The organism is Epilithonimonas bovis DSM 19482 (genome assembly GCF_900108115.1).
GTDB lineage: Bacteria > Bacteroidota > Bacteroidia > Flavobacteriales > Weeksellaceae > Epilithonimonas > Epilithonimonas bovis.
Genome location: NZ_FTPU01000020.1, coordinates 1 through 57,671, shown reverse-complemented (window position 1 = coordinate 57,671; position 57,671 = coordinate 1). Strand labels below are relative to the sequence as shown.

The following is a 57,671-nucleotide window of genomic DNA, read 5'->3' as shown; positions in this document are numbered from 1 at the left end:
TATACAAATGAAAAAATTAGATGTTTTGCAAATGGAGAATCTACAAGGAGGAATCAATGTACATTTTGGATGTGCTTGTCTTGGATTAGCTGCTGGAATTGCTTCGGGAATGAATCCTATAGTAGGTGGATTAACAACACTGGGATGTTTAGAAACTGTTTCTCATCAGGATTAATTGAATGTCTAGCGGATACATAATTTGTATTATAATCATCATCATTGCTTTAGGATATCAACATAATTCTAAAAAGAAAAAGTAATTTCACATTCAACCATTGAACAGTGTTTTAATCATAAAGCACTGGATATGCAGATGGAGAGTTTGCAGGGAGGGAAAAGTTGCTTTTCTGAAAAAGTAGGTTCACCAAACGGTATAATTCTAATGGCTTTTTCAAGCTTTTTTGGTCCTGAAGCGACCGTAGTAGCATTAGGAGGCATTGCTCTAACTTGTATATAGAAAGCATTAGTATAGAATGGGAATTTAAAATTGATTTAAATTCCCATATTATTAACTTCTAAATTATTTATAATGAAAACAAAATTTTTGATTTTACTGCCATATTTATTATTATTTATATTCAGTTACTTTCTATTTTACAATAAGGAGTCGAAAGATTATCCTGATAATCATTTATATTTTTTAATATTAGCGTTTTTATTACCTGGTATTCTAAATTTCATCTTTCCCAAATTAAGAAATACAGGTTTTGGAACTTACAAATTTTTCCCTTATTTAGTTAACCTCTTTAAAAAGCGATAATTTTTCATTTGATTTATATGAGAAATTTTATAATATTCATAAGTCTATTTGCTTTTTATATATTTTTGATGTTTTTAGACAAAAACTACATTTCCACCAGCTCCAAAATAATTGATTTTCTTTCTAAAGATTACCCTAGTGAAGTCGTTCAAAACTATATGGAAAGCCAAAAAAACTGGCACTAATTGCAGTATGCAACAAACTTCTACGAATATGCTTCAGCGTAGTAAAAAACAAAACAGCTTTTCAACAGGATTTTCAAAATAAATTAAAAATTTTAACCTGAAAAATTTGCAGATTAACATAGAACATCGGGGCTAAGAAGTATGCCGAGGTTGTCTTAGTACAACAAGATATAGTAATTCTGAAACCCAAAACCAAATCATTATCTTTGCACCATGCAATTAGAACCAATCTTTCAAAAACTGCAGATTCAGGATATGAACCAAATGCAGCAGTCTACCTATAAAACCTCGGAAAACAACACCGATATTGTTCTGTTATCACCTACAGGTTCCGGGAAAACATTGGCATTCCTGTTTCCGGTCCTTAGAAATTTAAAGTCCGATATCAAAGGTATTCAGGCTTTGGTTCTGGTACCAGCAAGAGAATTGGCATTGCAAATAGAACAGGTTTTCAAAGCAATGGGAACAGATTTCAAGGTTTCTGTTGCTTATGGTGGACACGATAAAAAGATTGAAATTAATAATCTAACAGAGGCGCCGGCTGTCTTAATTGGAACACCGGGAAGGATCGCCTATCATTTAAAAAATGAGAATTTTGATCCATCAACGATCCAGACTTTGGTTTTGGATGAGTTCGACAAAGCTCTGGAATTAGGTTTCCAGGAGGATATGGATTTCATTATTAGTTCATTAAGCCATCTTAAACAAAGGATTTTAACCTCTGCAACAGCAATGGATGAGATTCCGAAATTCACTGGATTGGAAAATGAGAAAATCATTAATTTTCTAAAGTTGGGTGACAAAAAACCGGATATCCAGCTCAAAAAAGTGATGACCATCCCGGAAGAAAAACTTGACACATTATTCAGCCTGATCTGCAAAATCGGGAACAAAAGAACTTTGATCTTCTGCAATCACCGTGATGCTGTTGATCGTATCTCTGAGCTTTTACGAGAAAAAGGGATTGCCAGAGAAACCTTCCACGGCGGGATGGAACAGGACGAGCGCGAACGTGCGCTTTTGAAATTCAGGAATGATTCTGCAAGAATCCTGATCACCACAGATTTGGCTGCAAGAGGTTTGGACATCCCGGAAGTCGAATCTATTGTTCATTATCAATTGCCGCCAAAAGAAGATGCTTTTATCCACAGAAATGGCCGCACTGCCAGAATGAACGCCAAAGGTTTTGCTTACCTAATCATGACAGAAGACGAAAACTTCCCTTTCATTAAAAATGATACACCAGAAGAAAGCGTCTCTGGATTTGACCGCGTTCCCGAGCGTACACCCAATCAAACAATCTATATCAGCGCCGGAAAAAAAGATAAGGTAAACAAGGTGGATATTGTGGGCTATCTTATCAAAAAAGGCGGACTGGAAAAAGATGACATCGGACTTATTGAAGTAAAAGATACCACATCATACGTGGCTGTTAACAGAAAAAAAACAGTAGAACTTCTGAAAAAGCTAGCTAATGAAAAACTGAAAGGCAAAAAAGTAAAAATGGAGATTGCCTATTAATGAGCTATAATTTTTATATTTGTAATCTTCTTAAGTTTTTTGATTTAAATGAAACTCAACCTCCCGGACAAACTCTATTATTCTATTGGCGAAGTGGCCAGGGCATTTGATGTCAACACCTCGCTCATCCGGTATTGGGAGCAGGAATTCCCGATCATCAGACCAAAGAAAAATAAAAAAGGCAACCGCTATTTTACGCCGGAAGATATCAGCAATCTGAAGATTATTTATCATCTCGTAAAAGAAAAAGGTTACACGCTGGATGGTGCAAGAATAGCGCTTACTACCAATTCCAAAATATCAGAAACCATCACTATTATCGATCGGCTGGAGTTTATAAAGGCCGAACTCGTCAAACTAAAAAATTCACTAAACGATTGACTGTTTACGGTTTACCGTAATAATTATTGATTTTAAATTCCTAATTTTGGAGTAAACACACCTCCAAATGAAACCAAAATTACCTTTCCAGATCCGGAAAAGGCAGCTTATAAGCCTTGCTATTTTCGGAATCATGATTTTAGCCAGCCAACTTTTTTTCTCTGTTTACAGGAAAAATCAGGTCTACGAAACGCCTGACATCCATTTTATCGCCGCCGTTACACCAGAGATTACGCTTATCGATTTTAACCCCAACGATCTTGACGAAAAACAATGGAAAAATCTGGGCTTTACAGACCGGCAGATCAAGACAATTTTGAAATATAAAGATATCGTAGGCGGAAATTTTAAATCGAAAGCGCAATTCAAAAAGTGTTATGCAATTTCTGAAGAGAAATACCTATCCCTGGAAAAGTACATTATTCTGCCGGAAACCAATCTTGGGTTCAAAAATAAATCTTTCGATTCTAGACCATTTGAAAAGAAAAAGCTGAATATCAAAGGGAAATTCAATCCAGATTTGCTATCGCAAAAAGACTGGGAAAACTTAGGGTTTTCTGAGAAGCAGGCTGCAGCAATTTTAAAATACAAAAATTACCTTGGTGGCAGTTTTATAAGCAAAGAAAAGCTTAAGGAATGCTTTATTATTAATGATGTCCAGTTTTCGCAATTGTCTCCGTTTTTGATTTTACAGGAGAAAACACCGGAAAATTATGTCAATCGCTTCCCAAAACAAAAAGAAAAAGAACCGATAAAAATCAAAAATTATTTTGATCCCAATGAACTGAACGCCGACCAATGGCAAGCTTTAGGTTTTACGGAAAAGCAAGCCAATGTCATCGTCAATTACCGCGACAAAAACCTAAGAGGCAGCTTCAAATCCTTGGAAGATATCCAGAAATGTTTTGTGATCTCTGCAGATAAATTTGAAGAGATGAAACCTTGGATTAAACTGTCTGTATCGGCAAAAGGCAAAGATGAAAAATTGGCACTTCAGGAGAAAACAGACTTTGCGACAGTTGATCTTAATCAGATTAATTTCCGGCAGCTAAAGGAATTTGGTTTTACCGAGAAAGACGCTGCGATGATACTTTCTTTCCGCAAAAAACTGGGCGGTTTTATCAACAAGCAACAGCTATTGGAAACCTATGACATTGACCGCGCTACGGGAGAAAAGCTCATTTTTGTGGCCAAACTCAACAATGCAACTGTTACAAGATACGCTCTGAAAGATGCCCCTGAAGAATGGCTGAAAAGACATCCCTATTTCCGGTACTCGGCGGATAAAATCATCTATTACAGGATCACCAATCCGGATGACCGGAAAATCTGGAAATTCCTAAAACTAAAACCCGAATACGAAGAAAGGATGCGGCTTTATACTATCAATGATAGGTGATAAATATTCTGAATTTAATCAAAAGTTTTGCTGGAATCAGATAATAACGTATTTAATTCGTGCATCTCTTCATCGGTTAAATCCCGCCATTTGCCAACCGGCATATCGAGTTTGATATTCATAATCCTGATACGTTTCAGTTTTTTGACTTCATAACCGAGATATTCACACATTCTTCTGATCTGACGGTTGAGACCTTGCGTCAAAACAATGCGGAACGTCATAGTATCTATTTTTTCTACCTCACATTTTTTTGTAACGGTATCCAGAATTGGCACGCCATTTCTCATCTTATCCAGGAATTTTTCAGTAATCGGTTTGTCAACTCTTACAAGATATTCTTTCTCGTGGTTGTTTCTTGCTCTGAGGATTTTATTGACGATATCGCCATCAGAAGTCAATAAAATCAAGCCTTCACTTGGTTTATCCAGCCGCCCGATGGGGAAAATCCTCTTAGGATGATTGATATAATCTACAATATTATTCTTTTCTCGTTTGGTATCTGTGGTGCAGACAATACCGACAGGTTTATTAAAAGCGATATAAACAAAATCCTGTTCTGTTTTTTTGATGGACTTTCCGTCAACAAAGATTTCGTCCTCATCAGAAACTTTGGTTCCCAATTCCGGGATTTTCCCATTAATCGTAATCCTTCCTTCTTCCAAAAGTTTGTCAGCAGCCCTTCTGGAGCAATAGCCTACTTCGGAAAGGTATTTGTTAATTCTTATTTTTTCCATTAATCTTTGCCGTAAACCGTATAATTTTTGTTAGTAAAAATTGTTGCGCCAAAAGAAACACCTATAAAAACAGCACCTGATTTATCATAATTCTGGCTATAGATAAAAAACGAGATATCGCTGTTGAGTCTTTTGGAAAAAGACTCCAAATAGCCAATTTTCAGTCCGTAAAAATTGGTATTATTAACATTAGAATGATTGATCTGCGTACCATATTCCAGTTCCAAAAAACCTTTGTCATCATTGTTCCCGAAAAAAAACTTAGGTTGTACAACCCAATTGAGAAGGTGCTGGTTATTGGCAATAAAATTATACCTCAACCCTGTTCCCAAAGCAAAAAATGGTAATATATGATAACCTCCTACCACTCCCAAACCATAAGTAAAATCATTGGGAAGGTAAGGACTTACGTATTGCTGATAATAAGCATCATTTTTATGCTGGCTGTCTTTTATCGAATTTCCCAAATTATAACCCACTTGCACATTAGGACTGATGTAAAATCCCATCGTCTTACTTTTCGCCGTCTCCTGGGCAAAAGTATTTGTAATACCAATCAACGTCATAAAGAGTAAAAAATGCTTCATCCCCTATAAGTTTTCTGAAAAATGATAATCATTATCAAGATAATCCTGCGTGGCATTTTCTACGCGGTAATCTCCAATTTTTGTTCGCCTGAGTTGGGTCAGATAAGCACCAACGCCTAATTCCTGGCCAATATCGTGCGCCAGACTGCGGATATAAGTCCCTTTTGAGCATCCAACCGTGAAAGAAATAAATGGCAGATTAATTTCAATATCATTGATATAATGAATGGTGGTTTTCCGGGTTTTCATCTCAACTTCTTCACCTTTTCTGGCTAGGTCATAAGCGCGATTCCCATCAATTTTTATCGCTGAGAAAATAGGCGGCTTCTGATCAATCTCTCCAAGGAATTTATCTAAAGCCTGGTGTATTTGATCTTCGGTAATATGAGAAAAATCGGTTGGCAGCATTTCGGGTTTTTCGGTGTCATAAGATTCGGTTTGAACGCCAATTTTTATCTCTGTCCAATATTCTTTTGGCGCATCCTGAATCTCTGGAATCTTCTTTGTGAATTTTCCTGTGCAAACAATCAAAAGCCCTGTTGCTCTTGGATCCAGAGTTCCGGCATGACCAATTTTAAATTTTTTAGGAAGTTCTCTAAACTCTCTTTTAAGCTTATACTTCAACTTATTAACAGCCTGAAAACTGGTCCAATCCAGAGGTTTATCCAGTAAAAAAACATATCCTGATTGTAAATCTTCTGCTGTCACTTTTTGAGTTGTAATGTTTGAGAGTTATATTTTTTTTCTTTAATTATAAAATTTAGAATCTATCGTAGCCCGGCCTCACTTGTAACAAAGCGGGAACCCTTCGACAAGCTCAGGATAAACGAAGGCCGAAAATGCTGTCCAATTAATTTTATTTGAACCAATAAAAATAGATGAGCAAAGCCAAACCTACGAAAATACGGTACCAGCCCCAAGGCCGGAAGCCATACTTGTTAAGCAAAGCAATGAACGATTTAATGGCTATCCAAGCTACTATAAAAGCAACCAAATTTCCTACTATAAAAATAAGGATATGATCCTGTGAAGCCAAAATCATTTCGTATCCCTTTTGTGGGTTGGGCGTTTCTTTTCCCCACGTTTTCACAAAAACAGAATAAAGCGTAACGGCTAACATGGTAGGCACGGCCAGGAAAAATGAAAACTCGGCGGCGGCTTTTCGGGATAATCCCTGGGTCATACCACCAATGATGGATGCAGCACTCCTACTCGTTCCGGGCATCATGGCCAAACATTGCCAAAATCCTATGGTTATGGCTTTTTTTATTGTAATTTCTTTTTCGTCATGGATCACAGGATTCTTAAACCAATTATCCGCAAAAAGAAGGACAATCCCGCCAAGAACCAAAACGGACGAAATGGCAATCTGATTCCCAAGAACCGCTTCGATTTTATCATCCAGAAAGAAACCGATAATCAACGCCGGAAGCACCGCAAAAGCAAGCTTGATGTAAAACTGAAAATTACTGAAGTCGAAGAATTTTTTCCAGTAAGCAACCACCACAGATAGTATGGCTCCAAACTGAATAGAAACCTGAAACATCTTGAGAAATTCGGTTTCTTCGAGTCCCATCAGGCTGGCTGTGAAGCCCATGTGAGCGGTGGATGAGATAGGTAAATATTCTGTAAGACCTTCTACGATGGCGATAATTATCGCTTTGATCAAATCCATAATTGAGGTGTTTTTATGAATAAAAAACTTTGTCCCGAATGATCAGGACAAAGCTTTTATAGTATTTTTATAAGATTAATCTTTGTTTCTTTTTAGAATTGCAACTACCTGGATTATAAAACCGGCAATCACAAGAATTGGTGCTAATCTGATTCTTCTGAAGGAGAAAATAGCTTCATTCCAATAATTAGGATCAAATTTACCATCAGGCGTAGTGTTAGCGTCTGAACCCATCATGAGAACAAAACCCAACAGGATCAAACCCAATCCAATGAGCATCAGCTTAAAGTTTTTGTTCCCAAAATAAAATGCTTTTTTTTCTTCAGTCTTTGTGGGCTTGCCAAACTGATCTGCAGAAAATTTATTTGTTGTCTTTTTTGCCATTATTAAGAATAATACAGGTCATCTACATTGCTGCGTAAGAATCTCCAGGTTGCAAAGATAGTACTTGCAACGGTAATAAAAATACCCACAAATAAAATTATGAAAATCAAAACAATATACTGGTTGGTATCCTGTACAAATGGTGTCCCGATCTGGCTTGTAAAATAATACCAAACGCCTCCCAAAGCTGCAAGCCCTATAAATGCACCGATTAATCCTAATATCAGAGCCTCTTTGATAAAAGGTTTGAGGATAAAACGCCGCTTGGCACCCACAAGCTGCATGGTTTTGATAATAAATCTTTTGGAGAAAATCTTGAGCCGTATAGAATTGTTTATCAATACAATAGCTACTATCAGGAATAATATGGAAAATGCTAGAATCCAGGTAAGAATCCTGTTCAGATTATTATAAACATCAATGGTTAGCTGGTTGTCGTTAGCCACATCTTTTACGCCGGGTATGGCCTTAAGCTGGCTTACCACCCCATCTATTTTCGCTGGATCTACAAACTCTGGCTTAAGTGTAACTTCTACCGATGCCGGGAAAATATCTTCCTCAAACAGTGCATTGGCATCAATTCCCAATTGCTTTTTGGCTAATACAGTGGCCTGCTGTTTTGAGATGTACCTCGCTTGTTTTACATAATTCTGCTCTTTGATTTTTGCAAATGTTTCCTCCTGAAACTTAAGTGTCTTGGCAGAATCACGCGGATCAAGATATTCATCAAAATAAGCTTCTACTACCAATTGCTCCTTGATATAGTCCGAATATTTCTGAGCATTAATTAATATCAATCCAAAAAGTCCTACAAGGAACAAAACCAGTGAAATACTGATGACTACAGTAATGTTACTGGATCTTAATCTGCTTTTATTAAAGTCGTCAACGGTCTTTGGCATCCAAAAAATTTTTGCTAAAATAGAAATTTTCGTACAAAAAGCCGTGCTGTCCACTGTTAATAAAATCATAAAAACATGATGGCTAATTCCTTTTCTGAATTGCAGCCGGGAAGTAAATTCTAAATCGGCATTTTTCTTGTTTAGCCAGTTTACATTCGTCTTATTAATTTGCCGGGATTTGAAAATCCAATTGATAAATCATCGAACTCTGATTAAAAGTAGAGAAAAGAAGAGTCAAGACAGATGGAAATTAGGCGATTACGCATGACCACTAAAAATAAGTAAACTAACTATGAAAATTACCAGAAGAGCTTCCGGAAAAAATTTTGTTTACCTTGATAAAAACAAAGATCGCCTAAAAGATCCCGAAACAATAGACTATATCAAATCCCTTGTGATACCACCTGCCTGGAAAGATGTGGAAATCACGACCAACAAACGCGCAAAGATTTTAGCTTACGGACGGGACCAGAAAGGGCGAAAACAATATATTTATAATCCAAGATTCAGGGCCAGAAAAGATGCCGACAAATTTGACCGGATCCTTCATTTTGCAGAAAATCTCGAGCATATGCGACGGGTAACCGGACAACACCTGCGAAAGAAAAAGATGTCCCGGGAAAAAGTGCTGGCCGCCATGGTAAGGCTTCTGGATTCCGCCTACTTTCGCCCTGGAAGTCCAAAATATACTCAGCAGAACAAAAGTTATGGTCTCACCACCATCCGAAAAAAACACCTCACCATAGAAGGTGATGAGATGATATTTTCTTATAAAGGGAAATCAGGAAAATTCCAGGAAAAACACGTTATCAATTCAAAATTATCAAAGGTCATCAAACAGTTGGAAGCACTGCCCGGTTACAGGCTTTTTAAATATTATGATGAAAACGATGCATTGATTTTTGTAGAAAGTCAGGATCTCAACCAATATATAAAAGAGGTAATGGGAGAAGAATTCTCGGCCAAAGATTTCCGGACCTGGGCAGGAACCATGATCGCAGCCGGCATATTGGACGAATTGGGAATTTGCGAAAAAAAACAGCAAAAAGAATTAAAAATCAGGGTCCGAAACGCCATAGTTGCAGTTTCTGAAAAGTTGGGCAATACGCCTTCTGTAGCACGCGATTCTTACATAGATCCGAGAATTTTTGAGCATTATAAAAACGGACATACCATCCATTACTTCCAAAAGGAGATCAAAAAACTCCTGAAAAAAAATGAAAATTTGTCAGAAACCGAAGTCGGTGTACTTTATATGTTAAAATCTAAGCTAAAGACTTCGAAATCATAAGCCTGAAAAAAACATGAAAAAGATGACTAAGCGACGTGATTTTACTCAAATATATTAAGACAAAAGTTCTGATAAATTAATTTCAGAACTTTTGTTAACTGACAATCAAATCATTTGCTTTTTTACATCAATAAAGACCTAAAATTTTCCACCACACAGCTCCAACAACAGCGAAGACAATCAGATTAACGATACTCATTACAAAACCGATGCCCCACCAACTGCCCATCGTCACATAACCACTACCAAAAATAATTGGCGAAGTACCTGTGGCGTAATGCGTAAGGCACATCATGAGAGATCCGGCCGCCATCATCATTAGGTAAAAAGGCACTCTCAAACCAGGTTCTATGGTCTGCGATCCGACAATAAGAAAGGCAAGCATCATCGCAGAGATATGTGCCGTAGTACTGGCAAAAAAGTAATGCGAATAGAAGAAGACGCAAACCAATATTGCAAAAACAAGCAAACTTCCCAGATGCATACTCAACAACCAAACCTGAAAGTTATCTGAAAACCAGCTTATAATCCCGTGTTTATTCAGCTGATCGGCCATCATCACCAGCGCACCAAACCAGAAAAGGGTGTCCCAGGCACTTTTTTGTCCAAGGATTTCGTCCCAGTCCAGGATCCCGGTTATTATGAGTAAGAATAATCCAATTATTGCTGTAGTTGTAGGATTAACTATAAACATATCACCAAATAACATGGCCGGCACATCTGCCCAAAGTATGAGAAGCAATGCAAAAATGCCTAACATTAATTTTTCATTAAGTGATAGAGGCCCAAGTTCTTTAATTTTGTCTTTCGCGAAGGATGTGGCGTTAGGCGTTTCGGTAACCTCTGGTTTTGCAAGGAAGAATATGACCAGCGGCATTAGGAACATTGCAACCAAACCCGGCACAAGCATCGTTAGCGCCCACGTACTCCAGGTAATATGGAGCGAAGTCCCCGCCACCTTATTCACATATTCCATGACCAAAGGATTAGGCGCAGTGGCAGTTAAAAACATGGCAGAAGAAATGGGATTCGCATGGTAATTTACCAAAGCCAGGTAACGCCCTATCCTATTCTGAGTGCCATCTTCGGGTTTAGAATTAAAAGCCAGTGCGATAGATCTCATAATGGGATGGATTATAGCACCTCCTCTTGCCGTATTACTAGGTGTAAGAGGCGCCAGCAAGGTTTCGCAGAGTGCTAAAGCATAGCCAATACCTAAGGTTTTTTTACCAAAAACAGAAATAAAATAATAGCCAAGCCTCTCGCCCAAACGGGTTTTTATAATTCCGCGCGAAATCATTATAGCGATGACAATGAGCCAGATCAGCTCGTTAGAATAGCTTGCCAGCGCATCCTGTATTGCCATTTTGCTGGTTACAGGAAGTGCAGCGCCATTGGCATCTAAATGGGGAGCCGTTGCCTTGAATATCGCAACCAAAGCAATACCGAAAAGTGAAACAACACCCACGCTGGAAGCTTTCCCAATAATTGCAACAATAGATGCGACAAAAATTGCCAACATCGTCCACGCACTCTGAGACAAAGCATCTGGCTTTGGTATGAGCAAAACGAGAACAAAACTTACCAGCGATAATATCGCAGGAACCAAATTGAAATGAAGATAGAATTTCTCCTTAACTTCTTGTTGGAAATCTTTCATCTTTTTTATTTTTATACTGTAAATTTAAAACTACCCTTATTGATTTCTATAAAAAACGATATGACAAATAACATTTTTGCATCATATCATAGATTTAGTCAAATGATTACAAATCAATATTTTATTAATTAAGAAACCTTTGCTTTATGTTTAATATCATACAATAATGATAAGCAAATCCATCTTTACATTAAAATGATTTGTAATTTAATATCCAAAATGCTGAGAAAAAGATCTTAATGCAACTGACAAACTGAAACTTCTAAAAACTTCAGTAGAAAAATTCCCAAGTCAATTACTTAGACAGCAATTTAAAAACATCAGCTATTTTATGAATAAGGTCTGTTGGCAACATCGCTTCTTTTGAGAATTGTTCAGCAGCCAAATCTCCGGCCATCCCATGAAGCCAAACACCTAAAATACATGCGCTTTCAGGTTCGTATTTTTGGGAAATCAATGATGTTATAATACCGGTCAACACATCACCGCTGCCACCTTTTGCCATCCCGGAATTGCCCGTAATATTATAAAAAACTTGTCCTTGCGGGGTAACAACAGCCGTATGATGATCTTTGAGAACTATAAAAATCTGGTGTTCTTTAGCTTTTTTCTTTGCCAGATCCAGCCTTTCAAAAGAATCGTGGGTTTTGCCAAACAGGCGCCCAAACTCCAATGGATGTGGTGTTATAACTGAATTTTCCGGAATTAAATTCTGTTTTTTACTTTCTGCTAAGATATTAAGCGCATCAGCATCTAATACCACCGGGTTTTTATACGATTTTAGAAAGTCAAAAAGCGCCTGTTGTGTAAGTTTTTCTTTCCCTAAGCCTGGCCCAATGCCATAAACCGATTTTTCCTGAATCTCGAGTTTATCAATATAATTGTCGCCCGAGTTAACAAACATAGCTTCAGGAACCTGAGACTGCAAAATGCCATACCCGCAATCAGGAGCCATAGTGAAGGTTAATCCGCTACCGGTTCTGAGCGCTGCCAGAGTAGACATCAACACAGATCCCATTTTTCCATAACTGCCGCCAACCAATATGCTTTTACCAAAAGTGCCTTTGTTGCTAAAATCCGCTCTTGGTCTATAAATCGAACGGATCATTTGCCTATCGGCTACAAAAAAATCAGTTTTAGCGTCATCAATAAACTGTTGATCAAGGCCAATATCCAGCAATTCTATTGTGCCACAAAACCTCCCGGTCTCTGGATGCATAAAACTGCGCTTGTAAAACTGGAATGTAAGTGTAATATCCGCTTTGAAAACTGTAGAATTGTCGTCTGTCATCTTATCAGCATACAAACCCGAAGGGATATCAATCGCCAGTTTTGGCTGCCTGGAACTATTCAGCTGATCAACAACCGCTTTGACTCTGCCACTGAGATTTCTGTTGAGACCATAGCCGAAAAGCGCATCAATGATTAAGGAATTCTCATTATTATCCGGCAAAAACTTAGAAAAATATTTGAAAACAATACCACTGTTCTTTCTTATTTTTTTATAATTAATTTTTGCATCTTCCGAAAAGTCCTGTTTACCTCTGTCTATATAAACTTCTACATCGATGGCTTTTTCATACAACAGGCGTGCAACTGCAAACCCGTCGCCGCCATTATTGCCTTTTCCGCAGAATACCTGTACTTTTTTGATATTCTTCATATTATTGACAATCCACGATGCACATGCATTAGCCGCTTTCTCCATCAGCTGGATGGATGAGATGCCGGTTCTGATTGTGGTTTGGTCGCATTCTTTGATTTGAGGCGCTGAAAGGATCTTCATTTTACAAAAAGTTATTTCTCAAATTTAATCATTATAATTCTGACAAAAAATGAATTTACAAAGCATTTTAAATAAAAAAACAATATTTTTGTTTATTAATTAAAAAATACAACTATGGGATTTGTAAAAGAATTTAAAGAATTTGCATTCAAAGGGAATGTAGTCGATCTGGCAGTGGGTGTCATCATTGGTGGTGCATTTGGTGCGATTGTAAAATCTTTGGTAGATGATGTTATCACGCCATTATTGCTGACTCCGGCTCTTAAAGCGGCTGGTGCAGAGAATATCAAAGAATTATCATGGAATGGTGTTACTTATGGTAATTTCCTATCGTCAGTCATCAGTTTTCTGGTTATTGCTTTTGTGTTATTTTGGTTGATAAAACTAGCTAACAAAGTGACTAAAAAACCAGAAGAAGCACCAGCAGGGCCATCTTCTACAGATGCACTGTTAATGGAAATCCGTGATGAACTTAAAAAGAAATAGTCATCTATTATCATAAAAAAAATGCCACAATGTTGTGGCATTTTTTTTATTTCAGTAAATTGATTTCCAAGATATTGTTGTTCTTTTTCATCCGTTCAGACATTAGTTTTTCCTGAGATTTCATATAATCAGCTCCGTTTAAGCGATTCCCTGATTCGTCTGTCATATAAATCTCTCCTGCCAATGTTTTTTTCTTAAAATTGGCCAGCGGATCTTTTCTGTAAGCTTTATAAGCACTCTGATATTTTTTGTAATCTATTGCCACAGGTTTTTCTGATGCAAAACTAAAAAGATCCCTTTCGATAACATTATTTTTGATTCCTTTCAGTTCCATAAGATGGGATCCGGACCGGTCTTCGATCTTTACAATCAGCCCGGGCAATCCATAAAATTTATACGGACCGTCCTGGATTGGGATTTCTGCTGAGAACCAGGCGATCCAATGCCTGCCGGCAAAATCGGTTTCAGCTTTTTGAACATTCCAATTACCAATTTTAGTTTTTTCGGGTAATATTTTCCAGTCAAACTTCACCTGTTGGCTGGCATTATAAGGTGTCATGTCCAAAGTTACTATATGATTGATTCTGAAATCGGGATATGTTTTTAAGATCTTATAACCAACAACCCCCTGTTTGCCAGACATTGCAATAACATCATTATTATGAGCAGCTCTATTTTTCTTGAACTGGGCATCCATTATAGAATCATTCTGAAAAACATACTCGCTGTAGTACTGCGATCCTTTTTTATTAATATCCAAAACCATCAATTCAGACTTTTTGGTATCTGCATCGGTAGAATCTGTTTGGAATGTATAATCGTAATAAAATCTCTGGTTTTGTGAAAAAAGAAATGCTGATAGCAAAACTACTGTCAATAGAATTATCTGTCTCATGAGTTATTATTTTTTGAATTAATTTTCACTTAACAATGTCCAGCTCTATCCTATTATTATCCTTTTTGATTTGGTTTTTCAGGCGTTCCTCCTGCTCTTTTGCAAACTTGACAGAGTTGCTGTCTTTACCTGTCATAATAACTGTAGTACCGCCCATCTGCATCTGCCGGATGCCTTTTGTAGGATCGTTTTCATAATCTGACATTACTTTCTGAAACTGCTTTTGATTAACTGATACTTCTTTGGCATTAAATACGTTGATATCAAGATCACTATTAATATTCTTAATCCCTCTCAACTCCATCTTGTGGGAACCAGTTTGTCCTCAATTTTCACAATCAAACCTGGTAAACCATAGAATTTATACGGCCCATCCTGAATCGGTAAATCGATAGAAAACCATGCAATCCAGTGCCTGCCGGCGAAATCAGCTTCCGCTTTTTGGGCATTCCATTCTCCAATTTTCTCTTTGTCCGAGGCTATTTTCCAGTTGATTTTTCGGTCTTCTGAGATATTATAGGCATCCATTCCCAACCTGCGGTGGAGATTGACCTTGTAATCGGGATACGTTTTTGTCACCGAATATCTTACACTGCCAGCCTTCATGGGAGCCGTAATGTTGATAGTCCCATTTGCTTTTACCTGTCGTTCTATATCAGCTTTCATCAGGGAATCAGAATTAAAAACTGTGTAGCTATAATATTTGGAGCCATCTTTTGACGTATCCAGGTACATCATTTCCTTTTTTACATCCGCGACATTGGCAGAATCCGGGATTAATTGATACTCGTAGATAAATCTTTTATTCTGCCCAAACATAAGGGTACACAACATGATAAAATAGATTGTAAATAATTTGTTCATGGCTATTAATTTTAAAAGCCGGCGAACCGGCTCAAGTGTTATGAAAATAAAAATTGGATTACTTGGTAATGATACTGATAGACTTGCCACTTTCATTCTTAATGACACTCATTGATGAAATCAGATTAGGGTCAATTTTTTGTATTTCTACTCTATCTGTCAACTTCCCATTGATATAGATATTAGTTAAATTATCATTGGAAGCCAACCCATCATTATCAAGGATAATCACTTGATTCGACCTGCTTACCCTTTGTGGTGCTGTAAAAACATTGACATTAGAAACCTTTGACCTGGGAGAATCCGATAGAGACTTAAAACTGATAGTCCTGGGACGGTTCTGCCACATTTCTTTATTTAACTCCTGCTGTTTTAGCCAAAGTTTTTTCTGATCTTCCTGCAATTCTTTTTGTTTTTCCTTAAGCTCCTTTCTTTTTTTCTCCAGCTTTCTAAGCTCTTTAAGAGTCAGATGAGATTTTGCATTATTGAAAAAGAAATCATCTGAAAAACTATAAGTAAAGTTGCTGGGAAGATCTCTCATTATTTTAAGTTCTTCATTCGTAGGAACCCGGCCGTAAGAGACAGTCCCATCAGAGAACGCATTTTTGCCATATTGGTCTTTTATCATTTTCTGAAACTGCTCATCCGTATAGATTTTACCAAATTTATCACCCACTTCTTGAGCTCTTTTTTGCACTTCCTGAATCATTTTTTGAAACTCCGGTGAGTTAACTCTCGCTTCCGCTTCCTTAGCGCGCTTGTCTACATCAGCAATCCTCTTTTTGAACTCCGGCGAATTGAGCATCTTTTCCGTTTCCCTGGCACGTTTTTCCGCATCTGCAATCCTCTTTTTGAATTCTGGGGAATTGGCTTTTTTCTCTATGTCAGCATACCTTTTATTCCACTCCGGCGAATCATAGATTTTAGCAATAGCATCAGCATTTTTTTCTAATTCTTTTTGATTAATTTTAAAATTGTCAGAACTGACAATCCCGTCTATTTGGGTGCCAAGCTGATCAATTTCATTTTCCAGCGCCTCAAATTCCGGCGAATCCGTTTTCTTAGCCTTGGACAGAGCTTTCAACTGCTGGCTTTTCTCATTAATTTTTTTACTTAGTGCAGCAATCTTCAGATTGTCCTCCTGCAGCGCATCGCCGTGCATTTTCAGTTTGGACTGATGATCTTTTGCCAAGCTGTCTAATGCAACCGTAGAGGAAGGTTTGATAGTATCCGTTTTTAACTGTTCTACCGCCAGCTCTATGGCTTTGTTGGTTTCTTTGATCTCTATATTTTTAGCATTCACCATATAGGCAAATACCATCAAAAATAAAATCGGCAGCGCAAAAAGTTTGCGTGCATAGCTGTACTTGGTTTTGTTTTTTGTAAGCATTGTAAGTCTTTTTTTGAGGTTAGAAGATAAAAACGGACTTGTAACAGGTAAAACCGAACCAGAGAAATGACTCTCCAGCAGCATCTGTGCAAATGCTTTGGTGTCCGATTTTTTCACCGCTTTCTTGTCCGCCAAGTATTCGTGAATAAGATTGATTTCTTTGCTGATAAAGTAAAACACAGGGTTGAACCAGAAAATGGATTTTACAACTTGCATCAGGAGCTTATCCCAGCTGTGTTTCTGTTCTATATGCACCATCTCGTGTTTCAAAATCTGTTGCCCCACAGGAGAATTGATCTCTATTGATCTCTTCCAGAACAGATTTCTGAAGAATGAAAAAGGTGCGTTATTAAGGTTCGTCTGATAAAAATTGATTCCCCGGATTGTTTCATTCGGGAACTTGTTTTTCATCGAATTGATTTTTAAAATCCCTATAATGAGGCGGATTAAAAGAGCGACTGAAACCACTCCAGTAATTGCATAAAAAATCGAATAAATAGTGATATCATAGTTCGCAGTTGTTTGTAATTGATTTTGATTAAACTGGCTGAGCAGCACATACAAATTCTTATTGGTCTCTATCGTGAAATACGAAACCTTTATAAGCGGCAAAACCAGACTTATAATAACCGACAAAAGCAGGTAAAACCGATTGTAATGATGAAAAGTTTTATCCTTCAAAAAAAGCAGATAATAAGCAAACATCACTGCAGAGCAGATGATAACTTTGCCCAGATACAATAGCGTAGGTTCCATTATTCCTTATTTTTAAGTTCATTTAATAAGAGTTCCAGATCTTGTACACTGATTTCATTTTCTTCTACCAAAAACGAAACAGCATTGGTGTAAGAGCCTTCAAAATAATTCTTAACCAGGCTTCTGATAGACCGGCCACTATAACTTTCTTTACTCACAATAGGGAAATACTCGTGCTGCCGGCCAAACGTCTTGTAATTCACAAAACCTTTTTCCATCAGTATTTTCAGAATGGTAGAGATAGTATTGGTGTGCGGTTTTGGCTCAGGAAACAATTCTAAAACGTCTTTTAAAAATCCTTTCTCTATCTGCCAAAGATATTGCATCACCTGTTCTTCTGCTTTGGTTAACTTATTCATTTTCTTTTACTTTAAACAATCAATCTTATATCACTAAAAACTTAGTAATACAAATGTAGAATTATTTTTTTATTGTACAACTATTTTTATAGTTAAAAGGCGTTAAAAATAATAACCAATTGATTTACAGTCATTAAAATAATTAATTTCACTAAGTTAGTAAAAAAACCAAAATAAAGCTTGCTTACTAAAATTATTACCTTACATTTGCAATCCAATATCGCGAGGTAGAGCAGTAGGTAGCTCGTCGGGCTCATAACCCGGAGGTCGCACGTTCGAGTCGTGTCCTCGCAACCAAACTAAGAGAATCAATTATTTGATTCTCTTTTTTTTTTCAAAAATTACAAATTCACCTGTTGAATTAATTAATATATCCTTTCACAGACTTTGCGAATTAATCAGAATTCTTATTTGTAAAATTTTGTTTAATCTGCGGAAATTTAGAATTCAATACCTCAGTAAAAAATAAAAACACTAATTAACTTGACTTGTAAAGAAAATATCGTATATTTGCAGAACAATATCGCGAGGTAGAGCAGTAGGTAGCTCGTCGGGCTCATAACCCGGAGGTCGCACGTTCGAGTCGTGTCCTCGCAACCAAACTAAGAGAATCAATTTTTTGATTCTCTTTTTTTTATAAATACTGTAACCCATTAAAAATTCGGCTCCGCAGAAAGGGTTTTTAATTGATTATCAAATTCTTTAAATAAATTCGTAAATTTGGTTATGGCAAAAATCCTAAAAATATATCCGCAAAATCCCCAAGAAAATTTGATTGACGAAGCTGTAAAAGTTTTACAAAACGGTGGTGTCATTATTTATCCTTCGGATACCATCTACACTATCGGCTGTGATATTTATAATCACAAAGCGATGGAAAGGCTGGCACAGATCAAAGGGATCAAGCTGGACAAACACCAATTTTCTATTATCTGTAACGATCTCAGCCACCTGTCCGAATTTACAAAACCTATCGAGACATCAACTTTTAGGTTTCTGAAAAACCATTTACCCGGTGCATTTACATTTATTTTGGAAGCCAACAGAAATCTGCCAACCACTTATAAAGGCCGGAAAACCGTGGGAATCCGTGTCCCAGATCATATTGTTCCCCAAATGCTGGTTGAGAAATTGGGACATCCGATTGTATCTACATCCATTCACGATGATGACGAAATTTTGGAATATTCTACAGACCCGGAACTGATAGCCGAGAAATATGACAAACTCGTAGACATTGTTATTGACTCCGGTTATGGCGACAACAACGCCTCCACGATCGTAGACCTGACTACCGGCGAACCGGAAATCATCCGACAAGGGAAAGGGATTTTGTAATTATTGGTATCTTTTCCGTCTTCGGCTCCCACTCTTTTTGTTCGGCATAGCCGCAAAAAGTGAGTTCCGCTCAAATCGAAGAGTTGAGATTTGTAGATTCAGATAGAAATAATGAGATAAGTCCGGACGTAATTTCAACAAGCATAACAACATTTGACATAAGCAGTAACAAAAATGAAATTCATAACATCGCCTGCCAAACTGATGAATGTAGAAAACTCTACAGAATTACTAAAAACTACAACACCCAAATTCATCAAAGATGCAGAATTGATACAATCGTTTTTAAAAGAGAAATCACCTAAATTCTTGGTAGAATTGATGGAGATCTCTCCAAAACTGGCGGATGAAAACTGGGAACGCAACCAAAAATGGTCCGCTAAACCAACTGCCAAAAATTCTGCACCGGCTATGTTTGCCTTTACAGGTGAAGTTTACAGAGGTTTGGACGCAAAAACCCTGGATGAAAAAGCGGTAAAATATCTTGAGAAGAATTACAGGATTTTATCCGGACTTTACGGACTTCTGAAACCGTCTGATAAAATTATGCTGTATCGTTTGGAAATGGGACGCCCATTTCAATTTGATACTTTTAAGAACCTCTATGCCTTCTGGACAGAAAAAGTGACTGACCAGCTCAATTCTGAACTCAAGAAAAACGAACTCCTCATTAACCTTGCCAGCAACGAATACGGAAAAGTCATCGACCGGAAAAAACTGAAAACCAAAGTTGTTGATTTTGATTTTAAGCAAATCCAACCTGATGGAAAACTGAAAACAATTGTTGTTTATACCAAGCACGCAAGAGGACTGATGCTGCGTTTTTGTGCCGAAAATCAAGTTGAGACTTTGGATGAACTGAAAGCCTTCAATTACGAAAATTATCTGTTAGACGAAAAATTATCTTCGGAAACAAAACTGGTTTTCACGAGATAGATTTGATATTGAGAGATAATTGACGGATAGATAACAGATGTTGGATTTATAAATTAAATTAGGGATGAAGCTTTCCGAGATCAAACTACTTTTTCAAAAAGAACTTTCCGAACTCTATTCAAAATCTGAGATTGAGGAATTGTTCGTTATTTTTTGCGGCCATTTTCTTGAACTCAATAAAATTGAACTGCGGCAAAATCTTGAAAAAGGCTTAGCTGAAAGTGACTCAAACCAATTTTATGATGCCATTTCTGAACTGAAAACAGGGAAACCTTTCCAGCAAATTTTGGGCGAAACCGAGTTCTTTGGAATGAAATTCTTTGTTAACGATCAAGTTTTGATTCCCAGACCGGAAACGGAAGAATTGCTGGAATTAGCCATCAATAAAATGCAAGAATCACGTAAAAAGAATCAGGAAAGGCTTAGAGAGCCTCAGCCTGGCAACCAACAACCAACAACTAACAAACATTTTCGAATTCTTGATATCGGAGCCGGAAGCGGCATTATACCGATTATCCTAAAAAAGTATTTTCCGGAAGCAGAAGTCACATCCATCGACATTTCTAGAGATGCTTTGGAAATGGCCAAAAAAAATGCTGATTTTCACCAAACTGAAATCAGCTTTATTCAAAAAGATTATTTGAATGAGAAGCTTGATGACGTGTATGACATTATCATTAGCAATCCGCCATACATTGGGATTGAAGAGAATGTAGAAATAGAAGATTCTGTAAAAGGATTTGAGCCCAATTTGGCGCTCTTCTCTCCCACTTCTGATGCGCTGATTTTTTACAGAAAGATTTCGGAAGATGCTGAAAAACACCTTGCTGAAAACGGCTTAATCTTTCTTGAAATCAATCAGAAATTAGGAAAAGAGACCTTGGAATTATACAGCCAATTTGCGTATTCTGAATTATTGAAGGATATATCGGGAAATGACCGGATAATTTGTGTAAAAAAATAAATAACTGCGAGCTCGGAATGTTGAATGAACAACCCCGCGTGGATCTAGCCCCGATGGAAACGGCATCCTTTTGTTTTGCGCGAGGCGGCGGAGCGAAGCGGAGCCGACCGAGCAGCAAAACAAAAGATACAGTGGACAGCGGGTTACCAATGTGGAAAGAACCCGAAACCCTGTGCTTCTAAAAAATTATCCAATTCTTTTATTCACAAAAATCTGATAAGCCAAATAAATGAGCGGCAACGCCATAATACCCAGGTAAACTGCATTTTGCATCGCTACCTGCGGATAAACGGCCACCGCATAAACCAATCCGAAAAATGCGCCGCCCAAATGTGCAGCGTGACCAATATTGTCATGCGCGCGTGGATTGAGCATCATATATACGGAATAACCAAAATACAAGGCCCCGAATAAATAGCCGGGAAGAAAGTTGACCTCTATCTCTTTGGGAGCGAGCGCGACAGCCGCAAACAATACGCCCGAAACGCCGCCGCTGGCACCGATTGCCGAATAGAACGGAACGTTTTTGTAAACGATAAGGCAAAACAAATTGCCCAAAATAATGGATGCGATATAAATGATCAGAAAACCAACGACGCCAAAGCCATAGATAGCAATGGGCGCGAAGAAATAAAGCGTTAACATATTGAAAAACAAATGCATCCAGTCACCGTGAAGGAATCCTGCGGATAGAAGCCTTATATATTCTTTCCTGCGCTGGATGGCGCCCACTTCAAATTTATATTTCTGGAAAATTTCCGGTTTCTGGAAACCGATGTAACTTGTGATACAAGTGATTGCTATTATAATGATTAATACGATATTCATGTCTGTTAATGCTATTATTTGTCAGCCTCGGAGTTCAGATCCGGGTTATATTGATTCGGTGTTTTCGTCAAAAAGGTTGCCAATGGTTCCGCCTTCTTCATCTGATTCATCGGCGGGTCTGATGTCTATTTCTATCTCCTCTTCTACAATTTCCGGCGGTTCGGGAATGGTGATGTTAATGGTTTTGACTTTATCTTTGGTCAACTGGTTCCCGATCGCTTTGATCCCCTTTACGGTGATGAACTCATCTAAATCTACAATCTCCGGATCTTTTTGCCTGTCCTTGATCTTCGGGAATATAATTTCTGCCTTCGCGCCAGCATCTGTGGTGACAAACTCGATGAAGGATTTTGGATTTTCGTTTCCGAAAAATGTCTGGATATTGGGCGTCGCTTCCAAAAGGAAACGCTTTACAAAGTATTTGTCTTTTTCACCATCAAAGTAGATACAGGTAATAGGCTGCTCCGGATTCCATTTCTGAAGGATCAGATAGTCATCATCAAACCTATTCATGAGATCAAAAGAAACGAGTTTGGCTTCTCCCTGAGAATTGATGGTTAAAATCTTATCATCTCCTTTGAAACTGCCAAGCAACGTTCCCCGGCCATCGGCATTCAGACGCCTTACAGAGTCATCAAACCAGATTTTTCTGGGTGCCAGAGTCGATACGCCTTCTTCTTTGAGGTCTACTTTTTTCACGGCATATTTGGTTACCAGATTCCCTTTGGAGTCCCGCCCTTTGATTGCCAGTTCAGAAAAATCGATATCAATTTTGTTCTTTCTGACTCTCGCATTGGGTTTTAGCAGTACCGATACAAGCTCGGCCTCGCCATTGGGATTAGCAGAAAAGTAAAGCATCTCTGATCCTTTTTTGTCAGAAGCGAGTTTATAATCCGTATTCCTTGTAACGCCGATTACAGAGAAGCGTTTCATATAAAAAGGTCCTTCCCTACCTTCCCGGTAGATCATGTTATACACTGTGCGCTTGTCATTCTTTTTCCAGACTGCTACGTGAACAATATTTTTCCCGATAAAAGTTTTGGCTTCTACCTTTACCACCTTCATAGTTCCGTCTTTCTGGAAAGTAATGATATCATCTATATCCGAACAGTCAAACAGGTATTCGTCTTTTTTGAGGGAGGTCCCAATGAAACCTTCTTCGCGGTTGACATAGAATTTTTCGTTGGCAACGGCTACTTTTGTGGCATCAATGGTATCAAAAATCCTCAATTCGGTTCGCCGCTCTTTACCTTTACCATATTTTTTCTGAATATTAGTATAATAATCTATGGCATAAGTAATAAGATTAGCCAAATTATGCTTAACTTGTTCAATCTTACCTTCCAACGCGAGAATGTTTTCTTTGAACTTATCAAGATCAAAACGGGAAATCCTCTTGATCCTGATCTCTGTAAGCCTCACGATATCTTCCTCTGTTACGGCTCTCAGAAGATGCGCCGTATGCGGCTTCAGCCCTTCATCAATGGTACTGATAACGTCTTCCCAGGATTTTACTTCTTCTATATCATGGTAAATCCTGTTCTCGATAAAAATCCTCTCCAAAGATGAGAAATGCCAACTTTCCTGTAACTCGTGAAGTTCAATTTCCAATTCTTTTTTAAGCAGTGAAACGGTATGATCTGTATTATGTTTTAGAATTTCGGAAACCGATAGAAACATTGGTTTATCACCAACAATCACGCAGGCATTCGGAGAAATCGGAACTTCGCAATCTGTGAAGGCGTAAAGTGCGTCAATCGTTTTATCGGGAGAGACATCGGGATGCAGATGAATGTTGATCTCCACATTATCCGACGTATTATCTTCTATCTTCTTAATCTTGATCTTCCCTTTTTCATTAGCCTTAAGAATACTGTCTATCAGGTCACCTGTATTTTTGGAGAAAGGAAGTTCTGTAATGGTCAGCGTATGTTTTTCTTTTTGAGAAATCCTTGCCCTTGCCCTGATTTTACCGCCTCTTTTACCATCGTTATAGCCGGCAACATCCAACATACCGCCTGTAAGAAAATCAGGATAAAGTTCAAATTTTTTACCTTTGAGATAAAGAATGGAAGCCGTAATCAATTCATTGAAATTATGCGGCATAATCTTGGTAGACAACCCTACACCGATCCCTTCTACGCCTTGTGCCAACAAAAGCGGGAATTTCACAGGTAAATCCACCGGCTCATTATTTCGCCCGTCGTAGGATTTTGTCCAGTGCGTGGTTTTTGGATTAAACACAACATCCAGCGCAAAGGGTGTTAACCTTGCCTCAATATATCTTGCTGCCGCCGCAGAGTCACCTGTATAGATGTTTCCCCAGTTCCCTTGGGTATCGATCAATAATTCTTTCTGGCCAAGCTGTACCATCGCATCCGTGATAGAGGCATCCCCATGTGGGTGGTACTTCATAGTGTTCCCGACAATATTGGCTACTTTGTTATAACGTCCGTCTTCCAGCTCACGCATCGAGTGCATGATACGGCGCTGAACAGGTTTGAAACCGTCAAAAATAGAAGGGATTGCCCTGTCCAGAATAACATACGAGGCATAATCCAAAAACCAATCTTTATACAGTCCGGAGACTTTTTTCAAACTTTCTTCGTTGTGTGTACTTTCTTCCATTAATCTGTAACTGTATTATCCTGCTTTTGGTTTTCTGAATTGTATTTGACAACTTTATTTAATGAAAATTTCAGGTCTTCGATCTGTTTTCTGTTAAGATAAGAAATCTCATATTTAAGAATGATAACCTGATTTTTTTTGCTGAGAATATATACATATAACCTTTTGAAAAACAAAACACTTATAATGTTATACTTTATTATTTTGTATTTGGGAAATTCATCCCTGGCATCTTTTTTTGCAAGCAGGTAGAGGATATGACTGTTTCTGAAATTAAGAGCCTCGCCATCGCTGTCGTATTCAAAAATAGGGCGCCCCAAAAGGTACAGAAAGGCAAATAAAACCAAAGGAATAATCAGTAATATCCACGATCTACTCCCAAAAACATCAAATTTGCTGATCTCCAAAATATATGCAATGAGGCCGAGCAAAAAAATAATTCCTCCCAATGAGTAGATAAAACTGTAAAACGGTTTTTTTTCTCTGTTACTGAGTCGCATGTTATGCTGATTCTAAAGTTTTTTTCTTATCAATTTCGCTATCATCCTCAACCACAAGGTTATCCAGGATAAACAATTGCCTGTCCGGTGTGTTTTTACCCATATAAAATTCCAATAACTGGTCTATGGTTTGATCCCTGCCCACTACAACAGGTTCCAGCCGGATATCTTTACCAATAAAATGCTTAAACTCGTCCGGTGAGATCTCGCCCAAACCTTTAAACCTTGTGATTTCCGGGTTTTTCCCCAGCTCATTAAGCGCTTTCAGGCGCTCTGCATCAGAATAGCAATATCTTGTTTCTTTTTTGTTCCTCACCCGGAAAAGTGGTGTCTGTAAAATATACAAATGCCCGTTTTTTATCAAGTCGGGAAAAAACTGAAGAAAGAATGTAATCATCAATAATCTGATGTGCATCCCGTCTACATCGGCATCTGTAGCAATAATCACCTGGTTGTAACGCAAATCCTCAAGGCTTTCCTCGATATTAAGCGCAGCCTGCAACAGGTTAAATTCCTCGTTCTCATACACTATTTTCTTGGTCAACCCGTAGCAGTTTAGAGGTTTTCCCTTCAACGAAAAAACAGCCTGCGTTTCCACATCTCTGGACTTGGTGATAGAGCCTGACGCAGAATCTCCCTCGGTGATAAAAATCATCGTCTCAGACTTCCTGGCAGCTTTTTGATCGTTATAATGATGGCGGCAATCACGCAGTTTTTTATTATGAAGCGATACTTTTTTAGCACGTTCTCTTGCCAATTTTTGGATTCCTGATAGTTCTTTTCGTTCTCTTTCTGAAATTAAAATCTTTTTATGAATAGCTTCTGCAATCTCTGGATTTTTGTGAAGATAATTATCCAATTTACTTTTTAAGTAATTGATAACAAAAGTCTTAATAGTCTCCAGTTCTTTTCCATCCTTGTCTTGCCCCATTGTGGTAGAACCCAATTTGGTCTTGGTCTGGGACTCAAAAACCGGATTACCAACATTGATATATACTGCAGCAATGATCGCTTTTCTAATATCGGTGGCTTCAAAGTTTTTATTGAAAAATTCCCTAATGGTTTTTACGTAAGCTTCTTTGAAAGCACTGAGATGCGTACCACCTTGAGAAGTGTATTGCCCATTAACAAAAGAAAAATACGTCTCAGACTGGGATTTGTCGGAATGTGTAATGGCCAGTTCCATATCTTCATCTTTGATATGGATAATCGGATAGACAATTTCGCCATCAATCTCTTCTTCCAATAAGTCCTTCAAACCATTTTGAGATTCAAAAACTTCTCCGTTAAAATAGATTTTTAAACTTAAATTGAGGTAAGTGTAATTACGGAGCATTTTCTCAACATATTCATTCCTGAATTTGAAGTTGACAAAAATGCTGTTATCCGGGACAAAGGTAATTTCCGTCCCATTTCTTTCAGTAGTTTCGGCTTCATCGTGCAATATATCCAATCTTCCCTCCCGGAATTCGGCTATTCTCATTCTGCCTTCACGAACTGATTTTACTCTGAAATAAGTTGATAAAAAGTTAACCGCTTTTGTACCTACACCATTCAAACCGATGGATTTTTTGAAAGCGCCATCATCATATTTCCCACCGGTATTCATTATAGAAACTACATCCACAATTTTCCCCAAAGGGATTCCTCGGCCGTAATCACGGACCGTTACCGTTCCGTCCTTGATTTTTACATCAATTCTTTTTCCGGCTTTCATCCTGAATTCATCGATAGAATTATCCAAAACTTCTTTCAGCAAAATATAAATCCCGTCATCTACAGATGAACCGTCTCCCAATTTCCCAATGTACATACCGGGGCGCAATCGCACGTGCTCCCTAGGTTCGAGCGTTCGGATATTGTCTTCGGAATAATTTGCAGAATTAACTTCACTCATATAAGTCAGATTTAAAAAAAAGAGATTAAAAACCAGTAACTCACAAATTTAACGAAATGGATTTTAATTTGAAAATTTTTGTATTCATTTTTCAGTAATAACAAAAAAAAGCCAAACAATTGCTTGGCTTTTAATTATCTTAATTTTTCTTATCTGTCTAATTACCATCGATGATGTCTCCCAATTTGCCGAGGATACTACCTTCTTCTCTCCTGCTTCCGCTACCATACTGCAGAATTTTACCGGCAAGGCGGCTGATCGGCAATGTCTGTACCCATACTTTGCCCGGCCCTCTGAGTTCCGCAAAAAATAATCCTTCGCCACCGAAGAGCGTATTTTTTATCCCGCCAATGAATTGAATATCATACGAAACAGACTGTGTAAATGCTACGATACAACCTGTATCTATCTTTAGAATCTCGCCGTGCTGCAATTCTTTTTCCATCACATAACCACCGCTGTGGACAAAGCACATCCCATCGCCTTCCAGCTTCTGCATAATAAAACCTTCTCCGCCAAATAACCCGGTCCCTAATTTTCTTTGAAATTCGATACCTATGGAAACGCCTTTTGCCGCACAGAGAAAACTATCCTTCTGACAAATGATTTTCTCACCATAATCTGATAAATTGAGCGGGATAATTTTACCAGTATAAGGTGCGGCGAACGAAACCTGACGTTTTTGCGAGCTTATATTTGTAAAAACCGTCATAAAAAGGCTCTCACCAGTGAGCATCCTGCGACCGGCCGTGAAGAGTTTATTCATCAGCCCGGAATTGCTGCCATCACCAAACATGGTCTCCATGCGTATGCCGTCATTCATCATCATAAAACTGCCTGGCTCGGCAATCACAGCTTCGTTTGGATCCAGTTCTATCTCCACACACTGGAGTTCTTCACCATAGATCTTATAGTCAATTTCGTGATTTTTCATTGTTTTGATTTTACAATTAGTTCTCTCTTCAAAAATTTTGTTACAAAAAAAAACGCTTCCCGTTTCCGGAAAGCGTTTGAATTTAATTTTAAAGGCAAGTCTAAACATTAAACCTGAAATGCATGATATCACCGTCCTTCACAATATATTCTTTACCTTCCACTCTCATTTTTCCGGCTTCTTTTACTTTTGCTTCGGAACCATAATTCACAAAATCATCATAGGCAATCACTTCTGCGCGGATAAAACCTTTCTCAAAGTCGGTATGGATAACACCTGCCGCCTGAGGCGCTGTCCACCCCTGGCCAATAGTCCAGGCTCTTACTTCTTTTACACCGGCGGTGAAATACGTCTGAAGTTTCAAAAGATCATAAGCTTTCCTAATTAGTCGGTTAACACCAGGCTCTTCCAAACCAAGTTCTTCCAGGAACATTTGCCTCTCTTCAAACGTCTCCAGCTCATTGATATCAGCTTCTATCTGTGCTGCCAATATTACAACCTCTGCGCTCTCTTTCTGAGCCATCTCTTCGATTTTACCTATCCAGCTGTTACCATTTTTGATCGAATTTTCGTCTACATTACAAACGTAAAGCACTGGCTTTTTTGTCAGCAGCTGAACATCATCGATGATGCTTTTTGTAAAATCATCCACGGGAAACTCTCTCGCATTTTTGCCGTCTTCTACAAACTTCTGCAGGTTTTGCAAAGTCTCGTACGCCAGAATATCTTCTTTTTTACCGGATTTTATAAATTTTTTAGCCTTATCAACAGCTTTTCCTATGGTTTCAAGATCTTTAAGCTGCAGCTCTATATCAATAATTTCTTTATCTCTAAGCGGATCTACAGAACCTTCTACGTGAACAATATTGCCATTGTCAAAACATCTCAGCACATGGATAATCGCTTCACACTCGCGGATGTTGGCCAAAAACTGGTTACCAAGACCTTCGCCTTTGCTGGCACCTTTTACCAATCCGGCAATATCTACAATCTCTACCACAGCAGGCAAAACCCGCTCCGGATTGACCAGTTTTTCCAGCTCAAAAAGGCGCGTATCCGGTACAGATACAGTTCCAAGGTTAGGTTCTATCGTACAAAACGGATAGTTTGCAGACTGAGCTTTTGCGTTGCTCAGGCAGTTAAACAAGGTTGATTTCCCTACATTTGGCAGACCTACGATTCCACATTTCATAATTAAAAGTTCAATGTTTTAAGTTGACTGTCCAGCGCTAAGCCTTGATATGGCTAACACTGAATATTGAATTTCAAGTGCGCAAAGATACTGATTTTGTTTTGTAAATTTTGATTTTTATTCCGGACGAAAAATCCACGCATTGGCTGGTTTTTTATCAACCAAATCTATCTATATTTGCAAAGCTGTGTGAGGGCGGAGGCAATTGTTGGAGCTCGTCCGCAGAAGGCGGACAGCGACTTGCCGCAGACCGGCCGTTTTGATTTTGCTTGCCCGCCAGCTATTTTCTGAACTGCAGCAATTATCAAAATCAAAAGGGACACACCCAAACTGAAGAATCATGGCCAGAAAAAAACGCGAATTTCAATCCTCGGAATTACTTAATTCTTTTGCAAAAATATATGGTTTTGAAGACAAACTGAGAGCTTTTGAAATCAAAGATTTTTTGCAGGAATATCTTTCTGATGCGCTTTTTGCAGAGATTACCAGTGTCAACCTGAAAGAGAAAGTTCTTGTATTGCGTATCCAGTCACCATTGCTGAAAAACGATTTCCGCATGAGAAAATCCTTTTTTCTGAAAAAATTCCAGGAAGTCTTAAAGGACGAATCGCTGATTAATGATCTCCTGATTTTGTAGCGATATCTTCTATCATCTTCTTGCTTTTGGCATCCAACATGGATCTTAGCGGGAAGAAAAACCGCAGCGGATTGCTGATAAAATAACGAAAAATCTCTTTGAAAATATCGCGCACTTCACTCCATTCAACCTTTCTGGAGCGGAATGCCAACAGCATAGACAGCCCAAAACTGACTGCAAAATTGAAAAATCCGATGATAAAAACGGTTACAAACGAAATCCAAAATGTGTAGGAGCTGACCACAAAATCTTTCCCATAAAGCCCCAAAGCGAGATTACCGGCTGCAAAAGTAATGTGGCGGATATCCAGATCCAGGCCTAAAAACAAACCGATGGGCGCTGTAGCACCTAAAAACACACCAAACCAAAAATTGGATACGATACCCGCCCAGTTTCTGGAATAGTACACAGATAACCGCTTGGCAATGCGCTGCCCAAAGAAATAATTAATAAAAGGATTTTTTGCTATCCGCCTCGGTATCTGGTAAAATACAGCGTTATTGCTGATATTACCGGAGATAACACCCGAGATAAAAAGAAAAACACCTGCTATGGAGGCATGTAAAATCGCCTTGGACTGAAACGGATCAAGATCATAAAGCAGTTTCCCTGATTTCTCAAAGGCAAAATTCTGTTTAAAGAGAATCTCCAGTCCATAGATGATTATCAACGAGACTGGAAAAGAAAGCAGGACATTCCCGACAAATGCGATAAACTGCGACCGGAACAATTGTGACACAACATGGGCAAAATCCTTGTATGTACTTTTGTTGCTGCCTTCGGCCAATACTTTTGCCATGGTAGCCGCCGTCATAGCCGGTTGCTTGGTTGCCAGTGTAAAATGCATCAGATAGATCATCACAAATCCCATGGCATAATTCATAGAGTACAATAAAGCGTGCGCAAAATCGCTGGATGGCACATAGCTGTACAGCATCTTGAGTACACAAAGCGCTCCCACGATAACACCACCGCCAGAGGCCTTCCAGAACATTTCCATATAGTCCCGGAGATTAGCGGTAATATAATGTGTACCGGTCTCCGCAGTATGATTGGTAATCAGGTGGGACATCAGCCTGGTACTGTCTGAGATAAGGTCACGAAGATTATTCTTATGCGATTTGTATTTTAATATATTAAAGAACAGCTGCTTAGAATTAATTAAAGTATCTTCTGCATCATCTATCACAAGAAGCTTGACGATAGCAGACATCCTATTTAGTTGTTGCCTGATCTTGAGCAACGCCTGATTGGTTTTGCTGGAGATGCCGTATTTTGATGAATTTTTAAAAGCAAAACTTACAAAATCCATACATTGCTCCAGGTAAATCTTAGTCTGCTTGTATATATCATCCCCCGAAGTCAAATGGTAGCCGGGATTGGCTTTAAACTCAGCGTTGAGAATATCCAGCTCATCCTGCAAAGCCAAAAACGGATTGTCAAAATTGCGGTATTCCGGCGCCATTTTCATAACATCCACATCCAGCGCATTGCCAATGACACGCCATGCCAGGATATTCAACGAAAAGAGAAGCTCTTTTTTTACTTTAGGATCGTTGATAAACTGATCAATTTTCAATAACCTGAATAGTTCATCCATCTTATCCTCTGAGGAATTCTGGAAAAACTCAAGATCTTTTTTAGGGGTTACCAGCACAGTATCTACGAGGTACCAAATAGTTTTCTCGTTCTCTATTGGTGGCAAAACCTTGTTGAGCAGCCGCTTTTTGAATTCAGGGAAAAAAGCATTTTCTGAAAGTATATCTGCCTCTGTCAGAGAAAGATTAAAGCTCCTGTCTTTGAAAATATTGTGGATATAGTACGTGAGATTCTGGCGAATCACCTCATTATCTTTAAGATAAGCTGTGAAAACACCGAGATCTTCTTTTTTTAAACTATTGATAATCTCTGATAATGGCTTCAGGGACAAAGTCTCGTTTTTCTCACCAAAATAATGCTTTAGTATTGTGCTGAAACTTTCTTTTTTTATAAATCTAAATGCCATAACAGATACAAAAGTAGTTATTTCAAAACAATATTGTTCATCTGGCGCATAATCCAGTTGTGTTTTTTATTAAGATATGCGGAAGGTTTTTTGGGATCATACTTCTTGGGATTTGGCAACACTGCGGCAATCCAAGCGGCCTGGCTCTTGGTAAGGTCTTTAGCCGATTTCCCAAAATAATACTGCGAAGCCGCCTCTATACCGAAAACACCCTGCCCCATTTCTATAGAGTTGAGGTACCTTTCCAGTATAATATCCTTACCCCAGACTTTCTCTATGATAAAAGTGTAGACAACCTCCAGCCCTTTCCTAAACCAGCTTCTGCCCTGCCAGAGAAAAATATTTTTTGCAGTCTGTTGAGAAATGGTGCTTCCGCCCCTTACAACTTTTCCCTTTTTATCATTTTTTTTAATCGCTTTTTCTATGGCTTTGTAATCAAAACCGTTATGATTAAAAAATGTCTGATCTTCTGAGGCAATTACTGCTTTTTTGATATTGCTGCCCATATCATCGTAGGAGATATAATCCCTTTGCAGCTTGCCATACTTGATTAGGCCGCCCAACTGTGTCAATGTAATTGGTGGATTAAAAAATATACCCAACACCACAAAGAGGATATTGGCTAAAATAAGAATCAGGAAAAGTCTTTTGATAAATCTCCACATACCGGCTCGTAAATAAGTAGCGAAAATAAAACAAAAAAAAGTTTTTCTGAAAATATTTCAAAAGAATATCCTCAGAAAAACAATTATACACCAGTGCAGGCAAAAGACTTGGCCATGCAATAAGACAGCCTTTATAAGTTATCCAGAGTCTCCTTAATATCTTTGTAACCACCGCCATTGTACACTTCAGTCAACCCTTCGGACTTGAAATAATCTACAGCCTTGCCAGACCGGTTTCCAGACCTGCAAAAGAAAACAATAGGTCCCGCAAGGTTAAAGACTTCCTGCTTGCGGTCTTCCAGCTCACCCAACGGTATATTTTGGGCTTCCTCTATGTTGCCGTCCATCTCAAGTTCCAGAGGCTCACGAACATCAATCAAATGATAATTGCCTGCTTTTAATACATCTTCTAATGACATAATCTAAATTTTAAATTGATTTTACATAACAAACTTACAATTAATAATCAAAAAACGAACAGTCCCTCACCAAAAGATCAACAGAAAATGAGAGACATTTTTTATTTTTACTTTTTTTATTTTGAATATCTTTAAACACCAAAAAAATAACAACAACACACCAGTCTCATGACATTTCAGCAGCAGATACAGCAGGGAATTCCCAACGAATTGCCACAACCAAAACCTTACGATCCCAACATCAATCACGCTCCGAAACGTAAACAAATTCTCTCTGAAGAAGAGCAAAAACTTGCGCTCAGAAACGCCTTGCGTTATTTTGAACCCAAATTCCACGCAGAATTATTGCCGGAATTCAAAGAAGAACTGCAAAAATACGGTCGGATCTATATGTACCGTTTTCGTCCGGATTATGAGATGAAAGCGAGAAATATTGAAGAATATCCAGGGAAATCTCAGCAAGCAAAAGCTATTCAGTTGATGATTCAGAATAATCTGGATTATGCGGTAGCACAACATCCTCACGAACTGATTACTTACGGCGGAAACGGCGCAGTGTTCCAGAACTGGGCGCAATATCTTCTGACGATGAAATACCTGTCGGAGATGACAGATGAGCAGACTTTGGTAATGTATTCCGGACATCCTCTTGGCTTGTTTCCCTCGCACAAAGACGCGCCGAGAGTGGTCGTGACAAACGGAATGGTAATCCCCAACTATTCCAAACCGGACGATTGGGAAAAATTCAATGCGTTGGGCGTTTCGCAGTACGGACAAATGACGGCAGGAAGTTATATGTACATCGGACCTCAGGGAATTGTTCACGGAACGACAATCACGGTTCTGAACGCCTTCAGAAAAATTAGAAAAGAGCCAAAAGGCGGATTATTTGTAACTTCTGGTTTGGGAGGAATGTCCGGAGCACAGCCAAAAGCAGGTAATATTGCCGGTTGCATTACGGTAATTGCAGAAGTCAATCCGAAAATCACCAAAATCCGTCACGACCAGAAGTGGGTGGATGAAATCCATGAAAACCTGGGCGAATTGGTTGAAAGAGTCAGAAAAGCACAGGAAAATCAGGAAGCCGTTTCTCTGGCTTATCTCGGCAATGTGGTGGATGTCTGGGAAAAATTTGATGAAGAAAATTTAAGAATTGATATCGGCAGCGACCAGACTTCGCTTCATAATCCCTGGGCCGGCGGTTATTACCCTGCCGGGCAAAGCTTTGAGGAATCCAATAAAATGATGGCGGAAAACCCTGGACTATTTAAAGAAAAAGTCCAGGAAAGCCTGCGAAGACAGGTTGCTGCTATCAATAAACATACAGAAAAAGGGACTTATTTTTTCGATTACGGAAACGCGTTCCTCCTGGAAGCTTCGAGAGCAGGGGCTGATGTGATGGCAGAAAATCCGGGTTTAGGAAGAGAATTCAAATTTCCTTCATACGTTCAGGATATTATGGGGCCGATGTGTTTTGATTACGGTTTCGGGCCTTTCAGATGGGTTTGCACCAGCGGAAAACCTGAAGATTTACAGAAAACCGATGAACTTGCCTGTACCGTTTTAGAAAAAATCATGGAAAATTCGCCAAAGGAAATTCAGCAGCAAATGGCAGATAATATCCAATGGATCAAAGGGGCGCAGGAAAATAATTTGGTGGTTGGTTCGCAGGCGAGAATCCTTTATGCTGATGCCGAAGGAAGAATGAAGATTGCGGAAGCCTTCAACAAAGCCATTAAAAACGGAGAAATAGGGCCTGTTGTTTTAGGCAGGGACCATCACGATGTGTCAGGGACGGATTCGCCGTACAGAGAGACTTCCAATATCTATGACGGTTCGAGATTTACGGCAGATATGGCAATCCAAAACGTGATTGGCGACAGTTTCCGTGGCGCGACCTGGGTGAGTATTCATAACGGCGGCGGCGTTGGCTGGGGAGAAGTTATTAACGGCGGTTTCGGAATGTTGCTGGATGGTAGTGATGATGCGGAAAGAAGGCTGAAATCTATGCTGTTCTGGGACGTGAACAACGGAATCTCCCGAAGAAGCTGGGCAAGAAACGAAGGCGCCATTTTCGCCATCAAAAGAGCAATGGAGGCAGAACCGAACCTGAAAGTGACCTTGCCGAATTTTGTAGATGAGAATCTGCTATAATTGAAAATTGAAACTTATTTTATGAATATTCATTCACAATTTACATTTCTGCATTTTTTACTGTTTGGTATTATTTTGCTGATTGCGAATGTGGTTTTCCAGAAATTTAAAAGAAGAAAATTTAAGGAGATTTTCAATTTGTGGATGATCATTCCTGCTTTTCTCATTACAATACTTACCGCATTTTATCAAGAAAAATTCTGCAGCGGAATGTATTGTGGAACGCGTTATGGATTTCCGCGACAGATTTTTGATATGGCTCATTACATCGGCAAAGATCAGGTAGATGTTCGCGTTATTTCTAAAATGCACTGGGATTATTTCTTGCAGAATTTTTTACTTATTTTTCTGTTTCTGAACATCATCAAAAATATTTTCACAAATAATAAAAACCTGCTGTGAGGCAGGCTTTTCCCGACGAAGCTGAGCAAGAAATGAAGGTGCCGTTTTCGCCATCAAAAGAGCAATGGAAGCTGAACCGAATCTGAAAGTAACGTTGCCGAATTTCGTGGACGAGAGTTTGTTTTAAAAGTCATTGCGAGGAGGAACGACGAAGCAATCTGTTGAATTGATCATGATAACTCCAATAGATTACTTCGCTTTGCTAGTAATGACATAACATAGAAGAACCTGCTGTGAGGCGGGTTTTTATTATTTTAACTTAACAAAACCTATAATTAAAAAGGTAAATCTTCCTCTTCTTCTTCCTCCTCCTCTACCCATCCAAAATTTCGAGATGGACTTGATATTATTTTTGGATTTCTATCAGCTACTTTTTTGATTTGCGATAAAATATCCGTAGGTAGGTCTAATAGCAATTCTCTTAAGTCAGGAATGAGAATAACCTCTCTCGGGTTACCACTACTTGTAAATTCTGAAACTTCAGTTAATTTTTTAAAATCATACCTACGCATAATATCATCATAGCTTGTTGATAATTTTGAATTTAAAGAATTAACATCTTCCCACACTTTAATATTTTCAATTTCCCCTGTGCTTTTCCATCCAACACCTAGCTTATATCGTGCAGTATCGTTAACATAATGTAAAAGAAGAATTTCTTCATCTTTTAATTTATCTTCTTGAAGATCTTTGAAAAATTTATTTACTTGATTAGATTCGGTTTTAAGCTCAACACTTTTTTTTAATGGCTCTTTTATCAATTTGCTTTCTAATTTTTCTTTATCAGAAATATTGACATCTCGAAATCTATTTGTGATAGGCTTAATTATGTTCTGACTTTCAATATTATTTACATCTTCAATAAATTTTCGTATTTTTTGATTTATTAAAACAGGATTAGTAGAAATACTATAATATTGTTTTAAGGACTCAACAAACTCTGTTATTCTATCAACATTATTAATTTTAAAACCCATTTCTCTAGGGTCGAGAGCTCCATTTTGAAATTCTGGGCTTGATGAATTGAATTGGGGTGTAAAAATAATCGTGTGCTGATTTTCAATTATCCAAGCTGCACCCATTTCATTTAAACAAGCAATACTAGAATAATACTCGGGTGATAGTAAATAAATAACGTGAGGTTTTTCAGTTATCCTTTCTTTAAGCCAATTGAATATATTTTTACCATTTGGAATACCAAAAGCATCATTACTTGTAAAAATTATTTGGTTACTACTCACACCAACAGATAAAAGTAAATCAACAATTGCTTGTCCAAATTTCGAATTTTTAGAAGAGTGAGATATGAATATTTTCATCATAAAATATTTAAGTACACAAATATAAGTTATAATCAGACTTATTTTCTCACAAACATTAACAATCCTATAAGAAGAAACAATAAATTAGCCACGCTGGTGCGAGCATCTTGTTCGTACAGTTTAAGACAAGAGCTTGAAGCTCGCGCCAGCGACTTAAAGTATCAAAATATTCCTATTCAAAACAATCTTAGTTTAGATCTCCCGCATTTGCGGGAACTCATAAACAATATTAAAACAAATCTCCCGCAACCGCATTTTCTTTAAAACACCTTGTTTGTAACCTCCTGCAATTGCATGAAGTCTCCAGCAGGTTGCGGGGAACTTCATGCGACTGCATTTTATTTCCCACAAAATGTTTGAAGCTAAATGCATAATTATTTATATTTGTTTTGATCAATTAATACATTTTTAACAAATATACACATTAAACGATGAAAATTTCATTAGTAAGATTGAGCACCAAAAATCTTGCGACTGTAGCTCAGAGAATTATCAGCAACATTCAGTCAGGAAAATATCCTGTGATTTCCAACCATCCGCTTACCGAAACTTTGCAGACTTCCTACAACGAATACGATTTGGTTTATACCAAACAAATCTACAGCGGAAAAGGACAAGATGTTGCCCATGCAGACCACGAAAGAGATGTCGCTTACACCAATCTAAAAGCTTTTCTTAACGGTTACCGAAAACTTCAGACAGCACCCAATTATCAGGCGGCGGAAGATTTGTACAACGTTTTCAAAACGTACGGACTGAATCTTGACCGTTTAAGTTATTCCTCTCAAACCGCTCAGATGAAAAAGCTGATTGAAGAACTGGAAACGCCGAAAAAACAACAGAGCATATCGCTTCTTTCCCTGAATCCTGCTTTCACGGAAATGAAAACAAAGCATGAAGATTTTGAAGCAATTTTTGCTGATCAGGCGGACGCCAATGCAGACCTCCGAAATCAGTCGAGTGCTTCTGCCATCCGTAAAGATTTGGAGAAAAACCTGAAAGCGTATCTCAATCTGTTGACAGTCATGAAAGAAGTTCCGGGTTGGGAACTGCTCTACACCGATACGAATGAGCTGGTAAAGGCAGCGAAGAATTCTGATGTCAAAAGGAAGGAAGAAAAACCAGTGTAAATTATGAGAACTCAGCGGAATGCTGAGTTTTTTGTTGCTTTGCATGCACCGTCACCTCGAGTAGCGCAGCGAAGCGGAACGTATCGAGAAGTTTGGGTTTTGAAAAATAGTTTTGTTGTCAGTTCAAGGGTTCTAGATACATTTTTTCTACACTTCGTTTCGAAAAAACACTCGAACTGACGAGGCGAAATAATGGCGCGCCTTTGCGTGGAGACAAGACGAAGCAATCTGTTGAATTTATTACGTCATCCCGAACAGATTGCTTCGTCCTTGTTGCCTCACTTCTCTCAATAACGACGATACAAAAACAATTTTTATTCATTGTAATACACATTAAATCGATATTTTTGAAGCCTCGAAATAAATCAATGAAAAACCTAGGAATCATCGGTTTCGGCTGGCTCGGAAATCACATCGCGGAAAGACTGTCTGACCGATACCACATCTTCGCCACCACTACCAATCCTGCCAAAGCACAAGACCTCAACACCAAAGGCTACCACGCCACTCTCGTCAGTTTCCCCAACGAGTTGGATGCTGAGACGCCAACTTGGGAAGCCGCCAAAGATCTGGATGCCATCATCATCAGCGTTCCGTTTTCCGGAATCCGGGGCGCACAGATTCCGATGAATGTCAAACGCCAGAACCTCCTCAATTTCCTTGGCGATTACAAAGGTCAGCTCTTCCTTCTCAGCTCAACAGGTGTATATCCGCAAACAGATCAAGATTTTTCCGAAGACGATAAACCGGCAGACGAAGTGGAGAGTGAGCAATTTATTTTAGAGCAATTCCCTCAAACCAATATCCTAAGATTGGCCGGGCTCATGGGCGACCAGCGCCTGCTCAAAAATTATAATATTTCTAATCTCAACCAGCCCGTGAACCACATCCATTATGCTGATATATGTAAGGTGGTTGAGAAAATGCTCCACAACCATTCGCAGTCCCAGGTGTATAATCTAACTGCCCCGCTGCACCCCAGCAAAGAAGCGGTCATTAATACTCAAAAAGGCCTTCCGTACAGCGGCGAAGCATTTCCCAAAGGCAGAACCATCTCTACTGAAAAACTGATTTCAGAATTAGGCTATGAATACCAATATCCGGATCCGCGGTACTTTCATCTTTAGCCTCAGGAAGAATTAGCATCAATTTAACACTTACATTTTATTTTTTGGAACTATAATTGAGTCTGTTACAAAAATATCCATTATGAATCGCCATGGTTGGAAATATCATTAAGCAATCATCCAACTTAGATTCAGTTATCAAAAAGTGGCATCACTCCTATAAGATACGGCGATAACTTATGGCAAATACATAACTAAAAATATCTTAATATGAAATCAGACACCATCAAAACAGTTGCAAAATACGGATTGGGCGCTATGCTCATCGCCGCCGGTATCGGACACTTGACCTTTGCCAGAAAAGAGTTCCAGGCACAAGTTCCGGAATGGGTGCCTTTGGAAAAGGATGACACCGTGGTCTACTCCGGCGTTGTAGAGATTGCTTTGGGAACAGCCATTATTGCGGCTCCTAAAAAATATGAATCGCTGGTAGGAAAACTGGCCGCAGGTCTTTTTGCAGCCGTTTTCCCGGGAAACTACACCCAATACAAAGAGCGCCGGAGTGCATTTGGACTCAATACAGATCAGCGGCGGTTTGCCCGCCTTTTTATGCAGCCGCTGCTAATATTTTGGGCTCTTAAATCAACAGATAAAAAGTAAAGGAACTGTATTAATATTACAAAATTCCGTCCTGTTTTTTACATGACGGAATTTTTTATTAAACCATAAAGTTTTTTTATCTGGTTTTGAAACTATTAATAATTGCTAAAATTACCTTAATCAATTTCTGTATTGCTTTTTTTGCAGTATTTTTGAAGTCTAAATTTCTGAATTGAAAAAACTAGATCAATATATCATCAAAACCTTTTTCGGGCCCTTTCTTTTTATTTTCAGTGTATTGTTTTTCATATTTATTGTCAACATTATCTGGACACAAATGGGGCAGCTGGCAGGGAAAGGCTTAACATATTGGGAAATAACCAAGTTTCTTTTTTATCTGGGAATCAGCGTAGTAAGCATGGTGCTTCCGCTTACAATCCTGCTTTCCTCTATCATGACATTTGGGGATTTTGGCGAGCGGTATGAGCTGGCCGCGATGAAGGCTGCCGGGATTTCTCTGGTACGAGTGATGATGCCCCTTTTTATCACAGTATCTATCTTGGCCGGCATTCTGTTTTTATTTTCTAATAATGTGATCCCGGATTTTCAGCGGAAGGCCAAAAATATGATGTTTAATATTATCTCGTCAAAACCGGCTATCAATTTTACGCCCGGTGTTTTTATAGATCAGATCTCAGGATACTCGGTAAAATTTGATAAAATACAGGGCGAGAATGGCGAAAAACTGGAAGGTGTTTTTCTGCATAAAAATGCCAGCACTTATGATGATCAGCAAACCATTATTGCCAAACGGGGAAAATTTGCGCCGGCAGTCGACCGTAATTATCTTAAATTAATCCTGTACGACGGCTATGTTTATACGGATAATGTGTCTAACAAATCTTATGAGGAGCGGCTAAAACAACCTAACCAATCAGTAAAATTTGATAGTCTGGTCAATCATTTTGATATTAGTGAATTAATTAACAAAGGGATTGAAAACGAAAAAATAACGGACGATTACCGCTTCCAGACTTATGGAGAAGTGGCTAAAACGCTGGAGAAAAACCGCAAAGATAATGTGACAATTATGGGATCTGTAAGTTCTCCTATTATCTCGCAGACCAACAATTACGTCCAGTATATTGATAAGACCAAAACCAAAGAAAAAGTAACACAGCCGTATAAAATTGATACGCTGAAGAAACCTAAAAAGTTGGAAGTGCTGTGGGGCGCCTATAATAAGATTGAATCCCTCAAGGCTGCCGTAATGTCTAACCAGGGAGCCATTGATGATCTTGTAAAACAGCATAACAAGATTGTTATCTATCAGCAGCGGATCATATCTTACTCCTTTACCTGTATTATTTTCTTTTTGATTGGTGCCAGTTTGGGATCGATCATCAGAAAAGGCGGTATGGGTCTGCCGGTGATTATCGCCATCGTTATTTTTATCATTTTCTATGTCCTGAACCTGTCTGTAGAAAACCTCTCGTGGAAGGGTTCTCTCAATCCTTATTTAGCAACTTGGATCCCTAATATTGTATTATTTCCGTTCAGTATTTGGCTAACTTACAAGGCACTGACAGATTCTCAACTGTTTGATATAGAAAAATACCGGGCTTTATTTAAACCGTTTGTCGAGAGATTCTCAAAACCGAAAGAACACCAGCGTTATCAATAGGATCTTGCTCTAACAAAAGTAATAATGACCTGAATTGAATTCAGGTCATTGTCATTTGATTATTTCATGTTTTTGGATTATTACCAAGTCTCCAGCGTGGTCCCAATACAGAAGTCTTCCAGATTTTGGAAATGCTTAACTGTTAATCTGCCAAAATTGTAGAATCAGCAAAGGAAGCTGTTTATAATTTCTTAGGTCGGGACTTAATTTCATATTGAGAAAATTAAATCCTTATATATTAAGCTTGCCTACACTAAAATCTATCACTAATTGGTCTTAAAATTATCTCATCTCAGGTAATATACTTGCTTCTATCAGAAAGAGATTAGCGAAAAAAAAGCAGTACAACCCGAGGTTATACTGCTTTTTTTATCTTTTTCCAACTGCGATTATTTTGCCGTGGTAACTGGGTTTTTCTGCCAGTTGTTATGGAATTTACAATCCTTATATTTGTTATCAATGGAGATAAATACGGAAGGGATTTTATCATTCACCCATTTCTCAACAATCTCACGCTTTTTCTTATTAAGTGCCAGGTCTTTTATCCTTTCGTAATCCGTGGCCAGTTCCAGCTGGTGGGCATCAATAATATCATTCACCTGTACAATGCTGAGCATTATTCTCTTCTGCTGGTCTTCCTGCTGAAAAGGTTCTGTGATATCATCTTTTTTGAGGCCGGCAATCTGATAAGAGATGGTAGGATCCAGGCTAAGTTTTTCAAGTTTATCAGAACCATCCTGAGGGTTGGTCATAATACCACCACTGTACTTGTTGCTCTTATCATCCGAGAACTTGTATGCAGCATCTTTGAAACTCATTTTCTTCTCCAGTACCAACGTTCGGATGCTGTCCAATTCTTTTTTGGTAGAGGCAATTTCATCTGCGTTAGGCGTATTTTTAATGAGAATATGCCTTGCATCATACTTTTTCCCGTTCCTCTTCACAAGCTGGATGAGGTGATAGCCAAACTCAGATTCTACAGGATCGGAGATTTCGTTTTCCTGAAGATTAAGTGCCGCAGCCTCAAAAGGTTTTACCATCTGTCCCAGGTTGATATTCTTATAAAGCCCGCCTACTGCTGCAGAACCTTCATCTTCGGAATAGATCCTGGCAAGATTCTCAAAGCTTTGCCCGCCTTTTATATCCTCTTTGATCTTGTTCAGTTTGGCAATAATTTCTTTTTTGTGAGCATCAGAAAGCTTCGGGTACATGCTGATCTTAGACAGCACAACTTCGTCTTTCACGTTCGGAAGCTGATACTTGTACTGGTTATAAAAATCAGTTACCTCATTCGGTGTAACATCTGCCTTCTCTGTAATCCTGGCGTATTTTTGCTGACCGTAGTAGTTATCTGTATCGATCTTTTCGATAGCCGACTTCATCTCATAAGATGTACGGAACTTATATGCAGCCAACATGGCTTTCTCATCCGGGAACTGTCCAAGAATCTGATTATACTTACTGCCGGCCATTTCCTTGATGGCTGCAGTTCTGTTTTCTATCAGCGTATCTTTTTTGGCTTCGTAGATCAGGAGTTTATTATTAAGGATACTCTCCATAAACTCACACTTATCCCCCACATTGGCACCTTGCTGTTTGGCGTAATTGGCCTGCTCATCTATATCAGACTCCAGCACAATCTCATTACCAATTACAGCAGCTATCCCATCTATCAACTGACCTTTTTTTACCTGTGCGGAAAAATTTGTGCTGAACAAAACAGCAACTACCGATAAGAAAAAAAGATATTTCTTGTAATTTGACATTATTTTTAGATTATTAAGCAGCAAAATTAATATTATCAACCAATTTTGCTTTATTTTTAATTATAATTATTTCTTAAAATTTTTATTAAGTTCTGCCATAAAGGCTGGTTGAACCTCTACCTTGGTCTTGGCGCGCTGAGCAGATATGGTTTTTTGAAGGACTTTCTCTGTCACAGCATCGGTCATTTCGGGTTCTGCTTCTGCTAGTGTCATCTGCTGTTCCGGCAGGATATCATCAATAGCAATAGCCACATCTCTTTCCCCAATCTTGGTTAAAAAAGTTCCTTTTTTGAAGGGGACATTATACTTTTTAAAAATATCTGCGCTCTCTGTGATTTTCCCTTCTTCGAAATGGACCAAAACCTGATTCTTACTGTTCACCCGGTTTTTGTACAATTCTTTAAGTTCTGCCCATTTTTTAGGATCCTTCACCTGCTTCTCAACATCTTTTACCAATGTAGGATCTGAGATAATTGCAGCTCTGGATTCGGCTCGTTTTTCCCAGACAAATTTGGATTTATTCGCGTCATAATATTCCTTGTAAAGTTGTGGGTTATTTTTGACCTCAGTTTTAAGATATTCTGAGAAGATATATTCTGACAGGAGATTTTTCTTAAGCTCATCCATCTCCGGTTTCACATCCGGAAGCTGATCAAAGCTTTTAGCATAATTGCCCATTATATACTGGTTGGCCTGGTAGCTTACCAATTCTGACCATTGCGAAGTTGGCATTTGCTCTAGGTTTTTATACTGTGCATCCAAGGATTTTTTCAAATCCTCATAGGTAACACTATTTTTACCGTACGTAAACAATACCGCTTTAGGATCTTTTGGATTGAGATAGGCCTGATAAGATTTTTTGATTTCAGCAAATTCTTTGGTTTCAGAATATTTATTTTGAGACTTTAGATAGTCTACCATTTTAGCAGTTACCTCCTCACCATAGCTTGACGAGAGCATCTCTTTCTGAAAAAATGTCCGGTTTTCATCCGTAAGCGTATAGGGTTCTATATTATAAATATTGAAAATAAAATAGTTGTCGCCAAACAAGAGCGGCTCCTTGGTATAAAAATCTTTTTTCTGCCCTTTCAGTGCATTATAAACCTCATCCGGCAATATAGGTGAGCCCATCACAGCACCGCCGGAGTTTTTGGCTTCATCGGTAGTCGCAAACTCTTTTACAACTGCCTGAAACTTTTTCCCCGCCGCCAGTTCTTTATAGATTTTATCTTTAGTCGTCTCATAATTAGCATCTTTAGGAATGCTCAGCACGCCAAAAAGCATATAACCCAAGCTAGGCCTTGTATTGACGACTTGTGCAAAGGCTACTATATTTTGCCTGTCAATCAAAGGTGTAAAGGAATTAACCGCCGTATTTTTGATTAGCTGATACAGCTCATAATCCAGCATCCCAGGCTTTATGTAGAACGCTTTGGCAGCTTCGGCCGTGGTATTTTTGGTGATAACATCCTGCATACCTAGTTTACCGGTTTTTACCTGGTTGTAAAGCGCTTTGTAATCAGTTTTATCATCTGATTTTTTTTGCTTGATAAAAAGAAGGACTTGCTGTTCTGTCTTGCTGGAGTTGACAAAGTCTTGTAAAAGAGGATCAACAATACTCTTAGGATAGAATTTTTTATCCCTTAATTCTGATAATCTCTGATTGACAGCATTGACATAGAAATTAAGCGTATCAGCTTTTTTCTCTTTGGCTAGCTGCTGCAAAAGCAGAAATTCTACCGTAGAACTGACGGCTTTATCTGGGCCTGCTTTTTCAAGGCCGTATTTGTTTTCTTTGATATAATCTTTTGCAGAGATGCTGTCTTTGCCCACAATGAGATATTGTGAAAACAACGACTGCGAAGCAAACGCCAATAGCACCGGAAAAAAAATCTTCTTCATTTGATAATATATTAATTTATAACACTTTTTGGAGTGATAAATTTTGTGAAAGTTAAAATTTTAAATGGCAGACTCAAATGATGTCAGCTCTCGGAACTGTAAAATCCTGTTACTTAATTCCTGTTTTGTAACAGCCTGAATCCTCTCTGTCCCAAATTTCTCTACGGTAAAGGATGCCATCGCACTACCTACGATAATAGCAGTTTTCATACTTTCAAACCCGAAGTCTCCTTTTTTGGTAAGGTAGGCAGCAAAACCGCCTGCAAAAGTATCACCCGCACCGGTTGGGTCAAACACATCCTCAAGAGGCAAGGCCGGAATGGCAAATACTTTCTCCTCGTGGAAAAGCAAAGCGCCATGTTCCCCTTTTTTGATGATCACATATTTTGGCCCCATAGCATGGATTTTTTTAGCCGCTTTTACCAGAGAATATTCTCCGGAAAGTTGTCTGGCCTCCTCGTCATTGATTGTAATCACATCTGTTTTGGCAATGACCTTCATCAGGTTATCCCAGGCAATATCCATCCAAAAATTCATCGTGTCCAGAATAACAAGCTGTGGTTTTTTGGCCATTCTTTCCAACACAGAAAGCTGAACTACAGGATCCAGATTACCTAACAGAAGTACATCGGCATCGGCAGCATGGGCAGGGACTTTGGGATCAAAATCCGCCAAAACGTTAAGTTCTGTAATCAATGTATCCCTGGAGTTGAGATCGTTATGGTACTTCCCACTCCAGAAAAATGTTTTACCGTCTTTTACCACTTCTACACCATCGATATTGATATTTTTGGAAGTCAGCATATCCAGGTATTCCTGAGGAAAATCGCCGCCAATGACAGAAACCAAACTTACATCTGTATCCAGAGCCGAAGCTGCCAGCCCAATAAAAGTGGCTGCACCGCCAAGGATTTTATCTGTTTTACCAAATGGTGTTTCTATGGCATCAAATGCGACAGTTCCTACTGCTAATAATTTCATATTTTAAATTTTTGCTAATGGCAACTGGCTTTTAGCTGATTGCACTTTTATAATGTTATTTTCTATTCTTGTTTCTTAAAGTCTTGATTCCTGTATTTCTTACTTTTTCCATTCAAAGGAATCAATGAGGTGCAAAAGATCTTTTTTGATGTAATCGACAGCCGGTGCCAGAGAATCCGGTTTTGGTCGGGTATTGAAGTATAAATTCCCGGTAACAAAATGCCTGGTACTGTCGGTTACAAAAAACTGAATATTAGATGCTGTCTGCCCCTTGAGTTCATAAAAATTACCATAGACTTTTTTCTCAGGATACTGGAAAAACTTGGTATCTATGGCGCTCGCTTTGATAGTATGCTCGTAAACCATCTTTTCCACTTCTTTTACATGAAGCGGGAAGTCATTCTTGATCGGGAAATAGGTGATAAATACGTTGGCCTTCATCTTGGGATAAGACAGGTTGTACCAACAAGGCTGTTTGGCTTCTTTTACACTGGCAAAATCCGAATAATCAAAAGAATAACTGCATGGCGTGCTGAATCTGGTATACTTTGGGTTGGGATACTCCAGGCGCAGATCTCCTTTGGGCTTGGGAACTGGTTCTTTGCCACAGGAAAACAACGAGAGACCAACGACTATTATGATCAGATTTTTAAACATTCGGCAAAAATAACAATAAGAATTGATACAGAGAATTTTGAAAACCTAATTTTTATTAAGAATAACTGATTTACAAGGAAATGACCAATGTATATTAATTGGGCAAAACATCTATTTTAAGAAAAAAAGCGAATAAGAAGCGCCAGCGCGTGAGGGCGAAGGGCACTGTTGGAGCTCCTGCGCCGAAGAAGCAGAGCGACTGCCCGCAGACCGGCCCAAAGGTGCGACGCGTGGCGCGAGCGCAGCGAGCGCCAATGAGGAGCACCGCCGGGACACGCCAAAAAAGATAAATAGTGTGTTAAAATAAGTTATAATTCTTACCTAAACAAAATTTTTGTAACCTTTTTGATTTTGCTGTCGTATAATATAAGCAACCTAAAGAATGAGGTTTTTATAATGAGACAATTAAAAATTACAAAACAGGTTACCAACAGGGAAACCGCATCACTCGACAAGTATCTGCAAGAGATCGGGAAAGTAGAACTGATTACCGCTGATGAAGAGGTAGATTTGGCACAAAGAATACGTGCCGGAGACAGGGCTGCGCTGGAAAAACTGATCAAAGCGAATCTTCGTTTCGTGGTTTCTGTATCCAAACAGTACCAGAATCAGGGACTTTCTCTTCCGGATTTGATTAATGAAGGGAATCTTGGATTGATGAAGGCCGCCAAAAGATATGATGAGACCAGAGGTTTCAAATTTATCTCCTATGCGGTATGGTGGATCCGCCAGTCTATTCTTCAGGCTTTGGCAGAGCAATCCCGTATTGTAAGGTTACCTCTTAATAAAATTGGTTCTATCAACAAGATCAACAAGGCTTATGCCCATCTGGAGCAGGAAAATGAGAGACCACCGTCTCCCGAAGAACTGGCAGAGGTGCTTGACATGAGCGAGGAAGACATCAAGGAATCTATGAAAAACAGTGGCCGACACCTGTCTATGGATGCGCCGCTTGTGGAAGGTGAAGATTCTAACCTTTATGATGTTTTACGTTCCGGAGAATCACCAAGCCCGGATAAAGACCTGATGCTGGAATCGCTGCAAATTGAGATCGAAAGAGCACTTAACACGCTGACGCCAAGAGAGGCGGATCTTGTGAGATTGTATTTTGGCCTTAACGGTAAACATCCAATGACGCTGGAAGAGATCGGCGAAACTTTTGACCTTACAAGAGAAAGAGTGCGCCAGATAAAAGAAAAAGCAATCAAAAGACTGAAACATAACTCCAGAAGTAAGATCCTGAAATCTTACCTCGGGAAATAATTTTAGCAACAAATAATCAAAGCAGGTTTTCTAAGCCTGCTTTTTTTGTTTGAGCTGGTAAGCGACTTTTTCCTCCAGATCTTCCAGATTAAAAGGTTTTGCTACAAAATCATCCGCTTTAGCCAATTTTGCCAGTTCCTCTATATCATTATTGGCAGTCACGTAGATCACCGGTATTTTTTTGAACTCATCATGATTCTTCAGTAACTGCGTAGCCTCTACTCCGCCTATGTTGGGAATCCAGTTGTCCATCAGGATGAGATCCGGTTGGTAATCGGTGACTTTTTGGATGATATCATGCGAGGTTTCTGAGATTTCAACTATATAGCCATTGGATTCGAAAATGATGGTTATCACCTCCAGGATACTTTTATCATCATCAAAAATTAAAATCTTGTCCATAATTATATTGTTATTGTTTTTATAAATGATTGATCAAACCGGCTAAATCTTCCGGCGAAAAAAGAAGATCGTAATCCACCAGATTTACAGCCTGCTGCGGCATATAACTGATCTCTGCGCTCTCGGGATCCTGTATCCACACGCGCCCACCTTTCTTCTTGATATATTTAAGGCCCTCTACACCATCTGCATTGGCACCCGAAAGAAGTACAGCCACCAGATTCTCTCCAAAAATTTCCGCCGCAGAGATAAAAGTAATATCAATGGATGGCCTGGAGTAATTGATCCGCTCCGATCGGTCTAAGGACATAAGCTCCCGCGAGTCCAGCAAAAGATGGTAATCCGCAGGCACCAGATAAATCTTATTAGCCTCGATCTCTGTTTTATCTTCTATCTCAATCACCTGCTGCTCGGCATATTGCTGCAACAACGTTGGTAATATATTGGCGGCCTGCGCTTTGCGATGGATAACAAGCAGAATAGAAAAATCAAGATGAGATCGCAGATGACGGATCATTTCTAAAATGACCTGCAGACTACCGGCGGATCCGCCTATGACTACCAAATCTGTATGATTTTTATATTCCATATCATCCAAGGTGATGGCTTAATTTGAGATTACTTTTTTCCAGATCTTCTGATCGTCTATGCGCTGGTAAAATCTTTCCAGCCCTGAAAACCGAAGTGTCTCTTTGGAACCCAATGCAAGATAACCCAAATTCTCTAAACTGTTATCAAAAAGATTAAAAACCCGATCCTGAAGTTCTTTATCAAAATAGATCAATACATTGCGGCAAATAATCAGCTGAAAACTATTAAAGGAACTGTCCGAGACCAAATTGTGGGTGGACAAAATCATTTTTTCCCTAAGGCTTTTGTCCAGCCGGGCACTGTCATAATTGGCCGTGTAATAGTCAGAGAAATCATGCCGCCCACCGGAAAGCCTGTAATTCTCCGAATATAACTTCATCTGCTGTAAAGGGAAAACGCCTGCCCTGGCTGTTTCCAGGACTGCAGGATTGATATCTGTGGCATAGATTAATGACTTGTGATAAAGATTAGCTTCTTTGAGTAATATTGCCACAGAGTAAGCTTCTTCTCCGGTAGAGCAGCCTGCAATCCAAACCCTTATTAGCGGGTAAGTACCCAACTGCGGCAATATATCATCTCTCAGGCATTTGAAAAATGAAGGATCCCGAAACATCTCTGTAACATTCACTGTGATTTCTTCTAAAAAATGCTTGAGATAATCCGGTTCATTAATAATCTTGTAGCGTAATTCTGCAAAACTTGTAAACCGGTCTATCATACAGATCCTGTTGATCCTTCTTTTGAAAGACGCACGGCTGTACAAAGAAAAATCATAGCCATAGAGCTCATAGATATCTCTGATGAGTTGTTCTATCTCTTCATCTTTGATGATGTTAGGTTCCAGCATCTAGTCCAAATTTTTAATAGCTTTAATCAACTGATCTACGTCAATTGGTTTTTTAATATAATCATTGGCTCCGGCGTCCAGACATTTTTGGCGATCTTCCTGCATCGCCTGTGCAGTAACAGCGATTACCGGAATATGGCTGATCTGCTGATCTCCGCGAATAATGCTGATAGCCTTGTAGCCATCTGTGTCGGGCATCATCATATCCATAAGAACTACCGCAATGTTTCCATCTTTTTTTAAGATACTGATGGCTTCCTCTGCAGAATTAGCAGTCTCGGACTGGTAACCACGCGCCTTCAGTGTCAGTTTGAGCGCAAAAATATTACGGGGATCATCGTCAACAATAAGGATCTTGTTATTATTCATTATAATGTATTATTAGTTTTAATTATCATACAGCCAAACACGCAACAGAGAGAGCAACTGATCTATATCTACCGGTTTTGTAATATAATCTGACGCGCCTGCCTGGATACACTTTTCGCGATCTCCAATGAGCGATTTTGCAGTAACAGCAATAATCGGAAGCTTGGAGAAGGCCGGCATTTTGCGGATCTCCCGGATGGTATCATAGCCATCCATTTCCGGCATCATCATGTCCATCAGCACAACATCTATATCAGGATGGTCTTTGATCTGCTCCAGCGCCTGCTTGCCGTCCATAGCCAACACCACTTCTACTTTGTAAGTTTCCAGTGCTTTGGTTAATGAGAAAATATTACGCACATCATCGTCCGTAATCAGAATCTTTTTACCACTCAAGACTTCGGTAAGAGAGCCCAGAGTTTTGCTTCTGATGGTTTCCACAGAACTGTTTTTTTCTTCTACCAAATGCAAAAACAAGCCGACCTCATCCAGGATACGCTGGTAAGAATGAGCTGTTTTCACCACAATAGAATCAGCATATTTTTTAATCTTTAACTCCTCAGATTTGGACAGGTTGCGCTCCGTAAAAATGATAATTGGGAGATTCTCCAAACCTTCGTAACTTTTGATTGATTCGATAATCTGATAGCCGTTGCCTTTGGAAAGACCAATATCCAGAATTACGCAATCCACATTGCCGCTTGTAAGGGCTTTTACACTATCTTCCACATTATTTTCTACGGATAATGCGATATCAAAATTGCTTAAGAAATAAGATAATGCACTGGCATGCTTAGCATTTTCTTCGGCAATCAGAACTTTTTGCGGCGATCTGCTAAGGGCTTCTTCGATTTTTTTGAACACATCCGTCATCTGCTCCAATGCGACCGGCTTGTTGATAAAATCGATAGCACCTTTCATCAGGCTTTCTTTTCTCACCTGCAGAGATGACATCATGTGAACAGGAATTGCTTTGGTCTGAGGATTGGACTTGAGTTCGTCCATCACCTGCCAGCCATCCTGCATAGGAAGCTGCACATCCAGCAAGATTGCAAGCGGATGGTACTCCAATGCCGCATCCAAAGCCCTATCACCCCTTACAACAACTACGCCTTTGTAATTTTGGAGATGTGCATATTTTAGCAATGCCTTGGCAAAATTAATATCGTCCTCCACAATCAAAATAACCTTATCCCCTGCGATAATGGTATGACGGTCATCATCTACGTCTGCAGGGATCTCTAGTGTTGCTATGGCAGAATCTAATTTGTGAATTGTTTCGGTTAAAATTTCTTCGGAACGTTCTTCTTTCTCCGCTGAAGAAGAAACGGACTCTTTATTAATCGGAATAATAAGACTGAATGCGCTTCCCTCATTTACCTTGCTGCTCAGTAAGAGTTTTCCGCCTAAGAGTTTCGCAATTTCGCGGCTGATGGATAACCCTAAGCCTGTGCCCCCAAATTTACGCTGTGTAGAGCCATCGGCCTGCTGGAAGGCTTCAAAAATCAATTTTTGCTTATCCTCGGGAATACCGATGCCTGTATCTTCAACTTTGAAAATTACAAAATTTGGGTCAGATGGCTCTTTTTGTACCGATAATGTAACACTGCCTTCTTTGGTAAACTTGAACGCATTGGACAGGAGGTTCCTTAGAACCTGATCCAGGCGCAACCGGTCTGTTTCTATCACTCTACTGATATCGCTGTGTATCTGCACATTAAATGCTATACCTTTTTCGCGGACTACAGGGCTGAAAAGATTCTTAAGATCTTTCATCACATCATCCAGAGAGACGGACTGATATTCCAACGCCATTTTTCCGGATTCTATCTTTGCAAGATCAAGAATCTCATCAATTAAAGTCAACAGGCTGGTTCCCGAACTTTGGATGACTTTCGCAGATTCTATCTGATCTTCATTGAGGTTTTCGTCTGGATTCTCGACCATCAATCTGGACAACAGCAAAATAGAATTGAGCGGTGTGCGCAGCTCGTGCGACATATTGGCCAAAAATTCGGATTTGTATTGGGTGCTGAGCGCCAGTTCCTCTGCTTTTTTCTGAATCTCTGTATTATGGCTTGCAATCAGTTGGTTTTTCTCTTCCAGAAGTTTTGCCCGCTCTTCCAGTTCTGTATTGCTTTGCATCAGTTCTTCCTGCTGTACTTTGAGCTCCTCTTCAGAGGCCTGTAACTTTTGAGTCTGTGCTTCCAGCTCTGTATTAAGATTTTCCAGCTCGGCGTGTTGTACCTGCAGCTCTTCTGTCTGTGCCTGCGTTTCCTCCAGCAATCGTTGCTCTTTTTCACGGCTTTTGGCAGCCAGAACTGCAATACCAATATTGCGGCAGGATTCTTTAAAATAATCGATTCTCAACTCGCTAAAGCTTTCTGATGACGCAACTTCTATGACACCAATATTTTTATGATTAGCAACAATAGGCATCAACAAAATCCCGTTGATCTTCATTTTGCTGGACGCGAAGGTTACGGCAAAATCGTTGTCATCAAGGTCATTGAAGACTTTTACTTTTTCCTGGTCAAAGGTTTGCCCCACCATTCCTTCACCAATCAGGAAGATTTTTTTCATATTATCTTCCAACCCTACAGCCGTACTTAATTTTAGCTGACCATCTTCTAAAAGATAGATTGCGCCATTAATACAGTCACCATATTCGATAAGCTGCTGTAATGCATTTTGCAAAACTTCTTTTACAGTGCTTTTTCCCACAAGCGACTCATTAAGTAATGCCCAGCCCTTCTGCAGCCAATCGCTGTTATTAATCTTATCAAACGAATTTTTGAGAGAATCTGTCATAAAATTAAGTGACCCTACAAGATCGCCCAAATCATCCTCCGCATTATCAACCACCTTCTGGCTATAATCGCCGCTGGCCACTCTGTTTGCAATCTTTTGTATAGCGGTTACCCTTCTTGATATCTCCGCATCTTTGGCTTTCAGTTCTTTCTCAAGTTTATCTCTTCTTATCAGGTCATTCCTTAATTTTAGATAGAAAAATATGGTTACAAGCACCGCTGTGATGGCAGATAAAATTATAAACCAAACGGTAGTTGAGGACGAGGCATCCAGGTCTCTGTTCTTTTTACCGACCTGTATTTCCTCGTGTTTTACAAATTCGTTTACGATGTCTCTACAGTTATCCATGTAGGCTTTTCCCATCTGCATTTGCTCCTGTGTCATCTGCACGCCTCTGCTCTTATCTTCTATTAAACGCTGCAGGTTGGCCATATTCAGCTTTACATTTTTTTCAAGCTCATCAATCCTTTTCAGCTGACTCTCATCATCAATATTAACGGATCTGGCCCTTCTTAAGGCATCCGGATACTCTTTAACACTGCGGTAATATGGCTCCAGAAAGTTTTTCCTGCCTGTTAGCTGATAACCTCGGTTGCCGGTTTCTGCATCTATCAATGCGATCAAAACATCTTTTACAGCGGTTATAGAACGCCTGCTGTTGGTAAGGCTCTCCCGGTTATCCATCTGTTTTTGTATACTCCAATATGAGGCAACAGAACTGGCAATTAATATCAGTAGAGAAAATCCTACCCCGAATTGTAAATTTCTGACAATTTTTTTTGGCATATTAACTTTTAGTTTAGCGGTAATGTAAAATAGAATGTAGATCCCTCATTGATCTTGCTGGAAACACCTATCGTCCCCTCATGCTGTTTTATAATCTCTGAACAGATATAAAGGCCGATACCCATCCCCTGGAATTTCAGCGATGACTCTTCTACACGATAAAATTTGTGAAAAACAGATTCCTGTTTATATTCGAGGATACCAATCCCAAAATCTGTAACGCTTACTTTTACAGCTTCTTCGTCTTCAAACATCGTAACAATAACCTGATTGTTCTCAGGAGAATATTTGATAGCATTGGTAAGGAAATTGACCAAAACCTGCTCTATCCTGATGGCATCAAATGGGAGAAATAATGGCTCTTTCAGCCCATGGCGTTCTATTTTCAGCTTGTGGTCATGCGTCTGCATAATTGTTTCTATGGCATTATCCACAACAGCGGTAAGGTCGTTTGGTTTTTTATTAATTTTCAGTTTGCCGTTTTCTATTTTAGACACGTCCAGCAGGTCTGTAATGAGGCTGTTAAGCTTTTCTACCTGCACCAGAGATTTGGACACATAGCTTACATCCTGGTTTTCGCTGATTTTCAGCTTACGCTCCAATAGCTGCATATAAGCTTTTATGCTTGTAAGCGGAGTCTTTAGCTCATGGCTGGCAATACTCAGGAACTCATCTTTTTCCTTTTCGATCCGTTTTTGGTCATCAATATCTGTAAATGTACCCACCCAGTTTTTGATAATGGTCCCACTATAAACGGGTAACATCCTTAAGAGGTGATAACGGTAGTCACCGGTCACGATATTTTTTATTCTGATTTCCAGCTCCAGGTTTTTACCTTTTTTACGGCATTTTTCAAATTCTTTTTTGACATCCACATCATCGGGATGTGTTTCGGGAAATACCTTTTCTGAATTGGAATACTGATACCACTTAACATTGACAAAACTTACTTCGCCATTCTCGTCCAAAGTAAATGCAATCTGAGGCAGTGCCTCCAGCATCAGATGAAAATGATCAATCTCCGAGCGCATTGAGACATGAGCCTCTCTTCTTCCTTTTACCTCCTGCTCAAGATTCTGTTTTGTTTTTTTTATGGCAAGGTTCTGTTCCTGCAAGTGATAATAAGCCTTTACCTTAAGCAAAAGAATCTCCGGATCAATCGGCTTGGTGACATAATCAATCCCGCCCGATGCGTAGCCCTGGGTTATAAATTTTTTCTCCGTATTGACAGCGGATAAGAATATAATTGGGATTTCTTTCGTTTTACTGTAACCGGCAAAATTTTCCGCAACTTCGAAACCGTCCATATCAGGCATCTGGACATCCAGAATGATAAGGGAGTAATCATTTTTAAGTGCTTTTGCCAGAGCCTCTTCGCCGGAACTGGCTGTATCAACCAAAAAATCTTTTGATTCTAATAGTTTTTTTAATGAATAGATATTATTTTGATTGTCATCTACAATTAAGATCATAAGATTTTATACTTCAAAATTAGATGTGAATACTTTTTTTCAAAAATACTCACAAAACTTGGAACAACGCACTACTATCTAAAATAATGCAAAAAAAAAGCCTGTGCCATAGCGCAAACTTAATCATTATGAAAAGCAATTTTGGAGCCAAAAAACAAAAAAACAATCCCTGTTCATAAAAAACAGGGATTATAAAGTGACCGAGATTATTTCTTTGATTCTTCAACAGAAACTTTTCGGAAGTCTTTGAACAGTTTTCCAAGTTCCAAAGCAGATTTTCTGGCTCTTGTACCAGCAGCTTTGTTACCTTTCTCTACTTGTTGCTCTGCCTCTTTGCTGAAACTTTCAAATTCCGCATTGATTTTTTCAATTAGCTCTTTCATAGTTGATATAATTAATTAATTGGATTGCAAATATAAAAACTTAGATCAATTCTAATTCATAATTATGCAAATCTTTTGTTCACAACTTTAACTGTGACCTATTTTGAATCACGAAAAAATCCATCGCACAGGCAATGGATTCTGATTATTGATTTGATTTGATATTATTTTTAGAAATATGAGGCCTATTTTTTAACGAACTTCATTGCGGTAGACTTTCCGTCCTGTTTTACTGTAATCGTATACACACCAGCCTTCATCAGCAACGATGTCTGCATGGTTTATATTAATGATAAATTGGCCTTTAGCAACAGAGTTTACAATGTCGTTAATCAGAAATGGAGTATCTTTAGCTCTGCAGAAAGCACATTTAAAAATATCAATATAAAAATACCCAATTAATGTTCAACAACAAGACAATTAAAGCCGTCAGTTTTGGAGAAGTCCTTTTTGATGTTTTCGGTGAGGAAAAAAAAATTGGCGGTGCACCGCTTAATCTGGCTCTCAGAACAGCTTCTTTTGGCTTTCCGGTAGCTATGATCAGCGCTATCGGTAATGATGAAGACGGCCAAACTATCCTGGATTATACCAGTGCACACCATTTGGAAACTTCCGGCATCGTAACAACCCCTGATTATGAGACAGGCGTTGTGCAGGTATCCCTTAATGACCGAGGTTCGGCCACTTATGAGATTAAATTCCCTTCTGCATGGGACTTCATAAGCATCAACGACGATGTTAGCAAAACAGTAAAAGAAGCTGATGTTTTTTTCTATGGCAGCCTGGCCTGCAGGAACGAAGCACCCAGAACCACGCTTTTTTCTTTGCTGGACTCTAATGATGCCATGTTCAAAGTTTTTGATGTGAACCTCAGGAAGCCATTTTACAATATTCCTATTCTGGAAAAACTGATGGATAAAGCAGATTTTATCAAATTCAATGATGAGGAGATTCTGGAGATCGCTGCTGAATTGGGATACCAATCCGATGATCTGGAAGAGAACATTCAATTTATCTCAGAAAAGACCAATACACCGGCCATTTGCGTGACATTGGGCAAACATGGTTCTATCCTTCTGTGGGACCATCAGATTTACAGGCATGGTGGTTATCCTGTCACCGTGGCGGACACGGTGGGTGCCGGCGACTCCTTTTTGGCAAGTCTGACGGCGAAACTGCTTACCGGTCACAGTCCGGATGATGCGCTTGATTTTGCGAGTGCCGTGGGTGCTATGGTAGCCACTTTTACCGGCGCCAATCCCAAAATTGAATATTCTCAATTAGATACTTTTATAAAACAAAGCCTGTAGCAATACAGGCTTTGCCTTTTTATGGTTTTAAAGTTTTATACACAAGACTCGACTTATTGTCGCAACTTAGTTACTATTATATTTTCAGGTCTAATTTAGATTGTTTTGTAAAAGTTCACCACTTTTAACAATTTACAATATTAGAGTCTTTCAATTATTAATTTCGCAACACAACATCTCACTTTGATCCATGAACTATCCATGGCTTTACTATGGCTTTACTATGGCTTTGCTATGAATGGAGAATACTTAAAGGATGACTCTAATTTTTACAGAAAACAGAATTTCCTGCAATGACAGGGCTTTACTGAACATTATATTTTTTTATTAAAGCCTTCTCATACGATCTGTATTGCTTAAAATGGATTTTTTAGGGTTGCAGAAATTACGGATTTGATAATTGGATTTAGATTTTGGGAATATAAGTGGTTTCTCGTTTGAAATAAAAAAACTAGCAGCTAAAGTGCAAAACAAAATCCTGCCGCTGCCTAGAAAAAGCTCCTGTTGGCAAAAAAGCACTATTTTTGTTTAAGCGTATATTTGGTGAGTTACCACTCGTACCTTTGATGTAAACAGTCGAAGTGGACAAGGGCCACACCCACGGCATCCTTTAAACTAATATGTAAAACTAAAGCAATCCTTATGAATTAAGCGTTGCCAATCGAATTCAGATTACTATTGAAGTAAATTTACTAAATAAATAATTTTTGTACCTTATAGGATCAGCAACAAAAGTTGGGGAGTAATGGCAAAAATTGATACTTTTGTAGAGGATGAAAACAGAAGACCTACTCAAGCTATTATTACCTGA

Annotated in this window: 53 protein-coding genes and 2 tRNA genes; 21 read left to right on the top strand and 34 right to left on the bottom strand. The window is 38.9% G+C overall.

The window, feature by feature from the left end:
- Positions 1 to 7: 7 nt before the first annotated feature.
- The 4 genes from B0B05_RS16590 to B0B05_RS09865 all read left to right on the top strand — a co-directional run bounded on the left by B0B05_RS16590 (position 8) and on the right by B0B05_RS09865 (position 4,246).
- The gene (locus B0B05_RS16590; protein ID WP_159435870.1) at positions 8 to 175 is read left to right on the top strand and encodes a hypothetical protein; all 168 of its coding nucleotides are present in this window, start codon (positions 8 to 10) and stop codon (positions 173 to 175) included.
- 983 nt (positions 176 to 1,158) lie between these two features.
- On the top strand, positions 1,159 to 2,466 hold the full coding sequence (locus tag B0B05_RS09875; RefSeq protein ID WP_076783485.1) for a DEAD/DEAH box helicase: 1,308 nt from the start codon (positions 1,159 to 1,161) through the stop codon (positions 2,464 to 2,466).
- Between the two features lie 48 nt (positions 2,467 to 2,514).
- Positions 2,515 to 2,847, top strand: coding sequence for a MerR family transcriptional regulator (locus B0B05_RS09870; protein ID WP_076783484.1), 333 nt, complete (start codon positions 2,515 to 2,517; stop codon positions 2,845 to 2,847).
- A gap of 67 nt (positions 2,848 to 2,914) precedes the next feature.
- Positions 2,915 to 4,246, top strand: a complete 1,332-nt coding sequence (locus B0B05_RS09865; RefSeq protein ID WP_076783483.1) for a ComEA family DNA-binding protein — start codon at positions 2,915 to 2,917, stop codon at positions 4,244 to 4,246.
- Between the two features lie 14 nt (positions 4,247 to 4,260).
- Here B0B05_RS09865 and rluF read toward each other — a convergent pair whose 3' ends face one another.
- The 6 genes from rluF to B0B05_RS09835 all read right to left on the bottom strand — a co-directional run bounded on the left by rluF (position 4,261) and on the right by B0B05_RS09835 (position 8,531).
- Positions 4,261 to 4,983: a 23S rRNA pseudouridine(2604) synthase RluF gene (gene rluF / locus B0B05_RS09860; RefSeq protein ID WP_076783482.1), complete on the bottom strand. Its 723-nt coding sequence runs from the start codon at positions 4,981 to 4,983 to the stop codon at positions 4,261 to 4,263.
- Positions 4,983 to 5,570: a hypothetical protein gene (locus B0B05_RS09855; protein ID WP_076783481.1), complete on the bottom strand. Its 588-nt coding sequence runs from the start codon at positions 5,568 to 5,570 to the stop codon at positions 4,983 to 4,985. The genes rluF and B0B05_RS09855 overlap by 1 nt, the downstream gene beginning before the upstream one ends.
- Before the next feature lie 3 nt (positions 5,571 to 5,573).
- Complete coding sequence (gene truB / locus B0B05_RS09850) at positions 5,574 to 6,278, bottom strand: tRNA pseudouridine(55) synthase TruB (RefSeq protein ID WP_076783480.1); 705 nt, start codon at positions 6,276 to 6,278, stop codon at positions 5,574 to 5,576.
- Between the two features lie 148 nt (positions 6,279 to 6,426).
- The gene (locus tag B0B05_RS09845) at positions 6,427 to 7,245 is read right to left on the bottom strand and encodes an undecaprenyl-diphosphate phosphatase (RefSeq protein WP_076783479.1); all 819 of its coding nucleotides are present in this window, start codon (positions 7,243 to 7,245) and stop codon (positions 6,427 to 6,429) included.
- Between the two features lie 75 nt (positions 7,246 to 7,320).
- Positions 7,321 to 7,629 carry a DUF3098 domain-containing protein gene (locus B0B05_RS09840; RefSeq protein WP_076783478.1) on the bottom strand — a complete coding sequence of 103 codons (309 nt, stop codon included), beginning with the start codon at positions 7,627 to 7,629 and terminating at the stop codon, positions 7,321 to 7,323.
- Positions 7,630 to 7,631: 2 nt separating this feature from the next.
- Entirely contained in the window at positions 7,632 to 8,531 is a 900-nt protein-coding gene (locus B0B05_RS09835; protein ID WP_076783490.1) for a cell division protein FtsX, read from the bottom strand.
- Between the two features lie 292 nt (positions 8,532 to 8,823).
- On the opposite strand from B0B05_RS09835, the gene B0B05_RS09830 reads away from it, so the two are divergent.
- Positions 8,824 to 9,822, top strand: a complete 999-nt coding sequence (locus B0B05_RS09830) for a DNA topoisomerase IB (RefSeq protein WP_076783477.1) — start codon at positions 8,824 to 8,826, stop codon at positions 9,820 to 9,822.
- A 127-nt stretch (positions 9,823 to 9,949) separates the two neighbouring features.
- On the opposite strand, the gene B0B05_RS09825 is transcribed toward B0B05_RS09830, so the two are convergent.
- Together B0B05_RS09825 and B0B05_RS09820 are read right to left on the bottom strand one after the other, a co-directional pair.
- Positions 9,950 to 11,482 carry a DASS family sodium-coupled anion symporter gene (locus B0B05_RS09825; protein ID WP_076783476.1) on the bottom strand — a complete coding sequence of 511 codons (1,533 nt, stop codon included), beginning with the start codon at positions 11,480 to 11,482 and terminating at the stop codon, positions 9,950 to 9,952.
- A gap of 295 nt (positions 11,483 to 11,777) precedes the next feature.
- Complete coding sequence (locus B0B05_RS09820) at positions 11,778 to 13,268, bottom strand: bifunctional ADP-dependent NAD(P)H-hydrate dehydratase/NAD(P)H-hydrate epimerase (RefSeq protein ID WP_076783475.1); 1,491 nt, start codon at positions 13,266 to 13,268, stop codon at positions 11,778 to 11,780.
- 114 nt (positions 13,269 to 13,382) lie between these two features.
- On the opposite strand from B0B05_RS09820, the gene mscL reads away from it, so the two are divergent.
- Complete coding sequence (gene mscL, locus B0B05_RS09815) at positions 13,383 to 13,754, top strand: large conductance mechanosensitive channel protein MscL (RefSeq protein ID WP_076783474.1); 372 nt, start codon at positions 13,383 to 13,385, stop codon at positions 13,752 to 13,754.
- Between the two features lie 46 nt (positions 13,755 to 13,800).
- Here the strand turns inward: mscL and B0B05_RS09810 are convergent, their stop codons facing one another.
- Genes B0B05_RS09810 through B0B05_RS09795 form a run of 5 tightly spaced genes read right to left on the bottom strand, consistent with a single transcriptional unit; the run spans position 13,801 to position 18,018 of the window.
- Positions 13,801 to 14,649 carry a GLPGLI family protein gene (locus tag B0B05_RS09810; protein WP_076783473.1) on the bottom strand — a complete coding sequence of 283 codons (849 nt, stop codon included), beginning with the start codon at positions 14,647 to 14,649 and terminating at the stop codon, positions 13,801 to 13,803.
- 25 nt (positions 14,650 to 14,674) lie between these two features.
- Positions 14,675 to 14,947 (bottom strand): hypothetical protein, encoded by a 273-nt coding sequence (locus B0B05_RS16925; protein WP_245799294.1) that lies wholly within the window; start codon positions 14,945 to 14,947, stop codon positions 14,675 to 14,677.
- The gene (locus B0B05_RS09805; protein ID WP_245799292.1) at positions 14,944 to 15,513 is read right to left on the bottom strand and encodes a GLPGLI family protein; all 570 of its coding nucleotides are present in this window, start codon (positions 15,511 to 15,513) and stop codon (positions 14,944 to 14,946) included. The genes B0B05_RS16925 and B0B05_RS09805 overlap by 4 nt, the downstream gene beginning before the upstream one ends.
- A 58-nt stretch (positions 15,514 to 15,571) precedes the next feature.
- The gene (locus tag B0B05_RS09800; RefSeq protein ID WP_076783472.1) at positions 15,572 to 17,659 is read right to left on the bottom strand and encodes a M56 family metallopeptidase; all 2,088 of its coding nucleotides are present in this window, start codon (positions 17,657 to 17,659) and stop codon (positions 15,572 to 15,574) included.
- Positions 17,659 to 18,018, bottom strand: coding sequence for a BlaI/MecI/CopY family transcriptional regulator (locus B0B05_RS09795; protein ID WP_076783471.1), 360 nt, complete (start codon positions 18,016 to 18,018; stop codon positions 17,659 to 17,661). The genes B0B05_RS09800 and B0B05_RS09795 overlap by 1 nt, the downstream gene beginning before the upstream one ends.
- A 221-nt stretch (positions 18,019 to 18,239) precedes the next feature.
- Here B0B05_RS09795 and B0B05_RS09790 point away from each other — a divergent pair.
- The 5 genes from B0B05_RS09790 (at position 18,240) to prmC (ending at position 21,256) form a co-directional block, all read left to right on the top strand.
- A tRNA-Met gene (locus tag B0B05_RS09790) sits at positions 18,240 to 18,315 on the top strand.
- Between the two features lie 227 nt (positions 18,316 to 18,542).
- Positions 18,543 to 18,618: transfer RNA gene (locus B0B05_RS09785), tRNA-Met, on the top strand.
- Positions 18,619 to 18,744: 126 nt separating this feature from the next.
- Positions 18,745 to 19,356, top strand: coding sequence for an L-threonylcarbamoyladenylate synthase (locus B0B05_RS09780; protein WP_076783470.1), 612 nt, complete (start codon positions 18,745 to 18,747; stop codon positions 19,354 to 19,356).
- A 174-nt stretch (positions 19,357 to 19,530) separates the two neighbouring features.
- A complete protein-coding gene (gene yaaA, locus B0B05_RS09775) occupies positions 19,531 to 20,292 on the top strand; it encodes a peroxide stress protein YaaA (RefSeq protein ID WP_076783469.1) in 762 nt (253 codons plus the stop codon).
- Between the two features lie 64 nt (positions 20,293 to 20,356).
- Entirely contained in the window at positions 20,357 to 21,256 is a 900-nt protein-coding gene (prmC, locus tag B0B05_RS09770; protein WP_076783468.1) for a peptide chain release factor N(5)-glutamine methyltransferase, read from the top strand.
- A gap of 186 nt (positions 21,257 to 21,442) precedes the next feature.
- Here prmC and B0B05_RS09765 read toward each other — a convergent pair whose 3' ends face one another.
- From B0B05_RS09765 to ychF, 6 genes are all read right to left on the bottom strand, one after another.
- Complete coding sequence (locus B0B05_RS09765) at positions 21,443 to 22,084, bottom strand: rhomboid family intramembrane serine protease (RefSeq protein ID WP_076783467.1); 642 nt, start codon at positions 22,082 to 22,084, stop codon at positions 21,443 to 21,445.
- A gap of 45 nt (positions 22,085 to 22,129) precedes the next feature.
- On the bottom strand, positions 22,130 to 24,712 hold the full coding sequence (locus tag B0B05_RS09760) for a DNA gyrase/topoisomerase IV subunit A (RefSeq protein ID WP_076783466.1): 2,583 nt from the start codon (positions 24,710 to 24,712) through the stop codon (positions 22,130 to 22,132).
- Positions 24,712 to 25,212: a hypothetical protein gene (locus B0B05_RS09755; RefSeq protein WP_076783465.1), complete on the bottom strand. Its 501-nt coding sequence runs from the start codon at positions 25,210 to 25,212 to the stop codon at positions 24,712 to 24,714. The genes B0B05_RS09760 and B0B05_RS09755 overlap by 1 nt, the downstream gene beginning before the upstream one ends.
- A 1-nt stretch (position 25,213) precedes the next feature.
- Complete coding sequence (locus B0B05_RS09750; RefSeq protein ID WP_076783464.1) at positions 25,214 to 27,109, bottom strand: DNA topoisomerase IV subunit B; 1,896 nt, start codon at positions 27,107 to 27,109, stop codon at positions 25,214 to 25,216.
- 157 nt (positions 27,110 to 27,266) lie between these two features.
- Entirely contained in the window at positions 27,267 to 28,043 is a 777-nt protein-coding gene (locus B0B05_RS09745; protein ID WP_076783489.1) for a TIGR00266 family protein, read from the bottom strand.
- Between the two features lie 100 nt (positions 28,044 to 28,143).
- A complete protein-coding gene (ychF, locus tag B0B05_RS09740) occupies positions 28,144 to 29,235 on the bottom strand; it encodes a redox-regulated ATPase YchF (RefSeq protein ID WP_076783463.1) in 1,092 nt (363 codons plus the stop codon).
- A 340-nt stretch (positions 29,236 to 29,575) separates the two neighbouring features.
- On the opposite strand from ychF, the gene B0B05_RS09735 reads away from it, so the two are divergent.
- Entirely contained in the window at positions 29,576 to 29,872 is a 297-nt protein-coding gene (locus B0B05_RS09735; protein ID WP_076783462.1) for a hypothetical protein, read from the top strand.
- On the opposite strand, the gene B0B05_RS09730 is transcribed toward B0B05_RS09735, so the two are convergent.
- From B0B05_RS09730 to B0B05_RS09720, 3 genes are all read right to left on the bottom strand, one after another.
- Positions 29,850 to 31,877, bottom strand: a complete 2,028-nt coding sequence (locus B0B05_RS09730) for a recombinase (protein WP_076783461.1) — start codon at positions 31,875 to 31,877, stop codon at positions 29,850 to 29,852. The two genes, B0B05_RS09735 and B0B05_RS09730, sit on opposite strands and share 23 nt — an antisense overlap.
- Before the next feature lie 17 nt (positions 31,878 to 31,894).
- Positions 31,895 to 32,542, bottom strand: coding sequence for a monofunctional biosynthetic peptidoglycan transglycosylase (gene mtgA, locus B0B05_RS09725; protein ID WP_076783460.1), 648 nt, complete (start codon positions 32,540 to 32,542; stop codon positions 31,895 to 31,897).
- Between the two features lie 131 nt (positions 32,543 to 32,673).
- Entirely contained in the window at positions 32,674 to 32,961 is a 288-nt protein-coding gene (locus B0B05_RS09720) for a rhodanese-like domain-containing protein (RefSeq protein WP_076783459.1), read from the bottom strand.
- Between the two features lie 168 nt (positions 32,962 to 33,129).
- Between B0B05_RS09720 and B0B05_RS09715 the strand changes: the two genes are divergently transcribed.
- A complete protein-coding gene (locus B0B05_RS09715) occupies positions 33,130 to 35,115 on the top strand; it encodes a urocanate hydratase (protein WP_076783458.1) in 1,986 nt (661 codons plus the stop codon).
- Positions 35,116 to 35,136: 21 nt separating this feature from the next.
- Positions 35,137 to 35,517, top strand: coding sequence for a hypothetical protein (locus B0B05_RS09710; RefSeq protein ID WP_143745992.1), 381 nt, complete (start codon positions 35,137 to 35,139; stop codon positions 35,515 to 35,517).
- Between the two features lie 275 nt (positions 35,518 to 35,792).
- Here B0B05_RS09710 and B0B05_RS09705 read toward each other — a convergent pair whose 3' ends face one another.
- Positions 35,793 to 36,836, bottom strand: coding sequence for a toll/interleukin-1 receptor domain-containing protein (locus tag B0B05_RS09705; protein ID WP_159435868.1), 1,044 nt, complete (start codon positions 36,834 to 36,836; stop codon positions 35,793 to 35,795).
- Between the two features lie 434 nt (positions 36,837 to 37,270).
- Between B0B05_RS09705 and B0B05_RS09700 the strand changes: the two genes are divergently transcribed.
- The 4 genes from B0B05_RS09700 (at position 37,271) to B0B05_RS09685 (ending at position 41,320) form a co-directional block, all read left to right on the top strand.
- On the top strand, positions 37,271 to 37,969 hold the full coding sequence (locus B0B05_RS09700) for a DUF6261 family protein (protein WP_076783455.1): 699 nt from the start codon (positions 37,271 to 37,273) through the stop codon (positions 37,967 to 37,969).
- 368 nt (positions 37,970 to 38,337) lie between these two features.
- A complete protein-coding gene (locus tag B0B05_RS09695) occupies positions 38,338 to 39,096 on the top strand; it encodes an NAD(P)-binding domain-containing protein (protein WP_076783454.1) in 759 nt (252 codons plus the stop codon).
- Between the two features lie 210 nt (positions 39,097 to 39,306).
- A complete protein-coding gene (locus tag B0B05_RS09690; protein WP_076783453.1) occupies positions 39,307 to 39,696 on the top strand; it encodes a DoxX family protein in 390 nt (129 codons plus the stop codon).
- A gap of 172 nt (positions 39,697 to 39,868) precedes the next feature.
- On the top strand, positions 39,869 to 41,320 hold the full coding sequence (locus B0B05_RS09685) for an LptF/LptG family permease (RefSeq protein ID WP_076783452.1): 1,452 nt from the start codon (positions 39,869 to 39,871) through the stop codon (positions 41,318 to 41,320).
- Positions 41,321 to 41,709: 389 nt separating this feature from the next.
- Here the strand turns inward: B0B05_RS09685 and B0B05_RS09680 are convergent, their stop codons facing one another.
- From B0B05_RS09680 to gldD, 4 genes are all read right to left on the bottom strand, one after another.
- Positions 41,710 to 43,086: a peptidylprolyl isomerase gene (locus tag B0B05_RS09680; protein WP_076783451.1), complete on the bottom strand. Its 1,377-nt coding sequence runs from the start codon at positions 43,084 to 43,086 to the stop codon at positions 41,710 to 41,712.
- Positions 43,087 to 43,152: 66 nt separating this feature from the next.
- A complete protein-coding gene (locus B0B05_RS09675; protein ID WP_076783450.1) occupies positions 43,153 to 44,988 on the bottom strand; it encodes a hypothetical protein in 1,836 nt (611 codons plus the stop codon).
- A gap of 60 nt (positions 44,989 to 45,048) precedes the next feature.
- Positions 45,049 to 45,969, bottom strand: coding sequence for a PfkB family carbohydrate kinase (locus tag B0B05_RS09670; protein WP_076783449.1), 921 nt, complete (start codon positions 45,967 to 45,969; stop codon positions 45,049 to 45,051).
- 99 nt (positions 45,970 to 46,068) lie between these two features.
- Entirely contained in the window at positions 46,069 to 46,626 is a 558-nt protein-coding gene (gene gldD, locus B0B05_RS09665) for a gliding motility lipoprotein GldD (protein ID WP_076783448.1), read from the bottom strand.
- A gap of 396 nt (positions 46,627 to 47,022) precedes the next feature.
- On the opposite strand from gldD, the gene B0B05_RS09660 reads away from it, so the two are divergent.
- Positions 47,023 to 47,889 carry a sigma-70 family RNA polymerase sigma factor gene (locus B0B05_RS09660; RefSeq protein ID WP_072998255.1) on the top strand — a complete coding sequence of 289 codons (867 nt, stop codon included), beginning with the start codon at positions 47,023 to 47,025 and terminating at the stop codon, positions 47,887 to 47,889.
- A gap of 30 nt (positions 47,890 to 47,919) precedes the next feature.
- Here the strand turns inward: B0B05_RS09660 and B0B05_RS09655 are convergent, their stop codons facing one another.
- From B0B05_RS09655 to B0B05_RS09625, 7 genes are all read right to left on the bottom strand, one after another.
- Positions 47,920 to 48,291: a response regulator gene (locus B0B05_RS09655; RefSeq protein ID WP_173786360.1), complete on the bottom strand. Its 372-nt coding sequence runs from the start codon at positions 48,289 to 48,291 to the stop codon at positions 47,920 to 47,922.
- A gap of 19 nt (positions 48,292 to 48,310) precedes the next feature.
- Positions 48,311 to 48,880: a chemotaxis protein CheB gene (locus tag B0B05_RS09650; protein ID WP_076783488.1), complete on the bottom strand. Its 570-nt coding sequence runs from the start codon at positions 48,878 to 48,880 to the stop codon at positions 48,311 to 48,313.
- 18 nt (positions 48,881 to 48,898) lie between these two features.
- The gene (locus tag B0B05_RS09645) at positions 48,899 to 49,729 is read right to left on the bottom strand and encodes a CheR family methyltransferase (RefSeq protein WP_076783446.1); all 831 of its coding nucleotides are present in this window, start codon (positions 49,727 to 49,729) and stop codon (positions 48,899 to 48,901) included.
- Positions 49,730 to 50,098 (bottom strand): response regulator, encoded by a 369-nt coding sequence (locus tag B0B05_RS09640; RefSeq protein ID WP_076783445.1) that lies wholly within the window; start codon positions 50,096 to 50,098, stop codon positions 49,730 to 49,732.
- 18 nt (positions 50,099 to 50,116) lie between these two features.
- Entirely contained in the window at positions 50,117 to 53,695 is a 3,579-nt protein-coding gene (locus tag B0B05_RS09635; protein WP_076783444.1) for a response regulator, read from the bottom strand.
- A gap of 8 nt (positions 53,696 to 53,703) precedes the next feature.
- Positions 53,704 to 55,167 (bottom strand): hybrid sensor histidine kinase/response regulator, encoded by a 1,464-nt coding sequence (locus B0B05_RS09630; protein WP_076783443.1) that lies wholly within the window; start codon positions 55,165 to 55,167, stop codon positions 53,704 to 53,706.
- A 206-nt stretch (positions 55,168 to 55,373) separates the two neighbouring features.
- Complete coding sequence (locus tag B0B05_RS09625; RefSeq protein ID WP_076783442.1) at positions 55,374 to 55,550, bottom strand: histone H1; 177 nt, start codon at positions 55,548 to 55,550, stop codon at positions 55,374 to 55,376.
- Positions 55,551 to 55,754: 204 nt separating this feature from the next.
- Between B0B05_RS09625 and B0B05_RS17220 the strand changes: the two genes are divergently transcribed.
- Together B0B05_RS17220 and B0B05_RS09615 are read left to right on the top strand one after the other, a co-directional pair.
- The gene (locus B0B05_RS17220) at positions 55,755 to 55,952 is read left to right on the top strand and encodes a glycoside hydrolase domain-containing protein (RefSeq protein WP_084173927.1); all 198 of its coding nucleotides are present in this window, start codon (positions 55,755 to 55,757) and stop codon (positions 55,950 to 55,952) included.
- A complete protein-coding gene (locus tag B0B05_RS09615) occupies positions 55,952 to 56,860 on the top strand; it encodes a carbohydrate kinase family protein (RefSeq protein ID WP_076783441.1) in 909 nt (302 codons plus the stop codon). Before B0B05_RS17220 ends, B0B05_RS09615 begins: the two co-directional genes overlap by 1 nt.
- Positions 56,861 to 57,671 lie beyond the last annotated feature (811 nt).

Coding starts and splice junctions, on each gene's coding strand:
- B0B05_RS09865 (WP_076783483.1), top strand. CDS start 2,915: ATGAAACCAAAATTACCTTTCCAGATCCGGAAAAGGCAGCTTATAAGC.
- gldD (WP_076783448.1), bottom strand. CDS start 46,626: ATGTTTAAAAATCTGATCATAATAGTCGTTGGTCTCTCGTTGTTTTCC.
- B0B05_RS09730 (WP_076783461.1), bottom strand. CDS start 31,877: ATGGCATTTAGATTTATAAAAAAAGAAAGTTTCAGCACAATACTAAAG.
- B0B05_RS09750 (WP_076783464.1), bottom strand. CDS start 27,109: ATGAGTGAAGTTAATTCTGCAAATTATTCCGAAGACAATATCCGAACG.
- B0B05_RS09705 (WP_159435868.1), bottom strand. CDS start 36,836: ATGAAAATATTCATATCTCACTCTTCTAAAAATTCGAAATTTGGACAA.
- B0B05_RS09830 (WP_076783477.1), top strand. CDS start 8,824: ATGAAAATTACCAGAAGAGCTTCCGGAAAAAATTTTGTTTACCTTGAT.
- B0B05_RS09735 (WP_076783462.1), top strand. CDS start 29,576: ATGGCCAGAAAAAAACGCGAATTTCAATCCTCGGAATTACTTAATTCT.
- B0B05_RS09840 (WP_076783478.1), bottom strand. CDS start 7,629: ATGGCAAAAAAGACAACAAATAAATTTTCTGCAGATCAGTTTGGCAAG.
- B0B05_RS09700 (WP_076783455.1), top strand. CDS start 37,271: ATGAAAATTTCATTAGTAAGATTGAGCACCAAAAATCTTGCGACTGTA.
- B0B05_RS09820 (WP_076783475.1), bottom strand. CDS start 13,268: ATGAAGATCCTTTCAGCGCCTCAAATCAAAGAATGCGACCAAACCACA.
- B0B05_RS09845 (WP_076783479.1), bottom strand. CDS start 7,245: ATGGATTTGATCAAAGCGATAATTATCGCCATCGTAGAAGGTCTTACA.
- B0B05_RS09695 (WP_076783454.1), top strand. CDS start 38,338: ATGAAAAACCTAGGAATCATCGGTTTCGGCTGGCTCGGAAATCACATC.
- B0B05_RS09630 (WP_076783443.1), bottom strand. CDS start 55,167: ATGATCTTAATTGTAGATGACAATCAAAATAATATCTATTCATTAAAA.
- B0B05_RS09870 (WP_076783484.1), top strand. CDS start 2,515: ATGAAACTCAACCTCCCGGACAAACTCTATTATTCTATTGGCGAAGTG.
- B0B05_RS09825 (WP_076783476.1), bottom strand. CDS start 11,482: ATGAAAGATTTCCAACAAGAAGTTAAGGAGAAATTCTATCTTCATTTC.
- B0B05_RS09710 (WP_143745992.1), top strand. CDS start 35,137: ATGAATATTCATTCACAATTTACATTTCTGCATTTTTTACTGTTTGGT.
- B0B05_RS09805 (WP_245799292.1), bottom strand. CDS start 15,513: ATGAACAAATTATTTACAATCTATTTTATCATGTTGTGTACCCTTATG.
- B0B05_RS09795 (WP_076783471.1), bottom strand. CDS start 18,018: ATGAATAAGTTAACCAAAGCAGAAGAACAGGTGATGCAATATCTTTGG.
- B0B05_RS09800 (WP_076783472.1), bottom strand. CDS start 17,659: ATGGAACCTACGCTATTGTATCTGGGCAAAGTTATCATCTGCTCTGCA.
- mtgA (WP_076783460.1), bottom strand. CDS start 32,542: ATGTGGAGATTTATCAAAAGACTTTTCCTGATTCTTATTTTAGCCAAT.
- B0B05_RS09765 (WP_076783467.1), bottom strand. CDS start 22,084: ATGAATATCGTATTAATCATTATAATAGCAATCACTTGTATCACAAGT.
- B0B05_RS09640 (WP_076783445.1), bottom strand. CDS start 50,098: ATGAATAATAACAAGATCCTTATTGTTGACGATGATCCCCGTAATATT.
- B0B05_RS09875 (WP_076783485.1), top strand. CDS start 1,159: ATGCAATTAGAACCAATCTTTCAAAAACTGCAGATTCAGGATATGAAC.
- B0B05_RS09675 (WP_076783450.1), bottom strand. CDS start 44,988: ATGAAGAAGATTTTTTTTCCGGTGCTATTGGCGTTTGCTTCGCAGTCG.
- B0B05_RS09720 (WP_076783459.1), bottom strand. CDS start 32,961: ATGTCATTAGAAGATGTATTAAAAGCAGGCAATTATCATTTGATTGAT.
- ychF (WP_076783463.1), bottom strand. CDS start 29,235: ATGAAATGTGGAATCGTAGGTCTGCCAAATGTAGGGAAATCAACCTTG.
- B0B05_RS16590 (WP_159435870.1), top strand. CDS start 8: ATGAAAAAATTAGATGTTTTGCAAATGGAGAATCTACAAGGAGGAATC.
- B0B05_RS09810 (WP_076783473.1), bottom strand. CDS start 14,649: ATGAGACAGATAATTCTATTGACAGTAGTTTTGCTATCAGCATTTCTT.
- prmC (WP_076783468.1), top strand. CDS start 20,357: ATGAAGCTTTCCGAGATCAAACTACTTTTTCAAAAAGAACTTTCCGAA.
- yaaA (WP_076783469.1), top strand. CDS start 19,531: ATGAAATTCATAACATCGCCTGCCAAACTGATGAATGTAGAAAACTCT.
- mscL (WP_076783474.1), top strand. CDS start 13,383: ATGGGATTTGTAAAAGAATTTAAAGAATTTGCATTCAAAGGGAATGTA.
- B0B05_RS09655 (WP_173786360.1), bottom strand. CDS start 48,291: ATGGACAAGATTTTAATTTTTGATGATGATAAAAGTATCCTGGAGGTG.
- rluF (WP_076783482.1), bottom strand. CDS start 4,983: ATGGAAAAAATAAGAATTAACAAATACCTTTCCGAAGTAGGCTATTGC.
- B0B05_RS09760 (WP_076783466.1), bottom strand. CDS start 24,712: ATGGAAGAAAGTACACACAACGAAGAAAGTTTGAAAAAAGTCTCCGGA.
- B0B05_RS09855 (WP_076783481.1), bottom strand. CDS start 5,570: ATGAAGCATTTTTTACTCTTTATGACGTTGATTGGTATTACAAATACT.
- B0B05_RS09625 (WP_076783442.1), bottom strand. CDS start 55,550: ATGAAAGAGCTAATTGAAAAAATCAATGCGGAATTTGAAAGTTTCAGC.
- B0B05_RS09715 (WP_076783458.1), top strand. CDS start 33,130: ATGACATTTCAGCAGCAGATACAGCAGGGAATTCCCAACGAATTGCCA.
- B0B05_RS09835 (WP_076783490.1), bottom strand. CDS start 8,531: ATGCCAAAGACCGTTGACGACTTTAATAAAAGCAGATTAAGATCCAGT.
- B0B05_RS09670 (WP_076783449.1), bottom strand. CDS start 45,969: ATGAAATTATTAGCAGTAGGAACTGTCGCATTTGATGCCATAGAAACA.
- B0B05_RS09635 (WP_076783444.1), bottom strand. CDS start 53,695: ATGCCAAAAAAAATTGTCAGAAATTTACAATTCGGGGTAGGATTTTCT.
- B0B05_RS09650 (WP_076783488.1), bottom strand. CDS start 48,880: ATGGAATATAAAAATCATACAGATTTGGTAGTCATAGGCGGATCCGCC.
- B0B05_RS09645 (WP_076783446.1), bottom strand. CDS start 49,729: ATGCTGGAACCTAACATCATCAAAGATGAAGAGATAGAACAACTCATC.
- B0B05_RS09690 (WP_076783453.1), top strand. CDS start 39,307: ATGAAATCAGACACCATCAAAACAGTTGCAAAATACGGATTGGGCGCT.
- B0B05_RS09615 (WP_076783441.1), top strand. CDS start 55,952: ATGTTCAACAACAAGACAATTAAAGCCGTCAGTTTTGGAGAAGTCCTT.
- B0B05_RS09755 (WP_076783465.1), bottom strand. CDS start 25,212: ATGCGACTCAGTAACAGAGAAAAAAAACCGTTTTACAGTTTTATCTAC.
- B0B05_RS09780 (WP_076783470.1), top strand. CDS start 18,745: ATGGCAAAAATCCTAAAAATATATCCGCAAAATCCCCAAGAAAATTTG.
- B0B05_RS09680 (WP_076783451.1), bottom strand. CDS start 43,086: ATGTCAAATTACAAGAAATATCTTTTTTTCTTATCGGTAGTTGCTGTT.
- B0B05_RS09660 (WP_072998255.1), top strand. CDS start 47,023: ATGAGACAATTAAAAATTACAAAACAGGTTACCAACAGGGAAACCGCA.
- B0B05_RS09745 (WP_076783489.1), bottom strand. CDS start 28,043: ATGAAAAATCACGAAATTGACTATAAGATCTATGGTGAAGAACTCCAG.